The sequence below is a fragment of the Legionella tucsonensis genome (genome assembly GCF_001468035.1).
GTDB lineage: Bacteria > Pseudomonadota > Gammaproteobacteria > Legionellales > Legionellaceae > Legionella > Legionella tucsonensis.
The window spans coordinates 57,672-115,342 of record NZ_LNZA01000012.1 but is presented as its reverse complement, the minus strand read 5'-3'; the positions used below and the strand labels follow the sequence as shown (position 1 = coordinate 115,342).

The following is a 57,671-nucleotide window of genomic DNA, read 5'->3' as shown; positions in this document are numbered from 1 at the left end:
TGCGCCACTTTCACATTGGCAGGCAATAATCCTTTTATTCTGCTGCGACCCGTGCGGCATTGTTCCATAATTTTCATAAGAAGGTCAGTACTTGATTCTGACAGTACTTGTTTTTTGTATAATTTTACGAGCAGTTTTGCCATATCATCCGGTGTCGTAGTGTCGCGTATGTCTTTTTCAAAGCGCTTCCAGGCTTGTTGTTTCTCTTTAAGGGGAACACGATTCGATATTTTTTGCCAGGAATGCACTGGTTGGCGTTTTTTTAAAAAGGAACGATCCACATGATTTGTATCAATAAACATTTCCATAATGGATCGATTAATGAAAATATTTTTGAATCCTAATGCATTCATCCATTTTGCTACATATTGAGGACCATTTACCGCCTGCAATAGTGCATCACTTGCACTATTATCGCTATTTTTGAGTGTATGCATCAGTATTTGTTCTAAAGAAATATTCAGTTTTTTCTTTTCAAATAAATAATGCAAAGCTCCGGATCCAGGAACCGAATTCCGTGAATCCATTCTTATCATGCGATTCAATGAGTCTTTTTTCTCATCAACACGATGCAAAAAAGCCATCGCAATGGGCAATTTGATGGTACTTGCCATGAAAAAACGTTGGTTACTGTTATGCGCGATTACCTTATTTTTCTCTATATAAATAGCAGCAAGCCCTATCACCGTATTCGATTTTTGTTCAATATCTTTTATTTTTTTAATCAACTCTGTAGCATTCTGACTCGCAAAACCACTCACTGAAAATACAATACTAAAAAGCCAACACAGTAAAGTACTTTTTTTCCCTAAAATATGAGCACGCTGCGCCAGTAATTTTATTTTCATAAAATATTTAATCCCTTTCTCAATATATTTTTATGCAATTTTTAGCTCAAGAAATCGACAATACGCTATCATTTAAATCGAATCGAAAAAAATTACACCAAAACTGTCCCTATCAGCATGTAACAGTCCATAGTTTATGAAGGTTTGTGATGAGATAAGGGTTCAATCCTCTTTGTACTGCATCTTGATTCATTTTCACAGTGCAATAAATTGTACAAAGCATTAAGCTAATTTTTATTCTATTTTTTCATGGATTACAATCAGTTTTTTCATGCTTGAGACGATATAAGTTTTAGCCTCAAGACAAAAGATACTAGATAAAAATAGGAGGGCACGCTCCTTTCTTTATCTGCAACAATTTCGCTTACTCGCACAGAAATCATCTATCTTACACGAAGGCGGCTCTTTCTGTGCAGGTGATAACTCATTCTTCAAACAAGACAGCTAAAAAACCTCCTTAATAAGACGCTCCATAATACCCCACCATATTGGCAATGGTAATAGTATTGGCATAATTGCTGCACGTACTGTCCTTTGTCATATTCCAGTTAAATATTCCTGCTAAACCAATGTATGGTGGATAATCAGGAGCGCAGTTTGTTTCCTGGGTGTCAATCCCATTAGCAATTTGCTTTTTAGGATAGCCTATAGTAATAAGTGCATTAAAAAAAATCTTACCCCAATTGCCATCAGCAAAATAAGTTTGAATGTTAATTAAATCAAAAATCTTAGCATTTAATACATCTATTTGTGTTGCTTCAATGCCACCGGGTTCATCATTATTGCCAGCAGGAGTAATGGTGAGATAATAAGGTTTGCCATCTTGAAGTGATGCATAATTTAATGCATTCCTTAAATTAGCAATCACGCCATCGAAATGGGCCTGGGGAATGGAACCGCTGGAATCACCTATACTTTCATCATCAATATCAAGACCATCCAGATGATTGTTGCGAATAAACTGAATCACACTGGGTACGAAAATATTGGCATGATTCACATAGTCATTATTAATGTAGCTCCAATCATTTTTTCCCCATCCCAACGAAATTAAAATTTTTATATTCGGATTACCAACACGCGCTGATTGCACTAATAGGGCCAAACGGGCAGGTTCATGAGGTTGGCCTCGTTCGTAAGTAAAAATTGCACCGTTTTGCTGCGCATAAGTATGGGCAAAAGCTACAAAAATAGCACTAACCCGTTTAAAAGGAGGAGTGGGGGCTTGATTTGGCGGTAACCATTGTCCTGCACCAGAATTATAAATTGGGTAATAGGTACCGGCGTAAGGAAGAGGAAATTGGCTACTTGGAAGTGCTTTTGTTGCTGTCACTTTAATACGATTACGCAATACAGGTACAGAGCACACCGCCCGATTATAAGCGCAAATACGGGGCATTAATGTGAATCTAGCACTGTGGCTGATTCCTTGTAGAGAGACTATAAAGGAACAGGTAGCTCCCGCAGCCAAAGTGACACAGGTATTGCTGTTTAAAGAGACTTTCAGATTATTTGTTATTGCTCCATAATTAGGGTTGATTGTAAGGCCGCTCAGTGTTTTTGACGTGGTATTTTTCGCGGTATAAGTAATATAAGTAGAACCGGTTTGAGAAATGACAATTGGGCTTGAGCTGCTTGGTGTAATTTCTACTATAGAAGCCGCTTGTGCAGCAGTCAGAGACAACATCCACCATAAACTGAGCATCTTGCACATTGTATATTTTTTCATCTTCATCCATCCTTGTTAACCAAAAGAAAGCGCCAGGGTAAATATAATTCCTTGTGTATAAAGATTTTTAACCGTCAATCGATCCTTAGAAGTTTGTGCTGCAGAATGGCCTAAAGTACCTTGGTCTAAATTAAAATATTGATAGCCTGCAGACGCATAATATTGCACATGATGTTGTTTATCATCCCACAGCAGGTATTCAAGACCCGTACCTAATTCATAGGAAAAAGTCTGTTTTGTATGATTGTTAAAACGTGCTGCAGGGGCAGCGCTTAAAAAAAGATCAGTCGGCTTTTCTTGATACGCATAAAAACGATTCCAGCTTGGACCAATACCGATTAAAGCATAAGGTTTCAAAGCATATTTTGAGTAAATTGCTTTAGCTTCAACCATCAGTGATGTGCTTTTTGCATAAAAATTATAATTCAAGGTATCAAAAAGGCCTTCATTGATAAACGGGAATTCCGTTCCTGTTACTTGGCCTAGCGCAAAAAAATACCCCGAAACCCCCAAAGATAATTGATAAAATGAAAACCATGATTTTTCAAAAGTATGATTTGTTCCTATAACCCAAAAACCTTGCCAGTTTGTTTTGGCATTGGTTTGGTAGCCGTTTGTAATGACCTCATTAATTTCCACCAGAGGTTCATTTTTGAGAGTCGAAAAGTTAAGCCCCCCAGAAACAAAAAAACTGATTTGATTGGCATTACCAGAAAAAGAGAACATAAAAAAAATAAATAAAAGGATAAGCACTTTTAGTTTGACTTCCATATCAATTTAGTCCTAAGTTGTAAAATTTTCCAAAACAAACAATATTATCTGAAAAACAAGTAGCAACTCAATAAAGAGAAAGTGTCAATTGCAGGCAGGGACTCACATACAAAATGCCAAAAGAAGAATAATTTGATTTTTACTAAAGTTTCTTTATCAAAGCTACACTATGAAAAAGCATTTTGAATCAGACTTTAGATCCTGTGATAAAATAAGAATTTTCCATATAAATCCGCAGCTCGCTCTATTCACTGGTAACTAAGTTAAACCAACCTCTTTAAAAAGCTGACTCAATCCTTCACGATAAGAAGGGTAGCGTAGATTTATTTTAAGTTCTGTTTTAATTTTAGCGTTAGAAACCCGGCGATTACTTGCATAAAACTGCTTTTCCATTGGTGACATGATTGCTGTTTCGTAGGATATGAGAGGTAAGGGTTGACAGCCAAGTAATGATGCAGCGTACGCATCAACAATATGGGCTGAAGTCGGTTCATCATCAGCAACATTATAAACTGAATAAGACTGGTTTTTTTTTATCGATGCGAGAATAACCGAAGCAATATCTGCAACATGCACTCTGGAAAAATACTGTCCTTTCTTATAAATACTTGCTTTTTTTCCCGCAATAATACGTTCAATTGCATTTCTTTGTGGTCCATAAATTCCTGCCAATCGGAAAATATGAAGTGGAATTTCTTGTTGTCTGGCAAAAGACTTCCATTTATTCTCGGTTATTAATCTTAATTTACCCTGTACTTCTGCTGCCATAGAATTGGATTCTTCAGTTACCCAAGCACCTTGATGATCCCCATAAACACTTGTAGAAGACAGATACCCCAGCCATTGGATATGCGATCTATTTTGACTGATTAAGTCGCTAAAACAGGAAAGTACGGGGTCTCCTATTTTTTCTGAAGGTGGAATACATACTAAAATATGGGTTGCTTGACTTAAATGAGGTGTTATTTCATTCTCAAAAAAATCAATAAGTTTGTAATTCTCTTGCGCACTATTTAGAATCTTATTCTTATCTCGAGTTGTGCCAATCACATTGAAATTTAATTCAAGCAGTTCTCTGGCTAAAAATTTAGCAGTATATCCGAAACCAAAGATAAAAAAACAAGGAGATGCAGAATGATTTTCCATAGCGAACAAACCCATACATTTTTTCAAAATAAGAGCCCACGCTTAGATGCAGCGCAGTGGAACCCGGGAAGCATATGAATAAACGCCTTAACTCTGGGTTCGCTACGCTACACACCCAGGCTACATTTTAATTCGTTTGATAAGTCGAGAATCGCACTAGCGTGGAATATTTTTACTACTACCCCTCACTAATTTCATGACCCGATTAAGAAAATCTGGTCCCGGATCGTTTTTATCAGTTTGGTAATTCGGATCTCGTTCGAGCCAAAGGGGGGTCTTTTTAAAATTCAAATATTCATTATGGCCAATAACATATTTTATTTCCGGATATTTCTTTTTAAGATAACACACTAAAAATGCATTTGCCTTTGTTTGTGCTTCCGTTAGATCATCCTTACTGTCTATTCCCCCTACATTTTCAATACCAATCGCATAATGATTCAAGCCTATAACATGTCTTGCCATCCAGTTTTCGGGCATGAGTTGATAAATCGTTCCGTCACGATCCACTAAAAAATGACTTGATACGTTCAAGTTACCAGGCAATTCTTTAATGCGTGGTGAATTTTGAGGGAATGTAGGTGGATTAAAAACTCGAAAGGTTGCCTTAAAGGTGGGAATACAGGTCCAATGCAACACAATCATTTTCGGTTCAATTTCAATTGACCTAGAATCAATTCCATAATGAGTTAATTGATATTGTCTTGTTAAAGCAATGCGTTTTTCATCGAATTGAATCGGTGCCTTATGAATTTTTTGCACATCATAGCAAGAAAATGCATGCACCAGAGAAGTTATAAAAAATGAGCAATACAGGAGAATTTTCATATTATTTTTTTAGTACCATAAAATAGGCAGTCACATAATCGGGTAAATGGCGGGTTGCTTGAGAAAAGGCTTCTCTTCCTGCATAACTACCCGCTAGAAAATCAACTTGATACAAATTATTCTGGAATGCACCGCCGGTATCAGCAAAAATACCGATTCGTGTCATCATTTTTCCCTTCTGACCTGGATACTGTACCATCAAAAGCTTTCCCAAACCAAATTGTTCGAGATCAGCAGCAAAAGTCACCTCCGTATTCACTGTAATTTTATGATCCGCATCTTTTCCATAACCTTTAATACCCATTACCGGTTTAAAATACCAGTAACGCTCTTGCTGATAAGGATTTTTGGTTTTGTCATAAGCAATATTGTTGCATCGATGCACGTTAAAGATTTTTTTTTGATGATTCGGGTAATCGGTGATAATGGTCCCTTGCATTAATGCTGCCTCCAAATCATCTCGATTGAGATAGGCGAGAGGAGGAACATTTTTATTTGTCAATGCACCTTTTAATATGGCTTGCTTCCCATATTGGAATCGTGTCAGCCCAGGTTTTGCATCTGCTTCTTCAAGTGTTAGTTGCTCTTCATCTCCAGGAAGTCCATAAAGAGCTAAAGGAAAGGCCACACTGCGTTTCGTTGATGCTTTAGCACGATGCACATAATACTTAGTCATTAGAATTTTATCTGAGGGCAAATGAGCTATGAGTGATTTTTTCACTCTTAATGGTTTGGCTTGTTCCAGATCGGGATACCAGCGAACGAAATCAAAGTGCTTTTTAATAAAAGCAGGATTATTTAATTCATTTTGGTGGCGACAAATAAAGATTAAAGTATCTTTGACACGTGAAAGAGGTATCGCAAAAACTTTCCCTTCGTGAACAACACGAGGATCATATTGACTGCCTTTATTTAAATAAGCCAACGTTTCTTTGGCTGTCGCACATAATGCAGGTCCATTAATGTCATACTGGGCAGAAGAAGAAGGCTCTGCAGGTACAAAATGTGGGGCAGCAAACGATTGGATCGTCACTAACATGCCATAAAAGAAGTTTTTTATTTTCATGGGTTCCAATCACTATTGTTAAAACAGAATAATACCACATGCACGCCCTTTAATTCTAAAATTACGCAAACACCTCGTGGGGCATGAGCCTAAGCTGCTTCAGCCCCAAGCTCTGGGTCATTAGATTCTGCTGTTACACGATTAAAATGCCAAGAACTGTAAAGTGCTCCAAGTCCACAAGCAATGAGTCCTAAAGGCAATGCATTGAGTGTTTGCATGAGCAAATAGGCACTTATGATTGTTAATACGGATGAACCAAACATGCGTACAGTATGAATTATGGCGAGTGCAAGACCGGTGTTTTCTTTATAATCTGCAAGCATGATCGACATAGTAGCTGGGGCAGTTAAACTGATCCCTAAATTACAAATTAATGCAAAAGATAGAGAATACAAATTCAATTCATAAAGAGTTGCGCACAATAACATCGCAAAGCCACCGATAATAATGAACCAACTACCAAGATAAATGGTTGCTGCCATGCTGAAATATTTACGAAGCCAAATGCCTAAATAATTTCCAACGATAATATTTAAGCCATTGATAATAAAAATAATGCCATACATTAAGGGCGAAAAACCAAATTGATCAATAATGATATAAGATGAATTAATCACCGACAGCATTACTGCTGCAAAACTAAACATCATAATAAACGAACCACTCCATAAAGAAGGTGATGGAATGATCGCTTGATACGCTTTGATTATTTTTTTTACGATAAAAGGTCCTTGGGGTTGACTCCAAAATGGCGATTCAAATAATCCTTTACGAGATTGAAGCAAGAGCACAATACCGATCACAGCCATTAACATAAAATTAGCTTGCCAACCATAAAAGGTAAAGATAAGCGAACCAAACACAGGAGCAAGGATGGGCGATATTGAAACAATCATAGAAACATAGGATAAAATCTTGGCTCGCTCTACAGTATCTTCAAAATCTCGCGAAATTGAAAAAGCAACCAAATTAGCGCAACATAACGCACATCCTTGTAAGGCTCTACCTAGAATAAGTACCCAAATATTAGGCGCAAGAGCACATATGATGCTGGCAAGCACAGCAACCACTAAACTTCCGGGCAATAAACGACGTCGGCCAAAATGGTCGATTAATGGCCCCCAAACTAATTGGGTCACACCAAAAACAACCAAATAAATACTTAATGTTAATTGGCTTAGGTTATGCGTTGTACCAAAAAAATTGGTGATATAGGGCAACGAAGGTTGATAGAGATCAAAGGTAAGTAAAGAAAAAGCTGATAATAATCCAACAAGTAAAATAGAGGTTCTAGATTGAGACATAATATTCATTTTATAAAAAATAGCGAAGCATTATAGTAAAATCTTTTTACTTTTGCCCTAGATCCAAGAAAAAATTTGAAATGACAGAGTAATCAGTTGAGAAATCTTCAGTTTTGCAGCCGGGTTACGTTGCGCTGCCAACCTCATAGCCGACAAGCTAAACAGAAAGCAATATTGTCATTTCTGTGAGGATAACAGATTTACTTGCTAAATTGAGTAAAATGAAACACTAAATACTCTTAGCTTGACGGCAATGCGTTGCACCAGGCTGCTAACTAAGCCAATTAACCTTTGCGAATCAGATAATTACTCCCCGCATGAATGACTTTTTTCATTCGATTATCCTCTTCTGGATTAGGCTGACATGCTTTAAATGCATCTTTTACTGATGCAACACTAATAGGTAAAACGGGACGGCTATCAGTTTCTAAATAACCCTCTTTATTCTTAAAAATAGTAAAATGATCCGAAGCAAACTCCTGACAATCAGTTAAAGTTTCATCCTGACAAATCGAAAATTTAATGGATCGTTCCACACGATATGATTCACCTACTTCATCAGCGAAAACCATATCACCATATACTACACTGTGGCGGGTTCCACAAAAATAATAACCAAATTTATATTGACCGTTCTCAATAACATCTGTGCGAATATATCGTCCATCACCTTGAGTCAGGCCATTGAGTGTCACAATATGACGCACTTCTTCTTTGGGGGCGCTTTCCGCAACTGCCGAACCACTAAGAGCCAATCCCATGATTAATAAAGTAATTTTTTTCATTTTTTATTCCTTATCTGAAAAACATCCTCAAGGAACGTGTCTTTAAGGATCAATAAACATACTCTAACGTCAATTTGGAGGAAAAATTTTTACCAAACTGGCATCGAGGTCCCATTATCCTAAGAAAAAAAACATTTGAACAGATAAAAAAACATTACTTTTTGGCTAAAAGAAACACAAATAAATTTGGAGTATATCCTTTTTTACAACAAACTTGCTGGACAAGACAAGTAGCAATGACGATAATTATAGCTTTTTCATTTAACATTGCACATGACAACACCACTCATTGAAGTTAGGAATGTTTACAAATCATACGGTAATACTCCCATTTTAAATGATGTATCATTAATCGTTAATAATGGTGAATTTTTAACGTTACTTGGTCCTTCAGGTTGTGGGAAAACCACGTTGCTACGTCTTATTTCCGGTTTTGAATCCCCTACACAAGGCGAAATCTACATCAATGGCAAATGTGTTAACCAATTATCACCACAAAAAAGGGACGTGCATACAGTGTTTCAAAGTTATGCTCTTTTCCCCCATTTATCCGTTTATGAGAATGTTGCTTTTGCTTTACGGTGTAAGAAAGTTCCCGATCAAGAAATTGAAGAGCGTGTTTTTGATGCATTAAAACTGGTGCAGCTTAAAGAGTTTTCAGTGCGTAATGTAAAGCAATTGAGTGGAGGACAACAACAGCGAGTGGCCATTGCACGTGCAATTATCAATAGACCGCAAGTATTGTTATTGGATGAACCATTAAGTTCTCTCGACTACAGACTTAGAAAAGCCATGCAATCCGAATTAAAACAATTGCAGAAAACTCTGAATATGACCTTTATCTTTGTCACTCATGATCAAGAAGAGGCATTATCCATGTCGGATCGCATTGTGGTCTTTAATCATGGACACATTGAACAAATAGGAACCCCTAAATGTGTTTATGAAACGCCTGTAAATCTCTATGTCGCAATGTTTATTGGTGAGGCCAATATATTTGATGTGCACGTTCATTCGCTGCACGATCACGATCTGACAACATTTATCGAGGAAATCCCTTTACTTTGTAAAAATAGCGGTAATTATCACATCGGCGATCGGCTGCATTTGATAGTACGCCCAGAAGATATCAGAGTCTGGAGTTTATCTGAAGTTGAAACCCATGAAGGAATGCTACCGGGTCATATTGTAGATATTATTTATAAAGGCTCAACCGTTGATCTCAAAGTCGCACTTTCATCAGGAAAAATAATTAACGCCTCAGAGTTTTTTGATGAGGACGATGATAAATTGGAATATACGCTTTCTGAGAAAGTGTGGGTGCAGTGGTTACCCGGTTGGGAGGTTTTACTACCTTATGAAGACTAAATCTTTTGCACTTTACATACTGTATTTTTGGTTAATTGTTTTTGGCCTTATTCCTTTATTCATGATGCTCATCGCCAGCTTTCTTTCTAAAGACAGCATGCATCTTGTTGCCTTTCCTTTTACCCTGGAAAATTACGCAACTCTATTTACTCCAGTTTTTGCAAAAATTTATTTTCGTTCTTTATTTATTGCATCTATTGCAACACTGTTGTGTTTGTTTATTGCATATCCATTTAGCTACTTGATGATTAAATCAAAACAACAATCCATCTTGTTGCTGTTGATTATCATCCCTTTTTGGACAAGTTCCCTAATAAGAACTTACTCTTTAATTGCCATCTTGAAGTATAAGGGCATTTTAAATGCACTCTTACTGAAATTACATTTAATTAACGAACCCCTTTCATTACTTTATACCAATTTTGCAGTGATTATTGGTTTAGTTTACAACCTATTTCCTTTTATGGTACTGCCTATTTTCACGAATATGGAACGTTTTGATTTCCGTTTATTTGAAGCAGCTAAAGATTTGGGGGCAAATAAGTGGTCTATCTTTACTCGCGTGTTCTTACCTAATACTGCACCAGGCATTTTATCAGGCTGTTTGCTAGTTCTATTACCAGCAATGACTTTATTCTACATCCCTAATGTTTTAGGAGGAGCACGCTCCATTTTACTGGGTAATTTAATTCAAAATCAGTTTCTTGTCTTAAGTGATTGGCCTCAAGGATCTGCTACCAGCGTGGTGCTCACCACATTGCTTCTCTTATTATTTCTTATTTTTCGACGTCAGAAGAATAGGAGCGTTCAATGAACTCATTAATGAAACGCCTTTTTCTTTCTTTTGTTTATACCTTGCTTTACATTCCAATCGCTGTATTGGTTTTATATTCATTTAACGATGCAAAATTTTCACTCCAATGGCATGGCTTTTCCTTAAAATGGTATCATGAATTATTTCAGGATCGCGGCTTATGGACCGCCTTTTTTAATTCCATCATTTTGGGTCTTATCTCCGCATTAATTGCAACCACTATAGGTTTGTTAGCATCCATCCATTTATTTTTATTTCGCTCGAAACACCGCCAGATTTTATATGCCGTCTTGTTAACACTGATTATTATTCCTGATTTAGTTCTTGGTGTTGCCTTATTAGTTTTCTTTAATATCACCAAAATACCCATGGGATTTTTAAGCTTATTAATTGCCCACGTTACTTTCTGTATTCCTTTTGTAATTGTCATGATTAATGTGCGAATTAATACTTTAAATCCTAATATTTATTTTGGCGCATTAGATCTGGGAGCCAGTCGTTACATTGCGTTAACGCGAATTTTACTGCCTTTATTATGGCCAGCAGTATTAAGTGTTTTTCTTTTAAGTTTTACTTTATCCTTTGATGACGTCATCATCAGTTATTTTGTAGCAGGACCTGATTTTTCCATTCTGCCGTTGACTATCTATTCATTAGTACGTGCTGGTGTTACTCCTGAGCTTAACGCTTTATGTTCGATTACATTTGTTTTATCCATGATTTTGGTGATCATTTCTCATCGTCTCTCAGGGAAACAAGTATGAATTATTTCTTATTAGTGCTGGTCTTTTTTACTTCTAAAGCATTTTCCACCCCTGTTGTGAATGTATATGTTTGGGGAGGAGAAATCCCCAAACAGTTGATTCAGCAATTTGAGCGCGACTCTGGAATTAAGGTTAATTTTTCTACCTATGACAGTAATGAGACAATGTACGCCAAATTAAAGGCAAGTCAGTACACTGTATATGATGTGATTCTTCCCTCCGCTTATTTTGTTGAACGTATGAAACGACAAGGGATGTTGGAACGGCTTGATTACCAGCAATTGCCCAATGTGAATAATCTGGATGAACGTTTTGTGAATAATGATTATGATCGCGGCAACCTCTACAGTGTGCCAATTATATGGGGAGCAACAGGTATCTTTTTTAATCATGGTACGGTAACCAAGCCGCCTAAAACATGGAAAGAATTGTGGGCCCCTAAATGGCATAATCAACTAATGCTTTTGGATGACTCACGCGAAATTTTTGCAATTGCCTTGATGAGCCTTGGATTTGATCCCAATGATACAAATCCAGAGCATATTAAAAAAGCCTATGAGCATTTATTGCAACTTGTACCTAATATTAAATTATTTGCGAGTGATAGTATTCAGGCCATTATGATCGATGAAGATGCAGCAATAGGTTCTGCATGGAATGGTGATGCATTTAAAGCACATGAAGAGAATAAAGCAATTGAGTTTGTCTATCCTGAAGATGGTTTTGTTATCTGGGTTGATTGTTTGGCTATTCCTAAAAATCCGCCTCATCGGAAAGAGGCCCTGCAATTTATTAATTTCATTCTTAAAGCAGAATCCAGTGCACAAATCGCTTTAAGAGAAGGACATGGAATTACTAATGCAAAAGGAAGGGCTTTATTACCCGCTTCCATTAAAGATAATCCCATGATTTATCCACCCAGAGCCATCATGGAAAAAGGTCAATTCCAGCATGATGTTGGCGAAAAAACCATCATGCTCTATAACCAGTACTGGGAGCACTTAAAGCTGGTTTTTTAGTAATAAATGCCTTTATTTTAAACTGTTGATTTGACTTCTCATATAGATGAACATTGGTTATGAAGTTCATCTAATGAATGTTGGTTTAAAATTTAAAATCCATAAGTAACATATAATTTTTTAATAAAAGGTATTTGAATTTAAAACCACCTTGTTCTATATGTATAAAAACAAACCAATATTTGGGATTGTTATGTCCTTTAATTTTTCTTCATTTCAATTTGACAAAAGTTCATCAACTGAAGCAAAAGTAAAAATTACTCTTGAACTTATTAATTCTTTGATTTCCAGAAGTTCGACACGAGAATCGTTAAAAACCGATGGTTATCCTGAAAATGGTGACATTGAACAGACTATACGTTCTTATCAGAATAAAGGTTTAAGTCTTTATGAACAAAGTTTAAGAGCGATGGAAACTGGCTGTGGAAATTGTCAGGAAATGGCTTACGCCAGTGGGTTATTATTAAGAGCAGGGGGATTTACAGGAAAACTTCAAGTCGCCATATTTGGAATAAATCATGCTTTTTTAATTGTAGATGATTATATTCTTGACCCTTGGTCTAGGAGCTTTTTCCCTTTTTCGACATGGAAAGATAACTTAAAAGCTTATGGCGGCTCCGTCAAAGAAGGAGTTATGAGGGGACGAGTCCTCTCTGCAAATCATTATGAGCTAGAGGATGAGGAGCCTGAGGTTTCTAAAACGTTACCCACAGAACTTGATCAATGCTTACCGTCATTAGAAAACCGAACTAAATTGGCGATTTTGGTTGGAGAGTGTTTGAGTAAAATGCAGAATTCAAAATCAGATCCCGATACAGATAAGCCTCTAACCATGAATAACATTTAATCTTGCTGATTTGTAACGACTCCATCAATTCATTAAACAAAATCTTCGATCACTCTTAAATTTGGCTTTAGGAGTTAAGCGCTTTCATGGTAGAATAATATTTGTACATTGGGGGTGCCCATTATGGCTGAGAGGATAACCCAACCCTTTGAACCTGATCTCATTCGTCTGAGCGGAGGAAAATGTGTCTATTGTTTTGTTTTCAGGTATTATTGCTTTTATTACTTCTTTTATTGGTTTGTTGCCACAAATTATCAAATCCTTAAAAACCAAGTCAACTCAAGATCTCTCCATGATCATGTTGATTAATTACTTCATTTGTTCTGTAGCATGGATTATTTATGGGAGCAGCACAGATTCCTTTTTTGTGATCAGTGCAAATGTAGTGGGTTTGATTGTCAGTCTACTGCTTATTCTCTTGAAAAGACATTATGATGCACGATGTAATTAATTTAACAGGATATCAATCTATTTTATGCCTCAATGGAGATTTACCTGAATCCTCTTTTTTTAATAGGATGAACCTACCCGTCATTGCCGCTGATGGGGCCGCAAACAGTTTATTGGCGCGTGGAGTTTGTCCTCAATTAATTATGGGAGATTTGGATTCTGTCCAGCCAATGATTCTGGAAAAGCATCCTTTTCTTCATTCACCAGATCAAAATCAAAGTGATTACCAAAAAGCAATAGGTTATTTAAAAGATAATGATTTACTCCCTGCCATTATTGTTGGCATAAATGGTGGGCATTTGGATCATATACTGAATAACATGAATATTTTTATGGAAACAAACTGTCTTTTATATGCCCCTCCCATAAGAGGTTTTGTTCTCCATGAACAATGCAGGATGAATTATTTGTTACCTACTCAGACAAAAATTTCATTAATGGGAATACCTAAAGCAACTCTATCCTCAAAAGGTTTACAATGGGAGCTCAATAACACTCCTCTTTCCTTTCCAGGAAAAACATCATGTTTTAATCGAACTCAATTGCCCGAAATCGTTTTGGAGGTTCATCAAGGCTCCGTTCTGGTTTTGATTTACGAACACATGATTGAGGATGCGGGGTTATCTGCCCGATAAACTCCTTGCAGAGAAATAAAAAATTCTTGCAAATATCATTCTAAATAACTGCTAATTTTTAGCTCCTATTTAATTTACTTCAATGGAGCAGTGATCATTTGCAATCACTAAAGTCACCGCACTGTCTTTTGTCAGCACTTTAGAACCACACAAAACATCGGGGCCGAATGCCGAATTTTTTCTATACCCAAATATATATTCCCTATTTGCTGGTCCTTTCCCTGAATGAATTTTGCCTCGAGACCCTGATCGTTTACCATCCACTTTAAAACCTAAAGCCGCGGCTGTTTTCTCATTGGTTTTTACATGAACTTTAATCATATCATTAGCAAACGCTTGAATTGAAAAAGAAACTAGGACTATGCCGCTCAAATTTTTTAGAGATTTTTTTATCATAATAAAACACTCCTTGTTTTATGTACTTTTAATATAATCCATTTAACGAATTAGGGAAAATCATTATGGATAAAATGCAATTTATTTGATCTATAAGATTATTTTATATATATTCAGTGCTTTTCGTAGGCATTCGTGTTTGGCTTTTTCTCTGGATTCCTTAAAGCTGGACTGAACACTGTGCATGCACTGTTCTCAGGCCCATCAAAAACACTGGATAAATGCGATAAGCCCAACAAAGCCACTATCAGGCATTTGCGGACATGATGACCTCACTTAATTTTCATGAGCAACAAATTGTTGCGAGAAAACAGTATTGGTGCACCCAAACCTATTTTCTGGCTCAATAAATTAAAAACAATACACAACAAATTCAAGAGATAATAAAATCTTCTGTTTCCATTGAATCCGAAAAGACCTTTTTAGAATCATAAATCAATTAATAGTCGCAATAGATAATGAAGAAAATATAAATAAATTAATACATCTTCTTGAGCTGGACAGTAATGCCGTCGCATCAACCAGGCTAAAAACAAATAAAGAAGAATCCTCCTTTCACCAGGAATTCACTTATTTAATGGAGACGTCATTCAATTAATAAAAAAATTGAATGACCAAGGTGCTGCAGTAGTAACAAACAATGCTGCAAACTCACATCGAGATGAAGCAGCAAAATATTTTAGAGGTTCTGTAAAAGAGTTATTTTCTCAATATACAGATTCTACTTTAAAAAATGGCATTGCATTTTTGTGATGTCCCTCAACGCAATATTACCAAGGTCAATATGCTTTTAAAGATCAACCAGAATCAATTGAAGTGGTTGATTATCAAAAACGCTACTTAAAATGGGTATTAACCATTTGTTCCAAATTACTTGATAAAAATGCCCCTTACCTTGAATCTGGTGAGTTTTTGAATAACCCGAGTCACATCGTTTTGCTGTACTCAGGCTATTCTAAACTTATCCTAGTGCGTTGTTTTTCCTTTATCATCGCCAAACAACCAATCCATACTTACCTCAAGCTCATTGGCAATTTTTTGCATGGAATTGGAATCCAAAGCAACACCATATAGCAGCGCTTCAATTTTAAATTTAGGTAATTGGAATAATTTAGAGCACACTTGCACGCGTTCTGTCATTAAGGCAGGAACACCAAGCTCATCAAGCTCTTGATTCAAACGCTCTGTTAGTTTCTTGTTTGACATGGTAATCTCCTCTTGACTTTTTATCAGTGTAAAACAGATAAGCTTAAGGATTGATTAACAAAACACACTATGAAAGAAAAAATTAAATTCTTTTCTCACCAGTAAAAAAGTGAGCGACATTTATAGGTGATTATGAGTCCCACTGGAATTAAATAAAAATATTAAGTACCTTATATTAACGAAACACTACATCTAAAATCTTAATCATGGGAAAAATAAATTTAGAAGAATACCTTAAAAAAATAAAAATTATTACTCCTTCGCTAACTGATACCTCGCATGAAGATAAAATTGATTTTTTAAGAAAAATTTATTTCGCTCATGTCCAGACTTTTCCATATTCAAACTTTGAATTACGAAAAATTTCCAAACAACATCTTATTCAAAGAAATTCATTGTCTTTTTTTAGTTATAAAGATTTGCTTTCTGCAAAAGATGGAGGATATTGCTTTCAAACGGCTGGTTTATTATTCGATGCATTATCACAACTGGGGTATACCGTTTCACTTTGTGCCGCACGAGTTCTTCTAGGAGCGAACCCTAATGCCCCTGAAATACTTCAGTTCCCTCCTACTCACCTTATATTAACAGTGCAAATTGATGCGCAAAAGTTTCTTCTGGATCCTGGATTAGGATCTTCAGCCCCTCGCTTCCCTATACTCATTACGGGAAAAAATGAATCGATTGCTCAAAACGAAGATGAATTTAAGTTTTACCCTATTGATAACATCCATGTTCTCGAGAAGAAAACAAGAAAAGGATGGTTTCTCTTAATGCAGACTGATTTGATTCCTATAAGCGAAGAAAAAGCAGCAATGAACTTGCTCAAATTAGAACGGCATCCAGAAAAACTTGCGATACGTGATGTCAAAACAGTTATTGGGATAATTACAGAGCATGGTCGAAAATCATTGGTTTGGGATGCGCAATCAAAACAGTTAAAATATTCAGCAAATGAGGGTAAAGTATACACAGAAAAAGTTTTAGCCAGCTTTGAAGAAGGTCAACAAGTACTGGTTGATGAATTTGGTATTGATATTTCAGCTAAAACATTAAAAACTTACTGCACAGATACTTTACCCTTGCCCATAAAACCTTGGACAATTTATTTTCCTCTCGATCAATCTGAACTAAAAGAAATGGAGAAAAACTTAAGGCTTTCCCTTTGACCTCTTTGAGTTAACAAAGTTTATTTTGTAGATCACACTATCTGTACGAAATCGTAACTGCTCACTTAAGCTATTAGCCACACCTAGGTAATGCTGGCTATTAACCGTAAAAACCGCAGCATTAACTCCACCATAGGTTGTAATGTTTTGTATCACCTGAAATTTACCATCTATCCATTGATATAACTGGGATAATAATTTCGTTTTCGGATTCGCTCTAGACCCGGTAATAAAGTTGATCCGAAATAAATAATGTTTGCCATGATTTGAGAAAAATACAAAATCTCGACCACCTAAACCTTCTAACACTTGAAACAGTTGAAATTGCTTACCGTCCCACTGATAAATAATTGACGCGTTAAGAAGATTAGCGCATGCCAAGTAAAATTTTCCACCTATAGTAAAATGAGTAAATGCACGTCCACCAGCTTGTGGAACGCTTTGGAATAAAATAAATTTTGTTCCATTCCAACGATAAATAGCTGAAGCGTTCACATGATCTGTGAGTGCTAGATAATAAGCGCCATCTAACGAAAAAAAATCCCATCCATAACCCCACTTTGTAGGAAGAGTTTGAAAAGGAACAAATTTTTTACCGTTCCATTCATAAATGATTGAATCGGTATTGTTTGTTATTTTACTGTTAGGTAAAACAACTCCATTAGCAAATGCCAAGAAGTGTCGTTTTTCAATAGAGAAAGCATAAGCACTTTTAGAGGCATAGGTAAAAAATTGCTGAATTGGATAAAAATAGTGGCCATCCCAGCGATATAATTTTGCATAGGTATTCAAGTTATATGGAGCTTTGGCTCCTGAATGTATTGAAGATGTAGCAAGATAAGCTTGATTTCTGATTTTGAAAAAGGCAGTGCCTTCATTACCATGTCCTGGGATTTTTTGATATAACATAAACTTATTCCCAATCCACTTATAAATAAGCACATCAATATCAGCATTACCACCATTAATATTTGCTGGAGTATTAGACACATCCTGAGCTAATTGCGGCACAGCGATATATTGAGAACCATCAATCGTAAACGGCGTCATACCTCTTGCACCCGATGTCTTTAAGTATTGATAGGGGGAAAGCATCGCCTCTTTTGCTTGCCCCCAAACTGGTAATGCAAAAAAAAAGACAACACCTATCAGTAATTTTTTAGTCACTATTGAATCCTTGGATTATCCTGAGGATAAGCGGATATGCCTTGGGGAAATCCAGTGGTAAGGCCAGGAATACTTATTTCATTGTAATCCCAGCTCTTTGCAGCAAGTTCACCAGCCATCCAAAATCCTACTGTATTTGACAACATTTGCGTTGGATCTGCTAATGAAAATTTTAACCGTATTAAAAAATCTTCAATCTTAGGTTGTTTTGAATAAGCATAATCACCGGGTATTGCGGGACGATCAGGTAAAAAGATACTGGGAATATTGGTAAAAACTTTATTAGCGATTAGTGTGCGATTATGCCTCGATGCCCATATATTATTGTAATAGTCATAATCAGCAGGAGGTATTTTTTTTTCACCTAATGAAGATTTAACTGCTGCATAAGGAGCGATATAAATTCTATCGGAGGGCAAGGTGTTATTGGAAAGTGCCCCAACAAAGGGAACCAACCAATTACTGTCTTTAGTCACACCCGCCGAAACATTTGATCCGGCAACAAAACGAATGATTACTTTTGCATTGGGCCAATCAATATTTAATTGAGCTATTTTATGTTGAAGCTCATCCATGCTTTGTAAAGCGGTTAACATAAACGTGCCAACCATTACATTATTATAAGGAATTGGATATGTATTATTCCCATCAAGAAAATTATTTTGTAACGAGTTCATATCAAATATTTGTTTCTCACCAAGAACCTCACTCATGTAATTACCTGCCATGGAACAAGCATAATCAATCATATTATGAATTAAAGTTAAATGCGGTTTCCAAGCAGGCGCATTAACTTGTTCCAACCAGTTATTTTCTGTTTGCGTATTTATTTCTTTTACCGCTTTAACATCTTTGAGTAAGTTTTCCATTTGCGGCTTCCAATTGCTATCACCATTTTCCTTTATTTTTGCAAGATACATCAACGCTGGACCAATATGTGATACTGCAGTCATTTCCGTAAAGCCCGAGTTTGGGGCAGTACGCATCAATTGCTCCAGCTCTAATTGATGATCACTGTTATAAATATACAGTGTTGAATTGATAAACAAGATCAATGAACCATTATCTTGTTGCACTAGGTTACTGTTTTTTTGCAGTTCTGACTGGAATAAAGTTTGAGAAATATTGATTTTTTCCTTAGGGTATTGTGCATCTCCATTTCCAGTAAAATCATAATATAAATTCCAAAACGCTGGAGGCGTCGTATAACCATTATTTGCTGTAGTGCCACTTTCATTTTGATTGGCCACAGCCATAGAACTATGAACATTTTTATAATGCAAATCAGTGTGGGCAAGAACTATGTCATTACAACCAAAGACAAATAATACGACATGGAAGATTCTTATGTTTGATATTTTCATAACAAAAATCCTTCTATTCTTCACAGCAATACAGTGTGAACGATTCATTTTTGCTCACAAAGAGCAGCTAAGAAGTTATTCCCTTGCTTGTTCTATCTCCAGTTTAAGAAATTTCTTACACAAATATGAGACAAAAAGGCGATGATAATTTAGAACATTTTGTTAAGCTTAACATACGAGGAATGACAATGGATGTCTTAATAAGGAAATTTATAGCTCATGGAAGATGCTATACCACAAGGACGTGGTTAACCTCCTCGTATTAGTCTGCTTATAAGTCTGATTATGTGCCCATTAATCAGACTTAATTCATTTGTTTTATAGTCATCTTACACTTGTAATCGAATAACTAAAAAACCACATTATCATCTTAAATCTAACTAGGATAATTTCTCTTAATTCATCATGAAATCGCTTTTTTGAGAGGCACTCTATATTCACTGCTGTCATATTTATTTACTTTAGAGCCACGATTAGCAGGTATTGATAATTAATGAATTTTTAAATCTTTTTTGTGTCATGACCCTCCACTTATTTGATTTATTTTTAACTTGTTAATGTTTTTTTTTCATAAGAGCCGCGTTTAAATATCACTAAGATCAAATTGAAGTCTTAAAGTATAAATAATGTCTTGACTAGAGGCCATTTGTGGTACATCTTATTCTCATGCTACCCTTTCGGACCAAAATATGCTCATTAATGACTTGTTTAACTGGTTTCAAGGAGATGAAGAATCTTTTCATCTCGTCAATCAATACCTATCAAAAGAGCTTCTCAAATCGGAACAATCTCAAGCAGAAAGAATAAACCGTATGCTTCTAAGTGAAGTACGATTTGCCAAATTAAGCGGCCTTGAAACAAGTGATGCCAAAAGCAAGTTAGAAAAGCACATCTTATATATGGATTATCTTGAGTTTTGCAGCCAACAATTCACAGTGGCTCCCAAAAGTTCTTTAATATTAGTCACCTTAAAATATCTACTGCCTAAAACGCAAAAGGAAGACCTCCATCTGAATGCCAAATTGAATGAGTTATTTGCGGCTTTATTGCATAACGACAAGGAAAATGCTCTTTCTTTTTATCAACAAAACGAAACCTTATTTAAAAATCATCCTGAAATTCAAAAACGGGTTGAACTTGTGTTATGTGAACAAAAACGTGATGCAGCAGTGAAACGAGTTGAATACCTTTTAAGTTATTTAAGCAAAAAATTATCCAATCAAAAAAATCCTCTAGGAATCATTGGATTATGTAGAGAGTGGCTTAGTGACACAGAACAGTTTACTGCATTAATACTCTGGTTGTTAGAGCGTCATGTCAGTACAAAACAAATTCTCCAAACCTATTTACTTCATGATTTTCTTAAATATCATTTATTTACTTTGCACTCAGAGGATAGCGAAGTTTTTCAGTTATATGCTCTGCTCAGTCTCTTCCCAGAGGCCAAACTACTTGTGGAAACAGCCCAACAAATTGGTAGTGATGAACGAGGATTTGAACATTATGCACTTAATGGGATTCTAAGCGAGAAAAAACTTCAGAGTATCCCATTAAAATCACAATCCTTAGAATTTTCATTAACAACATCGAATTTTTTGGCCTTACATGAACTTTTTGGTCCGACTTTTCTAACTGCAGCAGTAATCACTTCGGTAGATCATAAAAATTTAAACTGGTTGGAAGCATTAAGACAAACCTTGAATCAACCAGAAATTGTAACAAATGAAATTCCCAGGCTTATTAATAGTATTGCTCACGAATCCTCTCCTCAAGTCCTAGAGAACTTAGCTGCTTTAATCGATGATCATACAGCACAATACTTACTGTCCAAAAATGAAGGAGCTGTATTTCACCTATTACCTTATAAACCAAATCTTTTTGAATACATCAATGAAAAAAACGTTACCGGATTTATCCATCAAATCACAGTACGGCATACTTCTGAGCAAGAAATTATTTTTCAATTAATGGCTTTATTCTCGTTGCTTTCGAAGAAAAAAAATCCGATGGCGCAACTCGTATTCCAAGCAATTATCGATAATCTTGTGCACCATCCTCTTCTATTAGAAGATGAAAAATTATTGCGTCAGTTAAGAAAATACCCAGATTGCAAGCTAATACTTAGCCAAAAAAGTGAACAAATAAAAAAGCAAGTCAATGATTGTATTATTGAACAAGCTACTAAACCTCCATTCAGCAGCCACAATTATCATATTATCGAAGATATCTGGGTTGATGCAACTCGAAAACTTGCTGTATTTGATCTCATTTCACCGCAAGATACTTTCAATCTTAATCATAAATATGCTCTTCAGGTAAAAATTGCCGAAATTACTTTTTTTTATCATAGAGACTATTTTGATCTGGATGCCTTTATTGAATCATTATCCCCTCCTCCTGTAGTGGCAGAAAATGGAGTAAGCGAATACGAGCGTATTCTTATTGAAATTCTTGCGGTCATCGATAATGAATCGATTAGGGAGCAAATTATTAGCAAACTGGAGAATTATCCAGTACACCGGCTTGATTGGGTAAAAAAAGAATATGAAGGCAAAACAATTTTCCTTAAAGCCGCACAACATGGCAATCTTGGATTACTCGCTTTTTTGAAAGATCAAATTGCTCCAGAAACTTTTAATGTAGCAATAATTACCGCCGTAAAAGCAAATCAATGGGAATTTGTAGATAGGCTCTGCCGAATTAATAAAGTGCACTTGAGTAAAGATGAGATTGAAACACTTATACTCCAAGCAGCAGAGCATGGCCAAATTAAAATTATAAAATACCTTTTAGACACTTATGATTATGAACCTTCCACTGCTGAAGTGATGAAAATTCTTAATCAAGCAATTAAAAATAACAAACTCAATGTTGTTGAATATTTTTACATCTTTTCTGACAAGATGCCAACTCAATCAGTGATTAATAAATTATTTAACTCAGCAGTCGAATTGGAGTTTTGGGATATAGCCCTATTTATTGCGGACTCAGAAAAACATCCTCCCTCTCTGTTAACTATTGAAAAAGCATTTACTCATGCTGCAAACACAATGCAGGTGGAAGCAATGCAACGGTTTTGTACTTTATCAACAAACATCCCACGCCCCGACGTGATCCACCGAGCGTTTGTAAAAGCATCTCAATCAGGCCATTTACCAATAGTTCAACGTCTTCATGATTTACCTGAAAAGTTGCCGCGAGCAATTATTGAAAAAGCTGTTGAACAGGCAATCATTAATGGGCATAAGGAAACTATTAGCTATTTATATAACTCATCCAGTTATCCACCAAATCAATCTTTGGTAAATCAAGGATTTATGACTGCTGTAAAAACCGGAAAAGCAACTCTAGTTGAGTTTTTTTGCTCCCTGGCAATTAAGAACAAACCGACTCAATATGTTATCAATCAAGCAATGTATTTGGCAGCCAAGCAGGCGCAAGTGGAACTATTTAGTTTCCTCCGTAGTTTAGAACAGAATTCCCCTGGAAAATCGGTTATAAAACATGCCTTTCTTCTTGGTGTAAAAAGTGGAAACCTGAGCATTGTTGATTACTTTTGTAACAATGAAATGGATTCACTTAATCAAAGAGATATTGAAGAAAGGCTAATTTTAGCAGTGAAACTTAAAATCCCCCAAATTGCTCGATATTTATGTGAGCTTCCTATAAACGTACCACAAAAAAAATCCCTCAGGATTGCGTTTAATAAAGCGGTTTCAAGTGGTCAAAATGAACTTGCTGACTATCTAAGTAAACAATTACACAGCAAAAAAAGCCATCAGCAAACAATAGACTGTAAAATGGTCCATAGTGCAGGAGCGAATCATGAGCCTGAAATAGAGAACATCTTGGAGCTAGATACCCTCTCAAAAATCGGCTTAGAAATTGATGATAATCCAACAAAAAAGAACAACTTAACCATGGATTGCATAGAAAGTGCTCAGGAATCTGATATGAATCATGTTCCTGAAGTTGGATTACCATTAAAGAAACATGGGCTTTTTAAAGTAAAAATACCACAAAACACACCTTCTGCATCAGCTGAATTTAGAGCGCTTGATTTATAGTAATTAGTATGTTTGATTTTTTTATGATAATTGAAAGTTGAAACTATCTTTCTAGAAAGATAATTGAAACCGTTGCATAATCACACGTTCATTGGGACGGTTTCTCACTTTACTTGTCGAAGCGGTTGCATAGTCGCCAGCGGTTAAGCATCCTGGTGTCTCAGGGGCATTAATCCCTCCTGTTGAACACCCCCCAACAAAATTAGTTTGATCATATTCTGTCATAATGACCATATTTCTATTTAAAAACCAATTAATCCCTACTCCCCAGGTATTCGCTCTTTGTACGGATAGCCTAGGATCAGCAAAGGTGTAATTAGTTTGCTCTTCTTCAGTAGTAAAAGAATTAAAAATACGATTATCCATCGCTAATTGTGACCACCTCGCGACTAATTGAAACGCACCCCATGCCCCCCTCTCTCTAGGAGAGAAATTGCGATTAGGTTTTAACGACCCAAATGTAAAGGGTTCTTGAGTCAAATTATAAACCACTTGAATTTCTGCCGCATGGTTCGTCACAGCAATGAATTGAAGATCATCAGCGTTGGAGAAAACAAGCCCTTTAGACAGAGTTTGCTGAGTTTGTGTCCATTCACCAAATACACCAAAAGGCCCTAGGAACCAAAAAGCTTGAGGATGTAGTCTTTTTCTTGGCCCATTCCCATGTACATCTATTTCATAAAAGAAAATTGGATTTTGGCCAACAGAAACTAGAGCGGGTGGATTGCTTTGATTGTTTACTTCTTCTGTACTCCCAGCGATGCCAACTCCTAAATTTCTTAAAAGTGGCAAAGAACCACTTAAAAAAGGATTAGTAAACAAGCGAACTTCAAATACTTTATTCGCTAAAGTTGCTGTCTCTGAATTAAATGTAGTGGGCGTAACAGGATTTAATCCGGGATTGGTATTATCAAAAGTCCCTGTTAATACCCCCACTTCATAAGAAAACCAGTCATTAAATTTGTTGTATTTATAATTATAAGGAGATTGAGTGGTTTTTCGCTTTGGACCTACAGCTCCGTAGAATACGAAACCATATTCTCTACTTGGCGCCATCATCGTTGCATAACCACGTTCCACTGTATTGTTCGTAGCCGCTCCTCTCAATCGATCAAATCCTGTTAAGAGGCTTTTTTGTTTGCCGGCTCTTAAACCGAACACTTCAAAATAATGCAAATCAATAAGGGCATCAAATAAGCGAGCTTGACCTTGGCCAAAATCCGGAGTGAATAAGAAATCATTATATTTCAAGAAAGTACCATTAAAAATGGGGCGTACACGTCTCATCCAAAATCGGTCAACATTCTCTTGGTTAATCATCTCGGTACTTTCGACACCATTATTTATGGTCAATCCCTTTACATTGAAAAAAACATCTTGGTCAAATTGATAAAGACCATGCAGAAATAATTTGTTCTGGTTATCATTTGAAATAAAGCCAAAGCCATCTTGACTAGCTATCGCATAACCATAGTGCAATATATTCTTTTCTTTTTCATTAGGAGTACCAGCAACAATAATTTGACAAAAAGAGAGTAATAAACTTGCTAATAGAGATTTAAAATAGCGGGAATTTAGATTTATCGACACAACATGATCTTCCTTAATCCTTAATTCATGCCGAATATTGCCAGAAATTCTAGATATGTGCAAAACATAAAAATGAACTTTCATACCTATCTTAAAAACGAAAAACTGTTTCTTCATAAGTTAACTCTTCTCCCATTTTTACTCGAAGTATATGCTTTATAAAATCCAGGAAATATATAATAACTTAATGATTATATTCAATTTATGTGTGGTTAGACTATATTTTATCCATTAAGCGAATTTTTAAATTCACCAATAGACTGTACTAAAATACAAAGTAGAGCTCTATGCTCGGCATGATAGGACCGTCAGAAAGAGACAGAATTTAGGGACACGTTAAACTGGGAGATATTTATGCGAAGATATTGTATTCAAGCAGCCATGTTTCAGTTACCAATCCCATTTTTTAATCGTTTTGCCCATGATTTTTGGATTTTAAGAGAAATTGAAAGTAATAACGTAATTGCCCAATTACATGGGCTTGCTACGTCAAGAAAAAGCGGGAATATAGTACCTATTGGATATAACAAAGATCATAGTTTAAAAGCCTACTGTATTGCCTACGATACTGAATTTGCCAATCAATACGGTTTGCCACAAGGAACTTTTGCATTACCTATTCATGTCCATCGCACTGTGTATCTAAAAGAAGATTGTGTCCACCACTGGCTACAAGGAATAAACGCAATTAAAACAATTAATGATTTGGACCTTAATTATCCCCCTTACGGATTCACAATTCCTTTATCAGCTACCATCAATAGCAACTCCATTTATCATACTTTTGCGCAGGTAATGGAAATACCGTTACACACCTTTGATGGTTTTTTTCATATAGGAATAGAAGGTTCTCTCTATGACCAAATTAAATATCATTTATAAATAAATTTTTATTAAATCAATTAGCATATATATTCCATAAAATCTTAAGGTTTTGTTTTTTATAAGACAAGTCTTTACCCCTCTTGATATTTTCTGTAGTCTTTCATTTTTTAAATTTAATGAATAAGGATCTTTCATGCCTAATTTCTCTACGTTTAGCATTTACGAAAAAGAAATGCGCGCTTTCATCAGTAAAGTTGCCGAAACAACTCCCTTAGAACACAATAAACTGACAGCATGGTTTTATAGTGAGGGGATAATGCAGTTTCGTGAGGGGCAAAGTGCGGATTACTACCCTTACATCAATGATAATCTCAAAAAATTTAGTCATAGGCCATTGATATCCAAACAACACTCCATGGGACAAACACTAACTGGTTTCATTGCTCTTAAAAACGCATTCATCGGTCAGTTTGTAAAAGATCAACTCGAACTCAAAGATAAATTAGAATCTTTGTTTACCCATACCTTTTATAATGCCATAGAGAGTCATTTACCCTATATTATTATTCAAAGTGAAATATCTTCCGAATTGAACGCCTATCAAGATAAAAACAGCGGTCCTCTTGAACCTGTAGAAGCACTTAAGCTTGCAATTAAAATGTTTGAAGAAAAACGCTTAAATAATACTGCGCTGGAAGAGGATTTTAAAAATCAATTACTTCTAATGCATGAGTTCTTAGATTATTTAAGTAAACAAGCAGTATCTTCTGGGCAGCAGTTCTTTAAACCTAGTGACAATAATACGGCGCACACAACTTCAGAACAACTTACTCTCAAATAGTTAAGTCAGCATTTTTAATTGGCTTGTTTCTATTCTTGCGCTCGGATTATGTAAATCCGGTTCATGGTAACCCGGAATGAAGGTAATTCAAACCCGGGTTCCACTATAAAATTTATTTTGTTAATAACTTGGATACTTCAATGAAAACTTATAGAAAAGAATTATGGTTTCATGTTCCTGGTCGCATGGGATTTATAAATATAACCGATAAAGTACGCGAATGCTTAAACGACAGCGGTATTCAGGAGGGGTTTGTTTTAGTGAATGCAATGCATATTACTGCGTCTGTTTTTATTAACGATGATGAAGAAGGTTTGCATCAAGATTATAAAAAATGGTTGGAACAAATTGCACCCCATGAACCCATATCGCATTATCAACATAACAATACTGGAGAAGACAATGCCGATGCCCATATCAAGAGACAAATAATGGGCAGGGAAGTTGTCGTAGCGATTACGGAAGGAAAGCTTGATTTTGGACCTTGGGAGCAAATTTTTTATGGTGAATTCGATGGATGTCGCGATAAAAGAGTCTTAGTGAAGATAATAGGGGAATAGTGTCTTAGAGCATGATATGGAATACTAGAACCTTTTGCTGTAGCAAAGGACATAAAATTGAGCTCTAAGAATTTAAATAATAATGATTTTTTTGGGAATTCTATCGTTTATCGTACAAAGGATTCTTGGGGAGATATTTTCATAGTCGATAAAGGGAATATTAGAGCGTTAAACTTTGATCCAGTCTACGATCAAACCGGCATTTACATTCAGTATCCTCATATTCCTGTACATGAATATACTCGTGTCATGGTGTTAGTACTTGCATTTGTTAAACCAAGACATATCACTTTATTAGGATTGGGTGGAGGAAGTTTAATTCACTGTCTTCATTTTCTTTTACCTGAATGCTTCCTTTTTTGTATCGAGTTACGTGAAAAAGTGTATGATGCAGCAATAGATTTTTTTCAATTACCGAAAGCCCAAAACATCGAAATAATGATTGCAGATGCACAAATTGCACTCAAATTTCAAAAAAGTAACAATACTCAAATAGTTTTTGCTGACTTATATCTTGATTACGGAATGGACTTATTTCAAATTCAGCAACAATTTATAGAGCATACTTATCGTGTTTTGGATGATCTGGGTTGGCTGGTTATCAATTTTCATGAGCTTCCTAAACTGGATTCCTTTTTTATTCAATGCATGCAAGATTATTTTGCTGATCTGTTTATTTGTCCAACAGTGAGCGACAATTATATTTTATTTGCCAGTAAATCTTCTGTTAAAGATTTGCATTTAGACAACCATCAAATACCCCTTGCTGAATTAGAAAATAAGCTCAATATCAAGTTACTCCGTTTATTTAAAAAAATAAAACGCTATAAGAATGAGACACATGAAGAATTAACACGATCATAAAAAGGAATAATAATGTTACGAGTGACCTTATTTGGGGAATATCTAAAAATTTTCTGGGCTATTCTGATTGCTTTTCCCTTAGCGAAAAATAGATGGTTGAATATATTAAGAGATGTCTGCACTGTTTCGATTATAAAAACATAGTAAAAGGATAATTGGAGGTATACTGTTTATTAAAAGTATGTTTCATAGGAAATAAAAAAACCGCTATTTTTCAGCTCTGATCACATAAATGGGTAAGATGAACTCGTATTTATCTTGATGTTTTTCATGGCACTCTTGCTCATATGCCCTTACTAACGCTTCATTGAGGATCCCTATTTTATCCGATGGGATTTGACCATGAAAAAATGCAAGTCCATTCACAAACTTACGGAAAATATCCAGAGAGGGCAACATAAGCTCATGCTTAAAATGCTCCACTATGATTTGTTGAAAAGGAAGCGCATGCATTCTTTCTTCCAAATGATGGAAATTCTGGAAATCTACAGGGGGCGTAAATTGATTTAAACAGCTAAATTCTCCGGACGATTTTATAGTGTGATAGCTTCTCATGAAAGAATCATCACCCGAAGGAAAAAGAGTTAAAACCTTTCCTCCAGGCTTTAAGGCATGATAAATATTTAAAAAAACGGTTTCAATATCAAAGGCACACCAGTGTAAACACCAAAATGATACGATGTAATCAAACTGCTTATCGAATTTCATTGTTAACACATCTGCTTGTTGGCAACTCGCATTAGGGTAATTCGCCATTGCTTTTCTGGCCAATTGCAACATATTCTCAGAAGCATCTATCCCAAGAAGCGAACCGTGAGGAATTTTATCTAAAATTTTGCGGCTGAAAACTCCATTCCCACAACCGATGTCCAATACCTGATCCGTCGGTTTTATAGTTAAATAGTTTAAATAATTATCTGCGATGCTGGCTTGAATATAAGAACCTATTGCATAATCATGAGCAGGCCATTCTTGAATTAGCATTGTTATTCCTTGTTAGCAGATATTTCTTACTTAAAGCATTAGCAAAAAACTTTTACCCGAATCCAACATAGCACGATTACCTCAAGAGTAAAACTGCTTTACAATAATAGTGATACTCCATTTACTCATTACTTTATTTTTTTTAACAGAGTGTTGGACAGTACAAAAGGCATGTATGATCAATTTAAGAAATTTCTTACAAGAATTTAAGCAAGTATAACCATGACCTTTTAAAAAAATTTGATATGCTTAACAAGAACGAGGAATGACAATGGATGTCTTAAAAGGAATTTATAGCGTCACGGAAGATGCAAAACCACAGGGATGTGGTAGCTCCTCCTCGTATACTTCATAGCCATTTCCACTAGTTTCTCAAGCTATGGAGCATGACAGCGAATTCAAATGAAAATCTTATTTACACAAGATCCGAAAAACAAACACTTACTATTTATTATATTTGTCCTATTTCAGGATGTTCTATCCCCTTTTCCTCAATTTTTTTCATTGTATCTTTAACAATTTTATCGATTGCATCCACGGAGTCTGTGGTAATCCATTTTTTTAAACCCAATTTATGAGCTACTCGGGTAAATGCTCCTTGACCAATCTCAAGTGTTTTGTACTCATTTGTATCCTTAAACGCCTTTAGATACTCTTGAATTTCTTCTGTAGTCTTAAATTGTTCAATTTTAGATTTAAAATTTAATAAAATATGGGTCTTTAATTCATCTCCTTTCATATTTTGATATCGTGATTTGAATTCCTGAGAAGCATTGACAACAGTCTCTGTTGTGACTTCATAATCATGTTTTCTCGGTTTTTCTAAATTTGCAGGACTATAAACCGTTTTAATATAGGTTTTTTTTAGTTCCTCTTTGAGATCTTGAATATTAGGAGATGCCTTTGAGGACATATAATGTTGAGCAGTGGCTAAGCCTTTCCCAAGACTTTTTTGAGTGTCGTTGTTTATCCAATCTTGTATCTGCACCAACTTTTGTAACTTAGTAACCGCTGTTTTGTGTGGCTCTTGCAGATCGTTAATTTGCACGCTTTTCATTTCGAGAACAATTGACACATTCATTCCAAGCGTATCTCGTATTACCTTCTCGTATTCGACTCTTAGCTGTGTTATTTCTGCATTTATCTTTTTCAGATCCTCTCCAACCTGTTTAAAAGGAATCATATTATCTCCCAATATCATAAAACGATTGGGGGGGGTCTCAAGATCTTCAAACTCAAGTAAATTGAGATAACTGTCATCAAAATAATCTTCTTCGAGTTCAGAACCATCTTGAGTTAATTCTTTACGTAATTCTTTTAGCTGTTGTTGCTTATTAACTGGATAGCCCTCTGGATCCGTAGTTTTATATTCCGGATGCTCCTTTACATACTGAGCTATGGCTGATTTTTCATTTTTAATTTCTTGCTGTATTTGAGCTTCTAATTTATATATCTCTGCCAGCTCTGCTTCTGGAATTAATAACTTTTCAAGATCAAGTTTTGCTTTATTTAATTTACTATGTTCAGGTTCTTCAGCTGTTTCTAATTTTTTCTTCAGTCCCTCTATTTGCTTCACATAATCTTCATGCATACCTAATCTCTTTCGATTGTTTGCATTCGCAAGAAAAAGTTCTTCAAACGATTTGAGTTGTTCAAAATAGGCGAATTGCTTACCAAACATATAATCTACAGAAGTAGATACTTTAATTGGCTTACCTGCAAGTTCCTCTGAAAGGCTGGCAACTGCATCAGCAGTGCTTTTAAGTTTATCGTCGGTCATTGCTTTTGTAGGTAAATTCAATGACTGAACAAATTTACTTCTTTGAGTAAATAAAATAATCTCGTCATAACCACCTTCACGTAGTCGTTTGACCAGATTGAGATTTAGTTCACCGTTTATAAGAAGACACCCATCAATATCAACTAGTGCTACTTTTTTTTTCTTGCGCGCTTCAAGTTTATCGTCACTCATATTTTTGCCTTAAAAAATCTATAATCTAATGGAGTACTCTTTAACTGAATCATTTAGTGATCGTCTTATTTAAGTGTATGTTATAAATTTATTATGTTCCATTTTTAGTCATTCAGTGCGTGTTGAAGTGACTAAGAACTGGCATTACTGCTGTTTTGTTGTCGCACAGAAGCATTGAAAATCTAAGCACTGAGACAGGAAGCGAAAACAATTTTATTAATTTTAGTATAATATTGAAATATGGATATTCTGAAATAGGTGGAGTACGATGCCCAAAGGTTCTGAACTTTTAGTTGCTGCCCTGGAAAATGAGGGAGTAAAACACATTTTTGGTATTCCTGGTGAAGAAAATCTTGATGTTGTAGAAGCACTCCGTAACTCGTCAATCAAACTGGTCCTGACACGACACGAGCAGGCGGCTGCATTTATGGCAGCAACATATGGTCGATTAACCGGTAAGCCTGGTGTTTGCATGACCACGCTTGGCCCTGGTGCTCTGAATCTTACTACTGGCGCAGCTTATGCACTTCTTGGCCATATGCCCATGATTATGATTACTGGGCAAAAAGGTGTTTTATCTTCGCGCCAAGCACGATTCCAGATGGTGAATACGGTGGCAACAATGCAGCCATTAACCAAAATGTCGCGCCAGATTGTATCCCCCTCAATGATCCCTACCATCGTACGCGAAGCATTCCATCTCGCTCAAGAAGAAACCCCGGGGCCTGTGCATTTAGAACTTCCTGAAGACATTGCTGCGGAGAAAAGCCAAAAGGTTGAACTCATCCCTCCTCATCCTCTCGAATATCCTATAGCAAATGAGGAGTCGTTAAATCGTGCAGCAGATATGATTAAAAAAGCAAAACGCCCTCTCGTAATGCTTGGTGCTGCAACTTCACGGCCAAGAACGACCAATGCGCTTTCTCAATTTATTACGCGAACAAAAATTCCTTATTTTACAACTCAGATGGGTAAAGGGACTGTTTCTGGAGCAACAGAACTTTATATGGGCACCGCAGCACTTTCAGAGCGCGATTATGTGCATGAGGCGATAGAACAAGCGGATCTGATTATCACGATTGGCCATAGTACCATAGAAAAGCCACCTTTTATTATGGGGTCTCATCTTAAAGTCATTCATGTCAGTTACAAATCCGCCACCGTGGAACAAGTTTATTTCCCTCAAGCAGAGGTTATTGGCGATATGGGTCCTTCATTAAAATTGCTTGCAGATAAACTTGAGGGTAACCTTCCCCATGCGGGTGCGCTTCTTCATTTACGGGAAGGGATTTTGAGTAAAATTGCAGCAAGAGCTACAGAAGATCGCTTCACCCCCCAACGTTTGGTCTATGATGTTCGGCAAGTAATGCCACGTGATGGGATTCTTGCATTGGATAATGGGATGTATAAAATCTGGTTTGCCCGCAATTATCGTACCCAAGTGGCCAATACAATTCTTCTTGATAATGCACTTGCTACTATGGGTGCAGGCCTTCCCTCTGCAATTATGGCTTCACTTTTGTATCCTGATCGTCGCGTGATGGCTGTGTGTGGTGATGGAGGGTTTATGATGAATAGTCAAGAGTTGGAAACTGCAGTTCGACTTAAATTAAACCTGGTAGTACTGGTCATCGAAGATCATGCATTTGGCATGATACGCTGGAAACAAGCAGTCGATCACTTCCCCGATTATGGCATGACCTTTACAAATCCTGATCTTATAAAATACGCTGAATCTTACGGAGCACGAGGCACCCGGGTTGAATCCATTGGAAGTTTTCAATCCATTCTGGAAAACGCATTCAAGGATGGAGGAGTCCATCTTGTTGTTTTCCCCATTGATTATTCAGAAAATAAACGTGTTCTTGTAGATGAATTACAAGAGCGGCTGCCACCAAAGGAAAAATAATGACAAAAACACTTCGTGTGGTACGTGCATTTGATCGAACATTAATCAAAGAAATTTCCGCTGATGATGCACAAGCACTTGCGGCAAAACTTAGTAAAGCCGCATCAACCATAAGAAATCGTGATGTTTGGCTCAAACCTTACGAACGTATGGCCATACTGAAACATGCTGCCGAATTATTAGCATCCAATCAAGAACGTTTTACGAAGCTGATTGCACAAGAAGGAGGGAAACCCTTTACTGATGCAGCAGTCGAAGTAACACGTGCAATAGATGGATTAAACGATGCCGCTGAAGAATTACGCCACTTTGCAGGCAAAGAAATTCCTATGGGACTCACCCCTGCGAGCGAGTATCGCTGGGCATTCACGATTAAAGAACCCATTGGCGTTGTAGCCGCTATTTCGGCGTTTAACCATCCACTTAATCTGATTGTACATCAAATAGCTCCAGCAATTGCGGTAGGCTGTCCGATAATTATTAAACCCGCATCAACAACTCCTTTATGTTGTTTAGAGCTCATTGAATTATTACGACAAGCGGGACTTGCAGAAGCATGGTGTCAAACCTTCATCACTGAAGATAATGACTTAGCGGAACAACTTGCAACCGATGAATGTGTCGCTTTTTTAAGCTTTATTGGTTCAGCTAAAGTGGGTTGGTACCTAAAAAGCAAACTTCCTTCAGGAGCTCGTTGCGCCTTAGAGCATGGTGGTGCTGCCCCAGTAATTGTTGATCGCAGTGCGAATTTATCGAAAACCACCCAAGCTCTTGTCAAAGGAGGTTATTATCATGCCGGACAAGTATGCGTTTCGGTACAACGTATCTTTGTTCATAAAAACATTATTACCCCATTCATAGACGAATTCGTAAACCGGGTTAAAGTACTGCACGTTGGTGATCCACTGTTAAAGGAAACTGAAGTGGGACCGCTTATTCTTCCACGTGAAACCGAACGTGTCATGTCCTGGATCGATGAAGCAGTAGCGAAAGGAGCAACATTATTTGGTGGCGGTCGACTTTCCGAAACAACTTTAATTCCCTCTGTATTACTCAATCCAGCTGCCGATGCTAAAGTATCTCAACTGGAAATTTTTGGTCCGGTAACCTGTGTTTATGAATATGAAAAAATTGACCAGGCAATTCACACCGCAAACTCATTACCCTTTGCCTTTCAAGCCAGTGTATTTTCTGAAGATTTAGAGCCTGCATTAAATGCAGCAGAAGGTCTTGAGGCTTCCACAGTACTCATTAACGATCACACCGCCTTTCGTGCTGATTGGATGCCCTTTGCTGGATTAAAGCAATCAGGTTATGGCATAGGGGGAATTCCTTGGACTATGAAAGAAATGTCCAAAGAAAAAATGATTGTTTTGAAAAAAGATTGATAGATATCAGTTAATGGTAGCTTATTGCTTGCAATGAGAAATCTACTCAAATATCAGATTTATGCTAAAGCATGTTCACTGAAACAACTTAAAGGGAGCGCAGGATGCAAGAGCAAATCAATCTTCCGAGCTCGTTTAGAAGATTGCTATTTTTATTATTCATAAGCTATGCGAAGTGGTCCGCCGCGATTACACCTTTATCACTCAATCAACCTCAAGCCATAGGAAATTTTGCTCTAGCAACGTCACAACAGCCAGGTCCTTTTTTTTCTTTTGGCCAAAATATTATTGATAAAAATCAATTTATTGTTTCTTTCAACTCCAATTACTTATACAGCCAGACTCAACGCATTTTAGATGGAACCCCTTCCATACTTTATGGAATCGCAGACTCAGCCTCGCTATTACTCACGCTGCCTTATGCCTTTAGTTATAAAAATGGCAATCAAAACTTATCCGGCATTGGTGATCTTGTTCTTGATTTAGAATATGCATTTTATAGTTACGAAAATTCAAGATATGCAGAGCAAGCAACTCTTATTTTCTCTCCTAGCTTTCCTGTCAGTAATTTAGATGAAATTTCTAAAAAACTTAATCCAAGCAGCCGTGTATCAGGATTTTCTAGAAAAAATGCCCCGTCCAGTTTCGATGCAATGACTTATTTTATTGGAGCGACTTATTCGCGTATGCTCATTGAGTGGTATGGTTTTATTGCTCCAGGAGCCTTATTCGCAAGCAAAAAAGATTCAATTCAGCAAGGAGCACAATATTACTATAATTTGGGGATAGGGCGTAACATCAAAAGTGCAGAAAAAAAATACATATTTTTTGGATTGTTTGAATTAAATGGCCAATACAGCGCTAAAACCAAATTGGACTCACATCATGTTCCCAACACAGGAGGAAATATTATTTATGCAACCCCTTCGCTCTCATTTTCTACACCCAAAATAATGACTCAGATCGGTATTTCCTTGCCTGTCGTCCAATATTGGTATGGCAATCAAAGTAACCTCTCTTATTATGTAAGCGGTATTATCACTTGGACTATTCACTAGCCCTCTCCTATTGCCTCACGAACATATATTAATAAAACATTAATTTTTTTTGTTTATACTAAAATATTATTAAAGTAATAAGCTGCTTACGTTATGCCAAGACACATGCTATTTTCAGATGAAATGGATTTTATCGTTACACAATACCTCGACGGAAAACCAGGATGGGAGAGGCGAGAAGTAGGCGTCATCATTCCTAATCTGAGCGACCCGGATGGAATGAATGTTACTTATTTTTATAACCAAGAAAAAAATTCTGTTGTCATTCCCAGCCCATTAGCTGTAAAAGATGGCGAAGGTCTTGGTGCTGAACCTTCGTATCAAGCAACTATAGAGGCCATTTCGGAGCAATTGGGGAATACTCATTTTAATATTTGCAGTTCTTTATTGGGAAAAGGCTCTGGAGAACGCCATTATGTCGCACTTTATCACGAACAAAACGAAGATAAAGAAATGAGTATTTTTGACTCAAAAATAAGTGAACCGGAACGATTTTTCAATTCTTCTAATGCACCGTCTATTTGGGAAATGGCATGGGGATACTTGACAGCTCCGTTCAAAGCATTTGGATTATGGGCGTTTAACATTGGCAAACAAATCAATACTACTTTTTTAGAGCAGCAAGTAACAATATACCGATTAGAAACGCAGCCTATATTGGATGCTGTGAGCTGTGGCTACCATTCTACAGGTGCATTGTTAGCAATGATAGAGCAAATTGAGCTGGACAACCGCAGCACCGAGCAAATTACATCAGCAATAATAGGTAATAAGCAGCATGATCGATTAGCAGAAACACTACTGAGCAGCAAAGATAATAAGAATAAAATACCCTCTATTTCACCCGCTTTAAAAGAGGTTGCCATCCCCGACTCCGGCTTGAAGCACGACTTACAATTAGAACCAAAGGAATTAAATCGTCAAAGCGATACCCCACCACCAAGAGTAGAGAACACTCTTGAACCAACTAATCACCGCTCGCTGACTAAAACTTAAAGTAAAATTGACTTGCAGCAAATCTTATCTCTTTGTTTGCATCACATGGATTCACCAAATCAGGCATTCTATCTGGCACCTCAACTCAGTATAACAGTATAAGCAGTAGAAATCTTAATTAATACGACTTTTGCGACTTAAAATGCCAGGAGATAGTCCGCTGACGGACCAACTTGTTTCAACAGAAGATACTCTCATGTTCTTTAAGAATATAAGTGGATTTAGTTAAAAATTTTGTTTGTTTTATTTACAAGCATGTATCTCTTATCTATCCTAAACGTTCAATTTTTTAATTAACACAAACACTAGATTATTTCGGGAATATTAGTTGCGCATATCCTTGATGCCCGTTAATTTTGGTTGCCTTTTTCTGAGCATTGTAAGAGAAATTATTGAGTCAATTTGTATGAATAAACGAATTAAATTAAAAAATTATAATGAATTACTCTCAAAGATTACTCATTTATATTTTATAAAAAAACAATTTATTTGCGCTGCTTTGTTGTTATTGGTTGCTCCACATTCTTGGGCAAAACATTCTTATGACACCATCATTATTGGAGCAGGCGTAGCTGGCTTAACTGCCGCAAAACAATTACATCAAGCACAACAAGATGTACTTATTCTTGAAGCAAAAGATCGCCTCGGAGGCCGAGTACATACAGACTATAACTGGGGGTTTGCTATTGATCTGGGAGCCACCTGGATTCATGGGATTGAACACAACCCGCTAATTCCTTTACTAAACCAACAAACTGTTGTGCTCAATAGTTACAATAACTCCAAATCAACCGATATGCTAAAAGACTTTGCTTTGTATAATAGTGAAGGAAAGCCTGTATCAGAAAAATCTTTAAAGTTGTTTTCCAGTTTGGCTTATGAGTTTATACGTTACAGTAAGACACAGAATATAAAGATCTCTTTTGCTCAAAATTTTACTGCATTTGCACAGAAAAAGAAGTTGGATGCAGATCAACGAGCCTTACTGCATTATGCATTAGAAAATATTTACACTTATGAGTTTGCTGATAATTTGACGCAATTATCACGTAATGTTTATTCTGCATATGAGGACTCAATTTCCTCTGGCAAAAACGCACTTATCCCTGCAGGTTATTTCCAGATTTTTCGGCAATTTTCACAACATATTCCTATCCATTTGAATCAAATTGTTCAACAAATTGATTATGCCTCTGATGATGTTCGCGTCATCACTCAAAGGGATACCTATCATGCCAAACACGTGATTATCACGGTTCCCTTAGGTGTACTAAAAGCCAATAAAATTATATTTCATCCTTCCTTACCTAAAGAAAAGAATGATGCAATAGCCCAATTAAAAATGGGAAATTATGAAAAATTATATTTGTTATTTGATAAGGTCTTTTGGAGTAAAGATAAAGAATGGATTGGTATGTTACCCCAAAATGAGGAAGAAGCATTTAATATTTTTAATTATTATAAATACACCAAAAAACCCGTTCTCATTGTATTCACTAGCGGCAAACTTGCACGTGATATGCAAAAAAGAGGCCATTTAAATAAATGGGTCATGAAGCAGTTAAGAATGATCTATGGGATGAACATTCCTGAGCCAATCAAAGTAAAACAATCGCACTGGGTTAGCGATCCATTTACTCTTGGCAGTTATTCTTATTTACCAATCAATGTAGATAAAAATGTTATTTCACTATTGGCAAAGCCTGTTGCTGGCAAACTCTATTTTGCAGGAGAAGCAACTTCTACAACGGATCCAAGCACCGTACATGGAGCTTATTTATCTGGGCTTCGAGTTGCTCATGAAATACTGAGAAAAAATAAAAAAGGAAATCCTTTTAAAAATTGATTCGTCATGCTGTTGCAACTAAAAGCAAGTGATAATTATAGAGAAAGGAAAAAGATGAAAATAACAGACATAATCCAATAAACTTGAAATGTCACAACATCAAGAACGGTGGGATTAAAGAAGGTAATCATTACTTTAAAAAAAGATCCTTAATAAAACCTTAAGGTTCTTCAAATACAATAATTGATTAATTTATTGATCAATAAGGATTAAAATATGCCTGTTATTGTTCAAGTCACCGAAGACAATGCCGTTCAATATTCTCCAAATCAATCCACATATTATATGTTATATCCAAAATTCGATAAGACATTTCAAGTAGATGAAAATGTTTATCAAGCCCAAGCAATTGATCCAAATGAAAAAGTAATTTTAAAATCAAAAGGCATTCATCATTGTCATACTGTGATTGTCAAAGATTATAACTACAATAATTATTTTATGCTCCATGTTTCCCCACAAGCGCTGCGCAGGCCATATGATCCCGTTAGAAAAGTAGCTGGAACAACAGAAGGATTTGGCGGATTCGGTATGTTTTCCTTGGGTTGGGATGAAGCAATAACCAATTCAAAAAAACCAGCATATATCGATTTAGATCCTTACTATTATGATAATGGGATGCTTGGAACTCATCCAGATTCAGAATTAGAAATTATTATCGTTGTAAATAATGAGCATTGGAATGCGGAAAAAGCGAAAGAAGAAATTTTAGGGAAGTTACAAAACAGAATACCAGGAAAAGTAGTTAAGCTTAATGTTATTGTTAATAGTGCGTTAGAGCATGCTTATTATTATAGTGTTGAATTTGATCCAAAAGCTGAATCTTTAACTGTAGTTTCAAATAATGGGTTATACACTGAAGCTTATGATAATGCATTTGATAACAATATACATCAACATGCTCATGAAATGCTCCCACAAGAAAAACGAATGGGGCTCCAAGAGAAAATACATGATTTACAAAAGCAATCCCAAGAAATTGTAACCGTGATACTTGCAACACTCGATCCATATAAATCAGTAGAACAACTCGTATTAAATCCATCAATTCGTTTCATTGAGTTGTGTTCCAATAAAAAAATAGAAATTGAAGCACTCATTAATGGAATCGAATCAGTACTCGCTGAAAGTAAAAATCCAGTAATTAATCTTGGCAGTCCAAATTTATATGATTCTTACAAGGAGTTAGGCTGGCTGCATTTATTAACGGGAAATCATGAGAAATGTGCATTGTATTTTAGCAAAGCAGCCGATTATGCCATCAATATGAGAAAAGCTGAATTTGATGATGATATGAAACTCTATTCAATACTTGCTGGCGCAGTGTATGAGCGTAATAGAGATCTTGAAAAAGCTTATTATTATTATAATACAGCAGATAGAGGTAATATCCATCTTGACTACATTGATGCCCAATTGAGATGTGCTCGTATTGCATCACAAATCCATGGAAAAGCCGTTAAGGCTTTAGAAGCTGTGCTTAACGCCAGAGAAACTCTTTTGAAGTTAATCGACCAGGTTGAGAAGCACTCACTTCCACAAAAAGAAAAAATTCTTCAAGCATTAAATTCAAGAGGAGTTATGTGTCATGACCTGCTCGATTCATTACAAGAGTATTTAATTGAACACCGTCATGAGAGTCCTGTACTTCAGCAAGAATATGATAGGAATTTTGCCATATCAACTTGCATAATGTAACAATCCTTATCTCTTTAAGTGTTCTTCAATTAATTTCATTAACCTGTCTCATCTGAGACTTACGTCCCCATTCAGGCTCTCGATTATTTAAGGTAATGCAAAATGCCAATTCATCGCTCTGGACAGACCTTCGAGCATGATTTCACCGCGGATGCTGTTGCCTTTCGCATTCACTCTGGGGCTTAACACTACAACTCCAGCTTTACCAGGAACAACAGCAATCGTATAACCAGACACACCACTTTTAGCGGGCATGCCAGTTTTAACCATGTGCGTACCCGTTTCATCATAAAGGCCACAGGTTGCCATAATCGCTAAGGTAATTTTGCAGGTATCGGTAGAAATGATTTGCTTCTCACTCTCTGGATCTTGTCCCGCATTAGCCAATAAAGTAGGTAGGAATAGCATTTGTTCTAGAGTAGCTTCATAGGAACAAAGCGCAAAATACAAATCCAATGTTTCATGGATATCCGTTTCAAGGTTGTTTCTACTTTTTAATAAATAGGCAAGAGCACGATTGCGATTACCTGTTCTTTTTTCAGAGGTAAAAACCAGTGGATTAATACTGAGGCGCTGATTAAATAATTTTTGCGTCCAATGTTCTAACCATCCAAATTGTTGTTCACCATTACCTGGGATGTGGGAGCATAAGGTGATAGCCCCAGCATTCAGCATAGGATTTGAAGGCTTAGGACCAAATTGTTCCAGACGAGTAATTGACGCAAAATCATCCCCAGAGGGTTCAACCTTAACCCATTCAAATACTTGTTCGGCACCAAACTCTTCGAGTAATCCAATCAAAGGAATCATTTTAGCTGTACTTTGCAATGTAACGGGATTCAATGGGCTGTTGCTATAAGAGAGAGGTTGCTCACCTAATGATTGGACAGCAATCGCTGTCAACTCCGGATTCACGTTGGCAAGTTCTGGAATATAGTTCGCAGTTTTACCCTCTTGATTCAATTCTGCGGCACGAACCAAATCTTCTAACAAATGGATTGTAAGCAATGATGACATAGGATCCTTAAACTGGAAAAAGCAGCCATTATGATAAATTTAGCACATTAAAACAAATAAATTTGCAGAAAGGATTAATTAAAAACTTCACGAAGGAACGGAAGCATTACGTTCCAAAATACGCGTTTAAACTATTCTTCAACTCACTGATATATTCCATATAACCTCCTTTTGGCGATAGAGATTATATGATTTTCATTGTATGTCAGCGAGTTATCTTTCTTATTTCAGTGCCAAACCAGAAATAGTTTCCCGCCTGCGCGGGCATGACATGTTTTATTGTCATGTACAGAGTGAAGTAGATGTAAAACATATTAAAATTTTGTCAAATGCGCTATACTGAAGGTCAAAATAATGAGATTTCACCACTTATACTCGTGTGACATTATGGATAATAATCATATAGTTGTGCTCAACTCAGGCTCTTCAAGTATTAAATTCGCTGTATACGCATTAAATGCCTCCTTACCCAAACTCCTGTATGGTATTGTTGAAAACATTTGCGAGTCCCCTGTTCTGAAATTATATGACGAAAATAATGTCTTAGTGCGGGAAAATCACTTCGAAAAAGATCGCAGTTACAGTTACTTTTATGAATTATTATTCTCAGCCTTAAAAACCAATCAATTTGGTTTTCAAATCAGTGCTGTAGGACATAGAGTTGTGCATGGCGGCAATGAGTTTCATACTCCAGTTTTTTTATCCACCGACATCATCAAAAAGTTAAAGGAATTCATTCCTTTTGCCCCGCTGCATCAGGCATACAATCTCGAAGCAATTGAGAGTATCAATAAACTTTATCCTGAATTACAGCAAATCGCTTGTTTTGATACTGCATTTCATAAAACTCATCCAAAGACAGCAGATCTATTTGGTCTTCCACGAAAATATTTTGCAGCGGGAATAAAACGCTATGGTTTCCATGGACTTTCCTATGAATTTATCATGCACCAATTAAAAAGCATTAATCCACAAAAGTACATGGGCCGGATTGTCATTGCGCATTTGGGTAATGGCGCCAGTATGTGTGCGGTCAAGGAAGGAAAATCCATAGATAGTACCATGGGATTTTCTGCGTTGGATGGATTGGTTATGGGGACTCGTTGCGGAAACATCGATCCTGGAGTCATTTTGTATTTATTACAATCTGAAAAAATGAGCCCAGATAAAATTCAAAACTTACTTTATAAAGAATCAGGTTTATTAGGAATTTCCGGAGTTACTTACAATATGCAGAAACTGCTTGAAAATGAGAGTTTACATGCAAAGGAAGCGATTGATTTGTTTGTTTATCGTATACGTAGAGAGCTTGGAGCACTTACTGCTGCACTTGGTGGATTGGATGTATTGGTTTTCACTGGAGGTATTGGAGAAAATGCCTGGCAAATTCGTCAAGCGGTTTGTCAAGACAGTGAGTGGCTCGGTATCAAAATCGATACGATTTTAAACAAGAAAAAACAATTAATGATTAGTACGCCCAAAAGTTTTGTCAATATTTATACAATCCCTACTGACGAAGAATGGATTATTGCCAATCATTGTTTCCATCTTATTAAAAATAAGGAATTATGACATGGACAACACGTTACTTTCGGGAAAAAAAGCTTTGGTAGTTGGTATTGCCAATGAAAGTTCCATCGCCTTTGGTTGTGCACATGCGCTGAAAATGGCTGGTGCAGATCTGGCAGTCACTTATTTAAATGATAAAGCCAAGCCATTTGTGGATAAAGTTGCCAACTTACTCCAGCCTTCTATTTATCGTCAGTGTGATGTGACCAAAGAGCATGATTTGGATAATTTATTTTTGGAAATTGACGCAAAATGGGGGCAAATTGACATCGTGGTCCACTCGATTGCTTTTGCACCCAAGCACGATTTACAAAATCCTGTGCATGAATGCTCTAAAGAAGGGTTTCTCATGGCGATGGATATTTCCTGTCATTCGTTTATACGTATGGCGAATCTTGCGAAACCGCTGATGAAAAATGGAGGCTCACTGTTTTCCATGACATTCTATGGAGCAGAAAAAGTTGTCGATAATTATAATCTCATGGGCCCCGTTAAGGCTGCACTAGAGGCTTCTGTGCGTTATATGGCAGTAGAACTGGGTCCACAACAAATTCGCGTCATTGCGCTTTCTCCCGGTCCTCTAAAAACGCGTGCTGCCTCGGGATTGGGGAAGTTTGATGATTTACTTCAGCTTGCAAAAGAAAAATCTCCTTTAAGATCATTGGTTGCTATAGATGATGTAGGAGCAATGGTGGTTTTTCTTGCCAGTCAATATGCTAAAAACATTACTGGCGATGTCATTTATATTGATAGCGGATACCATATTATTGATTAGTCTGTTGACAATTCTATTATCTTGGCCAAAATGGTAAGTATAAATCACTGGTGGTTGTATCGTATACCTCTTGCTTAATGACTAATGGAAAGGCTGTAATGAATATTGATCAAAAAATCATTTGCCCTATTTGTGGAAAACAAAATACCTGGTGCTCCGAGAACCGGTTCAGGCCTTTTTGCTCTCATCGATGTAAACTCATTGACTTAGGTGAGTGGGCTAGCGAGACGCGGAAAATTCCGGAAAATACGAATGATCCAGACCTTAAGGTTTCAGTTCATAATGACCAAGATGAATAACTTTTCCCTCATCTTATTCAACTGAAGTTAAAATCATATTATTTTATAGATTTTTTGTTTTATTTGTTACTCTGTCGGTAACTTGATTTCTTGGACTAATCCATACGAATAAGTGGCTGCGATAATCGAGGCAGTGTAAATCAATTCTTAGCATCATTGTGATCTTCTGGATTACTATCACTTTTTTGAGGATAAATTCGTACCTTAATAATTTTTGATGGACTGACTTTTTCAATTTTGGCATGAAACTCTGGAAATTCAATGTACTCTCCTTCCTTAGGTAAGTAGCCCAGGCGATGAATAAATAATCCATTTAAAATATCAATCTCATCGTCTATATCAATATCCTGATTCATTGCTTGCTCTAAAAAATAGATGGAGCAATTTCCTGAAGCAGATATGCTCCCATCCTCATTTAATACCCAATCCACTTTAGTACGATGAAACTCATCTTTAATTCGACCAATCATTACCTGCAGTAAATTATCGAGGGTAACAAAGCCCAAAATAGTACCTTTACCGCTGTAAACAAGAGCAAAATGTGACATTCCTTCACGAAATTTATGTAATAAATCCAATGCCGGCACACGACGTGACACTTTGAGAACCGGTCGGAGAAGTGGTTGCAATTCTTTGATCTCCCCATGTTGGTAAAAGATAGGAAGGAGATCTTTGACATGAATAATACCGATCACATCTTTTTTTTCTGGATCATAAACAGGATAACGACTGTAACGATTTTTCATAATGATATCAATGACTTCATGAATAGGCTTGCTTATATTGAGCATGACTATTTCTTCATTAAAACGCATCACTTCAGTTACCTTCAGTTCGGCTAAATCCAGAGTGTGCTCAATGATTTCAACTTCCTCTTCCGAAAGTTCACCATGAAGATGGCTTGCGCCTAAAAGCAGCTTTATTTCATCTGTCGAATAAAAATACTCTGTCTGATGCACTTCATCTAATTTAAAAAGTCTTAAAAGAAAATTTGAGCAGGTATTAAGTAGCCATATTGCGGGATACATGAGCCAGTAAAAACCATATAGAGGTAGAGCGGTCCATACAGATACTCGTTCTGATTGACGAATCGCAAGAGATTTAGGCATTAATTCCCCGACAACAATATGGAGAAAAGAAATAAATGAAAAAGCAACAAAAAAAGCGATTATCGTAATTAATTGTGGTGAGTTAATACCGATAAAACTCAGAAAAGGCCTCAGCAACTCAGCAAAAGCAGGCTCTCCAATCCAGCCCAGTCCAAGTGAAGCAATTGTGATACCGAGCTGGCATGCAGATAAATACGCATCCAGATGTGTATGTATTTGAACGAGAATTTTTCCCCGTAAACCATACATATTCTTGATTGCTTCAACACGAGTAGCTCGCAGCTTTACCATACCAAATTCGGCGGCCACGAAAAAAGCATTAAGTAAAACCAACAGAAATGCAGATATAATCTGTAAAAAATTGATCACCTGGAATTTCCTTATCTCAAAACCCAATAGTTAGTGAGATTTATTTTTTTCAAGAGTCTCTCTCCAAGCTTGCTCTTCAGATTTAGTTTCAAAAATCTCTTTATCTGTTTTTTCTATGTCATGCTCTGCTATTTTTTTCTCATGCTTAGAACCTGCCAAATTACTAGGTTTCTTTTGATTTTTAATTTTACTCACACGTTCCACTGCATGTGGTTGAGGATTTTGATAGATTTTCATATAAGTCCTTTTTACTAATAGCCGTAAGTATAAGTATAGTTCTTTCATGTAAAATGGATTATTTTTTCCGGAAACATGCATTTGCAGATAATTTTATGCTTCATATTGCAATAAATAGAAGCCGAGAACAGGAGCGGACTGGAGTGAGCCTGCACTATTGCTTATAGAACTACATTCTTGGGGGTCGACCGTTGTATGATGCGACTCGAGCCCCCCACTCCAATAGATTTTTATTGCAATCATCTTTATCCAAAATCACCTCAATAAAACATAAAGCATCCGTTTTTTTGACTTCTTTAATTGCATCGAGAAGTGCTTGATGCGTGGGAGCTCTGAAGGCTCGAACGTTAGCCTGATCTCCATTAAAAACATCGACTAAATCAGCATAACGCCAATTATTAATCACATTATATGGACCATCATGAATTTGCACCTCGATAGTATAAGAAGCATTATTCATTAAAAAAATGATTGGCTTAAATCCATAACGAATAAGTGTAGAAAGCTCCTGGGCACTCATTTGAAAAGAACCATCACCAATCAAAGCAATGACCCGCTTTTTATTATGAAGCGCTGCTTGCATGCCTAGAAGTGCTCCTACAGACCACCCAATCGATCCATATTGCATTTGAATTTCAAAGGGGCATTTTTCAGGTAAATTAAGCCGCATGCCATTAAACCATGAATCGCCTGTTTCTGCCAAAACCCCATAATCACTACTTAGAAGCTTCTGAATTTGACCAAACAGGAATCGGGTAGTGAGCGGCGAATTCAGATCATCAGGCTCGTTATATAAAGGCGCAGAACCTGCGATTCGTTTATAGGCTTTTAATGAAGCATCATTGAATTTCAATTTGTCCTGTAATCCCCGCAAAAATTCATTCATGTACACATCAGTATAGACTTTACCTGCAACAGAAACACTCCCATCTGCAATGACAATGAGTTTCTTAGGCTGGATGTTACACACATGTCCAACCGTTGTATAATCGTTAAAATTAGGTCCGATAAAGAAATACAGGTCACTTGACTCTACAATTTCCCCACATCCTGGAGAACTGACTGGTCCCCAATAAATGCCAATATAATTAGGATGTTGTTCTGAAACAAAACCCTTAGCATCAGGCATTGCCGCTAAAGCATAACCGCAGGATTGACTTAAGGCTTCGATCATAGCGGTTGCTTCGCAGGGGCGAGATTTACTACCTGCAACCAGCACAGGCTTAACAGCAGCGTTGAGCTTCTCTGCGGCATCCTCAATCGCGGCAGTAAGAGAGGAAGTATCACTCAGGCGTTTGACATTAAGCGCCCGTTGTGTTGGAGGAGAAACAGTGAGCCCTGCAATATTGCATGCAATTTCTATATAAACAGGTTTCTTCTTTTCCAATGCAATTGCTATAGCGGTATCAATTTGCATGGGCGCATCACTTGGCCTATGAATAAACACACTATGCGCCGTAATTTTTGCAAATATTTCGCGAACGTAACTGTAATTTTCCGTTGCCAGAGTGTGATGTAGAATTTCTGCATCCTGCACAGAATTTGTATTAGGACCGCCTGAAATGACGATTACAGGCAAATTCTCAGCATAAGCCCCTGCAATCGCATTGACCGCACTTAAGCCGCCAACACTGAAGGTGACAACCAGAGCAGAAACGCCTTTTATTCGTGCGTAACCATCTGCTGCATAACCCGCATTCAGCTCATTACAGCAATTGATCATTTTCAGTGAAGTATTTTTTAATAACTCGTCCAATAAGCCCAGATTATAGTCCCCAGGAATTGCGAAATAATCACTCATTCCTAATTCTTGGAGACGCTGTGCGAGATAAGTACCTACAGTAGCCATAAGGAATCCTTTCTTTGAAATACTGACAGAGCGTTTAAATTTATTATGGCAGTGGGTCATTCTTTCTTCAAGGAATTATTTGTCCTTTTATTGAGCACAACAGTGGATGGAAATTTATATTGCAGTTACTTTTTTAAATGATCAATAAAATAGTCCCAAATTCGGCGCCAAACATAAGCATTTATAAAATAAAGAGAATGGTTCGCATTGGGAACTAATAACATATCAAAATTTTTATCTGCTTTGATTAAAGCATCAACCAATTGCAACATATTGGATGGATGGACATTATCATCTAAATCGCCATGAATCAGAAAGAGTTTTCCCTTAAGCTGAGCGGCCAAGGGATAATTCGATTGCAAGATATAATCTACATCATTAGGTAGGCCATGATACCGCTCGCCCCAAAATGCCAAATAGCTTCGTAGATCTTGTAACCCTGAAACACAGACTCCTACGTGATAGAACTCAGAATAGTCCAACAAAGCGCGAGTTGCAGCATACCCCCCTGCTGACTGTCCGATAATACCGACTCGTTTTATATCCATATAGGAATACTGATCTGTCAGACTTTTAATCACCGCAACATGATCTTCTAATCCACCCGCGGTTTCTAAATGCTGGTAGGAATATTCATGAAATTTTTTAGAGCGCAAAGGAGTACCACGTCCATCCATGTTAACGACGATGAAACCTAATTCAGCCAAACTTTGCGGCCACCAGCAACCATAAAAATATTCGGGAGGATCATAACAATAGGTTTTAGGCACGCGTGTCAATTGTGGACCAGGATAAATATCATCAATTATGGGATATTTTTTCTTTGGATCAAAATCTGTAGGAAAATACATGACACCATAAATATCGGTCTCTCCATCAGCCCCTTTGAGACAGAAAGGCCGTGGCTGCTTATATCCCAAAGCAAATAATTGGGAAAAATCGGCTTTTTCCAGTATGGCTACTTCTTGTCCGTTTTTATCGCGTAATTTAGTTACCGGAAGAGACTCCATTGACGAATAATAGTCAATAAAATATTTCTGAGATGGTGAGAAGACAATAGTATGATCAGCTGTTTCTGGTGTCAACAATTGCACCTCATTCCCATCCAGGCGCGCACGATATAAATAACGAAAGTAGGGATCAACATCCGGCTCTTTACCATTCCCTAAAAAATAAACCCAGCGGTTTTTGGTATCAACATGAACTACTTTGCGAACCATCCATTCACCTTGGGTGATGGAATTTTTCACGTGACCCGTTTGTAAATCATATAAATAAAGATGAGCCCAACCGTTATGCTCCGATAACCAAATAAACTCATTTGTCTCTGCAAGTATTTGCGTGTAATTCTGCCACAAAATCAATTGACTGGGCTCAACATATCCCGGGGAGTTTTCAGTTAGAATAGTTCGATACTGCTTTGTCGCAACATCCAACTCACATAAGGAGAGTCGATGATTACCCCGTTCTTCTTTTAAAAAAAAGATTTTTTTGCTGTCTTCACTCCACCAAACATAGCCTGCTTCAATTGGTGAGCCGACTAATGCCGGCATCAATGAAGGCATATCGATTTTACTCAATTTCTTTTCGGCGACATCAATCAAACATAACTTGAGTTCTGGGATTGCATCATCACCTAAAAAAGGAATATGGGCATCATAAACTTTAGGACGAAATGAACCATCCTCTGGAGCATGTTGTAGCAGTGATAATTTTTTCACATGCTGTTGATTGCACTGAAAGGTAACAATTTTTTGTGAATCGGGAGACCAAATAGCCATAGGCGGTAATACAGTCTGCATTCGCTGCAGCGTTAATGAGATTAAATTAGTATCAGGAGAAACAGCATATGCATTCGTTGCGGTGCCATCTGCAGTAAGTTGATATTCTTTATTTTCGGCAAATGAAAAAAGAAATAAATTATGCTCTTTACTGTATATATCCCAACACTGATCCCATGAGCGAATTCTTGACGCAATGGGGATGGGTAAAAGCCCCCAAAGTTCCATGATCGTGGGACATCGGAACATTGCAGCAGGCTTTTCTATGTCCGGAACAAGCGAGAGTACCTGAGTTGTCCGATCATATTGAAAAATAAATTGCTCAATATGTAATTGCAAAATGTGTTCATCAACAAAATCAATTGTATTGATTGGCAAGGCAAAAGCCGTGATTTCTCGATTTAATTTTTCTGCAACTTTGCGTGCCAGCAATGAGTGATCAAAAGCGGGTTCATTCTTCTTGCTTTGCAGATTAAAAATAAGATATTCATAGCCTTGAACCATGTCATGTCGATAACAAATACGCTTTTCATCGGGTGACCACGCAATTGAGGGTTGAACGTTTTTTAGCAAAGCAACAACGTTTTGCGGAAGAAACTTTTTTGCCTTCTCGTAACGCTTGTCTCTCTCTTTTTCCATAATTATGCCTATTATTTTTGACTTTGCTGCATTTTGCTGATCATGTCATTTAAATCACTGTATACCCAAGCTTCCGCAATTTGCTGATTATGATCCAGGCGGAAAATAGTAACGCCGCTATAAAATACCGAGATACCTGTTGCAGGAATTCCTGAAAATTCATTAAGATGGGTTCCATGACCATGCCAGCGTGTCACCACTTTATCACCGCTAACCATCAGATCATCAATAGAATGTATTAGATTTGGAAAAGCCCGATACCATTGCAGTAAGGCTTCTTTAAAATCCTGTAAATTTGCTGCTTGATCATAGCTAAAATGAATTGAGGTCTTTGGTGAAAAAAGTTCATCTGCTAGTGCAACCTGTTGTTGATTCCACATTTCATCAAAAACTCTTCTCACTGTCTTTTCCATTGCGGTGATAGCCATATTCACTCCTCGATTCAGTCTTTATTGCATCAAACAAAGCGAATACATTGATTCTGAAATAATTACATTATAGTCCATTCACTTACATATTTTATGGTGTAGCACTGGACTTGCTTAGAGTAGCTGCAGCCATAACCCCCACAGCTATTCCTATAGCGAAGGCAGGTTTAAAAAAACTAAATTGATTTGTTTTTTTTTCTATTTTATTTGTTTCAAGCTCTTGGAGCATAGTAGGTCCCTGTGGCGGGCTTGCATTCACAATCATTCCTTCACGTGCTTTAATTTTTACTTCAGAAAATGGAACGTTATCCTTTTCAGCCTTCATGGTGTAATCACCGGGCGGGACATTGATAAAAGCAACTCCACCATCCAAAGAAGTCGCTTTTAATGTTTTGATAAAAGGATTGGTTTTGTGAATAATTGGAAAAATCCCAAAATAAAAGGTTTTTGCTTCTACCTTAGGAGACAATGACACCGTAACACCCTCGACACCTTGGGGGATATCATCCATAGTGATATTAGGTGGTGTAATCGTTGCCGCAATCTGGCAGGCTTTAGGATCTTCAGTTTCTCCCATCGCGAAAGAAAGAAATTTATACGCCATATTGGAAGGGACTTGGAATGAAATATTTTTTAGGAAATTTTCATTATTTACTCCTTCGGGTGGAACAATTAGGGTCGCTGTTTGTATTGTCTTATACCCAGTCCAAAAAGATCCTGGTTTCTCAAAAACCAAAGTAATCGGCATTCCAACAGGCCACTCAAATGGCCCAAACTTCCCGGAAGAATCTGTCTTAAATTTTAACTGCTTATTTTCAAGTATCGTAATCGTTGCATCCGCAATGGGATAACCGGATATAAATGAACGAGCAAATCCAGAGACCAATGCTGTTGTCATAATAAGTTCCTTTAAAAATCATGTAGAAAGGCTAAAAGCACCCAAGCTCCCGCGGATAATTTCAATACTCTAATGGGTTCCGTCGAAAATGAAAATACTCAATTACAGTAAATCCCTAGAAAAGGGATAACAGGTTAATTGCCTTACGGCCATTTTAAGTTCAGACATGAGGTGACAGTAAACGCGCATTTTGAGTTAGGCTATCTACGCTCAGTACCTGCGAAAATAATGCAATATGATAGAAAAAAGTAAGTGAAATCCTCCTCTTTACCCCTCTATTTCACTGGTCGCTCAAAGTGATGAGCAATATAGGAACTGAGCTTAGGCAAGATAAATTCTGGTTTTAATTCTTTAAATAGCTCCAGAGCATTCTCCTTAAGTTCCGTGTCAGTATTCTCATATAAATCAGCCTTAAAGTCACAAAGATGAACAGCGACATGATTCACACCATCTTCAAAAGTGGACCAATCATGTTTATTTATCCAAGGAGAAAAAATAGTAAATGAAGGCTTATATAAAGCCTTGGCTATATGCATTGCGCCTCCTTCATTACCCATGATTGCATCACAATGATTCATAATTAAAATAAATGTTCTTAAGTCGTAATTTGATAACTCAAAGAATATGTTTTTTTGAGCATCATCATTGCATAATTCATAGATTTTTTTGGCTATCCCTTTTTGGTGAGGTAAAAAATTAAATAAAATATTCACATCAGTTTCACTTATTATTTGATTCACTAAAGTCGCCATGTACTCCGGCGGATAGGTTTTTAAGGGACAGCTCCCAACAATATTTAACATGAGGTTTTTCTTCGCAGGGATGTGATGTTTTTTAAATAAAAAGGCTGCGTGCAGTTTTTCTTCTGCAGAAAGATATATCTGTGGATAACGATCAGGTACTGCATTGTTTAAAAAGGGTTGAATCAAAAGAAGTTTTAAGTCAATTACTCGACCTGGTTGGGTCACTTTTACAGCTTCTCGGGGAAAATTATCTGTATAAAGAAAAGTTCTGTATTTTTTCTTATAAGAAATACGTCGCTTTGCGGCACAAAGCCAAACAATAAACCAACTTTCTAACTTAGTGTATGCATCAATCACAACATCATATTGTTCATGCCTGATCTGTAAAGCAAACTTTATAAAAGCGCATGCACTTGCCCTATGTTCTGGATGAAGTGTAATCACCCGATCAATATTTGGATTTCCCTTGAGCACAGGCAAAGCCTCTTGATTCACTAAATAATGAATCTCTGCATTCGGTATTATTTTCTTTAAGTTATTACAAATAATACTGCTTATCAAAACATCACCAATTTTTTTATGCTGCATGACCAATATTTTCATTCTTTCATCTTAATTAAAGCTAAAATCGATAAATGGTTCGGATAATTCATATTTTCCAGCGGCGGTGAACCCACCACCATTGTTCCGGATGTTCGAGGATTAATTGTTCCAATTTTTGGTTATATCGTAAGGTATTATTATATATTGCCTGCTCTTCATCTGGGTGAGGTTCCCATGACAAAGCAGGATAAAACTCAAGCACATGTTTACCATCAGCTTGGCGATAGCATGAAAGAGGGACCACCGGAACTTGATATTTACCTGCAAAAAGCGCCAAGCTTCGAAACGTTCCTGCCTTGGCATTAAAGAAATTTACAGCAATACCTTCTTTATTTTTAAGCTCAGCATGCTGATCCATTGCAAATAAAATAGTTTCTTTACTTTTTAGCGCCTTGATTATTTTTAGCGGGGCTCCAGTTTTATCAATTCGTTGCCCACCATAACGGAGATTACGTTTAAAAATAAATCGTTCAAGCCACTTTATCCGAATAGCCTTTCTAATTATCCAAATAGGACCTATTAAACATTTTAATTGAGAAGATACCAGTGAAATAGTTAACTCCCAATTTCCTAAGTGCCCCATAAGAAGAAAACATCCTTGCTCTTGTTTTTTTGCCTCCAAAAGATGCTCAATCCCTTTAATTTCCACGCAATTATCAAAGCGTGCATACCAATCCATAAAGATTAACTCTTTTATAGTAGAGACCACATGCGAATAGAACGCCCAAGCTAAATGCTTTTTTTCCTTTAAAGAAAGCTGGTTCTTAAAAACTCGGTCGATATTATCCAGTACAATTTTTCGACGTATCGGTAATAAATGGTAAAATAGAAACCCTGAAATACTGATGTGACACTTACTCCTCAACTAACTCTCCTACGAACATCACCACCGCTTATAAGACCAAAGCCACTGCTCAGGATATGCAAGAACCATGTCTTCCAGTCTCTTATTGTATTTTTTTGTATTCTCCAGATAGAATTCTTTTTTGTTTTCATAAAAATCGTGTTGAATTTCCGGGAGAAACTCAACGATATGCTGTCTTTTGTTCAATCGATAACAGCTTGCAGACAATACTGGACTATTAAGTCTGTAAGTTAAACACGCGATGCTTGTATAGGTATTACTTGATTGCCCTAAAAAATTGATTTTTAAGCTGGATTTACTGTTGCAAGGCGGTCGCAAATCAAAAGGAAAAAACACAACATTTTTATTCTTTAATACATAACGAATTTGGTTCAGTGCATTTTCTTTACGAATTACTTTATAACCCGCTCTTTCAAAACGTCCCCAAAAAATAGAGTTTAAAAAACCAAACCTTAATAATTTACGAACACAATACCCCTGATGAATTTCATCCTTAATTTTATCAAGAATAAACAGCGGCGCAAACTCCCAACTACCGAAATGTCCCGTTAGAATAAGAGCACCCTTCTTTTTTTGTAATGCATTATGTAAATGTTCAATCCCCACAATTTTGACGCGCCGTTCTAGGTATTTCTTACTTAAGAAAGTCAATAAAAAAATTTCTTTAATACAAAGAAAAATATGTGAATAATACGCAACAATAATGCGTTTTCGTTCATCCGAGGAGAGGCTCTCGTGAAATACTCGTTCGATATTTTTTTGAGCGATACTGCGCTTAGCAGGCATTAGAAAATAAACAAGCCATCCCACCCAATTTACCGGAAGAAAATTAAAATCACATTTTAACCCAAACATATAACTTCCTAATTTATTCGCGGTAGGACGGAAATGAGTCTACATGCAGGTTTTTGGAAAGTAAAATAATATTTGGCTTTTAACATCCAGTTCAGTAATATCAGCGAATAAAACGATCTACCATAGTAATAATTATGGATACAAACCAGTCGCCAATCCGGATTGCCATCGTTGCTGGAGAAGCCTCCGGAGACTTATTAGGCGCAGGATTGATGTGCGAGTTAAAAAAACTGCTGCCTCATATCGAATGGATGGGCATTGGCGGCCCTGAAATGATACGCGAAGGTTTTAACTCCATGATTGACATACAGCGCCTTTCGGTTATGGGGATTAGTGATACCTTGCTGCATTACCCTAAATTATCCAAAATCAGAAAAACACTGTATAAAGAATGGCAAAAAAATCCACCTGATGTGTTTATTGGAATTGATTATCCTTATTTTAATCTATCATTGGAATTACGCTTAAAAAAACTGGGTATTAAAACCGTGCATTTGGTCAGTCCCAAAATCTGGGCCTGGAGGCATAAAAGAGTCTTTCACATCAAAGAAGCTGTTGATTTAATTCTTACTTTATTTCCTTTTGAAGAGGCTCTATATCAGAAATATAATGTCCCAGTGCGCTACATAGGTCATCCGCTTGCAGATCAAATTGACTTACACATCGGTGCTGAGCCAATCAGAAAGCAATTGGGTTTTTCGCCCCAAGATAAAATAATTAGTGTGCTACCAGGAAGTAGAGCAAGTGAAATAAAGTATATGGGACCTTTGTTTCTTGATGTGATGTACGAACTAAGCACCCAAATGCCAGAACTTCAGTTTATCGTACCAACAACCAACAGCAACCTAAAAGCTCTCTTTTCTCAGCAAATGCAAAGTAAAGGTTATGATTTAAAAATCAAGCTACTTGATGGACAATCTCGTGAGGCAATGATTGCTTCCGATTTCGCATTGGTCAAATCAGGTACCGCCACCTTAGAAGCAATGTTATTGAAGCGTCCCATGGTTGTTGCCTTTAAATGGAGTGCGTTGAATCATGCGATTATCACTCCACAAATTAAAATCCCCTTTATCTCGCTACCGAATATTTTGGCAAACAAACAATTAATTCCTGAGTTTATACAATCAGAAGCATTGGCAAAACCAATTGCACAAAAAGTATTACAACTATTCGATGCAAAAAATACTGAGGCTTTAAAAAATCAATTCACAAGGATCCATCAAGGTTTAAGACAGAATGCAAATGAAAAAGCAGCACTGGCTATTTTTAAGCTTTTAAACCCTGCTAAGGTCTAAAGACCAGATACCTCAGATGTCTTTAATTCGTTTTTTCAAGAAACAGGTTTGCCTGTGCCAATCGCGATCAGGTAGTGCAGGAAAACCGCCCACTCGCGTACCTGCTTCAACATCCTGAACAGCTATAGAGCCCACCAAAATAGTAGCGCGCTCTCCAATTGTAAGATGACCACTTACCCCTGATTTACCACCTAAAGAGGCAAATTCACCTATTTTGCTGCTGCCGGCAATGCCTACTTGTCCGCAAAGAATAGCCCCCTTCCCTACTTTGACATTGTGACCAATCTGTACCAAATTATCTAAACGGCACCAATCACCAATTTCCGTATTACTCATGGACCCCCTATCAATACATGTATTGGCACCAATTTCCACATTATTCCCAATAACAACTCCGCCAACCTGAGGTATTTTATAGTAAGCTTGTCCATCACTGGCAAAACCAAATCCATCTTGTCCGATACGGGCCCCCGGATAGATTAGGACTTTATTTCCCATAACCGTATGGCTAATACTGACATTATTTTCAATGCAACAATCATCACCAATTACTACACCATCACCAATAAAAGTATTGACCCCAATTTTACACCGCTCCCCTATGCGTACCTGTTCACCAATATATGCACCATGAGCGATATAACATTCTTTGCCTAGCTGAGCACTTGGCGCAATAAAAGCTGTTGGAGCAATAAACCCCTTAAAAGAATCTGAAGGATAGAAAACCTGTGCAATTAATGCATAAGCTTTATACGGATTATTATGAATCAATAAATGCATATGCTTAGGCGCATAGTGCACGTACTGAGGTGAAACAATGCATGCTCCAGCTTGAGAAGTTTTTAACGCTTTTATATATTTTTTCTCATGCAGCATGGAAAGATTATCTGCTTGAGCATGAGACAGCGGGGCAAGATCAGACACTGAAAATGTTGCTCCATCACTATGATAAAGTGAGGCATCAGAACACTCAGCTAAATAAGCCAAACTAAAAGGACCTTTGGGAGCAGAAAATCGAAATGAAACCATTTAAATACCTCTAATACCTCTAATTAATGGGTTGATTTTAACGATACAGTCCGCGAGTTGAGGCTTTAAGAAATTGTACAATATGGTGTACATCAATATTATCACCAAACTCTGCCTGCACTTGGGTGATTGCTTCTGCAACACCTAATCCCTTTTGAAATAATGTTTTATAGACACGCTTAATACAACTTTTTGCTTCCGAAGAATATCCCCTTCGACGCAAACGCTCCACATTAATCCCGTATAATTTTGCCGGATTACCCGAAACCAAGGCATAAGGACAAACGTCTTTAGTAATTAAACTCAGAGCACCTACCATAGACATACGACCCAATTTTATAAACTGATGCAAACCACAAAGAGCGCCGACAGTGACCCAATCCTCAATAACAACATGTCCGCCAATGGCTACCGCGTTTGCAATAATATTATGATTTCCAATAAGCACGTCGTGCCCTACATGTGCTGAAGTCATAATAACATTATTGTTGCCAATGTACGTTTTCCCACCTCCACCTCTCGTCCCGCGATTTATGGTAACGTACTCACGAATAATATTATCATTTCCAACGAATACTTTGCTTATCTCTCCATTAAACTTGAGATCCTGAGGAATACCTCCAATAATCGCTCCAGCCCCAATCTGATTACGTTCCCCAATTTCGGTCCAACCCTCTATAGTGACATGAGAAGCAATTGACGTTCCTTGAGCAATCCTTACGTTTTCACCAATAATAGAATAAGGACCTATGGTGACACTGGGATCGATTTGCGCCCCAGGAGAAATCAAAGCAGTTGGATGAATTTGATTCGGGGTAGAAATAAGATTACTTGCTAAATGATCTAATTGACTCACTAGCATTTTTACCTCCACAACATTTATATCCCTATACAACGATACCTCGAACAGGTGCCCCTTATGGATTAAAACATAGAGCACCTTAAAAAGTATTTTAATCTATAAAAATGAAATTACAGATCTCAGATTTTTAGACTAGCACGTATAATTCAATTTAATAAAGACATCACGAACAGCA

The 57,671-nt window shown here is 36.9% G+C and carries 51 protein-coding genes and 1 riboswitch (2 of these 52 cut by a window edge); of the genes, 23 read left to right on the top strand and 28 right to left on the bottom strand.

Going from position 1 to position 57,671, the window contains the following annotated elements; genetic code table 11:
• The 8 genes from bla to Ltuc_RS14470 form a co-directional block, all read right to left on the bottom strand.
• Nucleotides 1-848, bottom strand: partial view of a class A beta-lactamase gene (bla, locus tag Ltuc_RS14505; protein WP_058522074.1) — the 5' portion only. Its footprint begins 226 nt before the window's first position; 848 of the gene's 1,074 nt are visible here — the first part of the coding sequence; the start codon lies at nucleotides 846-848; its stop codon lies off the left edge, out of view.
• A gap of 457 nt (nucleotides 849-1,305) precedes the next feature.
• Nucleotides 1,306-2,577 (bottom strand): glycoside hydrolase family 18 protein, encoded by a 1,272-nt coding sequence (locus Ltuc_RS14500; protein WP_058522073.1) that lies wholly within the window; start codon nucleotides 2,575-2,577, stop codon nucleotides 1,306-1,308.
• A gap of 15 nt (nucleotides 2,578-2,592) precedes the next feature.
• Complete coding sequence (locus Ltuc_RS14495; protein ID WP_058522072.1) at nucleotides 2,593-3,348, bottom strand: hypothetical protein; 756 nt, start codon at nucleotides 3,346-3,348, stop codon at nucleotides 2,593-2,595.
• Between the two features lie 258 nt (nucleotides 3,349-3,606).
• Nucleotides 3,607-4,494 (bottom strand): SDR family oxidoreductase, encoded by an 888-nt coding sequence (locus Ltuc_RS14490; RefSeq protein WP_058522129.1) that lies wholly within the window; start codon nucleotides 4,492-4,494, stop codon nucleotides 3,607-3,609.
• Nucleotides 4,495-4,650: 156 nt separating this feature from the next.
• Entirely contained in the window at nucleotides 4,651-5,322 is a 672-nt protein-coding gene (locus tag Ltuc_RS14485; RefSeq protein ID WP_058522071.1) for an N-acetylmuramoyl-L-alanine amidase, read from the bottom strand.
• Nucleotide 5,323: 1 nt separating this feature from the next.
• Nucleotides 5,324-6,388 (bottom strand): hypothetical protein, encoded by a 1,065-nt coding sequence (locus Ltuc_RS14480; protein ID WP_058522070.1) that lies wholly within the window; start codon nucleotides 6,386-6,388, stop codon nucleotides 5,324-5,326.
• Between the two features lie 89 nt (nucleotides 6,389-6,477).
• Nucleotides 6,478-7,692 carry a multidrug effflux MFS transporter gene (locus tag Ltuc_RS14475; protein ID WP_058522069.1) on the bottom strand — a complete coding sequence of 405 codons (1,215 nt, stop codon included), beginning with the start codon at nucleotides 7,690-7,692 and terminating at the stop codon, nucleotides 6,478-6,480.
• A 284-nt stretch (nucleotides 7,693-7,976) separates the two neighbouring features.
• Nucleotides 7,977-8,477: a hypothetical protein gene (locus Ltuc_RS14470; RefSeq protein WP_058522068.1), complete on the bottom strand. Its 501-nt coding sequence runs from the start codon at nucleotides 8,475-8,477 to the stop codon at nucleotides 7,977-7,979.
• Nucleotides 8,478-8,750: 273 nt separating this feature from the next.
• Between Ltuc_RS14470 and potA the strand changes: the two genes are divergently transcribed.
• The 7 genes from potA (at nucleotide 8,751) to Ltuc_RS14430 (ending at nucleotide 14,374) form a co-directional block, all read left to right on the top strand.
• Entirely contained in the window at nucleotides 8,751-9,845 is a 1,095-nt protein-coding gene (potA, locus tag Ltuc_RS14460) for a spermidine/putrescine ABC transporter ATP-binding protein PotA (protein WP_058522066.1), read from the top strand.
• Entirely contained in the window at nucleotides 9,835-10,659 is an 825-nt protein-coding gene (locus Ltuc_RS14455; protein WP_058522065.1) for an ABC transporter permease, read from the top strand. The genes potA and Ltuc_RS14455 overlap by 11 nt, the downstream gene beginning before the upstream one ends.
• Nucleotides 10,656-11,423 carry an ABC transporter permease subunit gene (locus Ltuc_RS14450; protein ID WP_058522064.1) on the top strand — a complete coding sequence of 256 codons (768 nt, stop codon included), beginning with the start codon at nucleotides 10,656-10,658 and terminating at the stop codon, nucleotides 11,421-11,423. Before Ltuc_RS14455 ends, Ltuc_RS14450 begins: the two co-directional genes overlap by 4 nt.
• Entirely contained in the window at nucleotides 11,420-12,442 is a 1,023-nt protein-coding gene (locus Ltuc_RS14445; protein ID WP_058522063.1) for an ABC transporter substrate-binding protein, read from the top strand. Before Ltuc_RS14450 ends, Ltuc_RS14445 begins: the two co-directional genes overlap by 4 nt.
• A gap of 193 nt (nucleotides 12,443-12,635) precedes the next feature.
• Nucleotides 12,636-13,289 (top strand): hypothetical protein, encoded by a 654-nt coding sequence (locus Ltuc_RS14440; RefSeq protein WP_058522062.1) that lies wholly within the window; start codon nucleotides 12,636-12,638, stop codon nucleotides 13,287-13,289.
• 100 nt (nucleotides 13,290-13,389) lie between these two features.
• Nucleotides 13,390-13,487: riboswitch (TPP riboswitch) on the top strand.
• Nucleotides 13,474-13,740: a SemiSWEET family sugar transporter gene (locus Ltuc_RS14435; RefSeq protein ID WP_058522061.1), complete on the top strand. Its 267-nt coding sequence runs from the start codon at nucleotides 13,474-13,476 to the stop codon at nucleotides 13,738-13,740. It overlaps the preceding riboswitch by 14 nt.
• Nucleotides 13,724-14,374 carry a thiamine diphosphokinase gene (locus Ltuc_RS14430; protein ID WP_058522060.1) on the top strand — a complete coding sequence of 217 codons (651 nt, stop codon included), beginning with the start codon at nucleotides 13,724-13,726 and terminating at the stop codon, nucleotides 14,372-14,374. Before Ltuc_RS14435 ends, Ltuc_RS14430 begins: the two co-directional genes overlap by 17 nt.
• 69 nt (nucleotides 14,375-14,443) lie before the next feature.
• Here Ltuc_RS14430 and Ltuc_RS14425 read toward each other — a convergent pair whose 3' ends face one another.
• Entirely contained in the window at nucleotides 14,444-14,770 is a 327-nt protein-coding gene (locus Ltuc_RS14425; RefSeq protein WP_058522059.1) for a hypothetical protein, read from the bottom strand.
• Between the two features lie 966 nt (nucleotides 14,771-15,736).
• Nucleotides 15,737-15,976: a hypothetical protein gene (locus Ltuc_RS14420; protein WP_058522058.1), complete on the bottom strand. Its 240-nt coding sequence runs from the start codon at nucleotides 15,974-15,976 to the stop codon at nucleotides 15,737-15,739.
• A gap of 206 nt (nucleotides 15,977-16,182) precedes the next feature.
• Between Ltuc_RS14420 and Ltuc_RS14415 the strand changes: the two genes are divergently transcribed.
• On the top strand, nucleotides 16,183-17,145 hold the full coding sequence (locus tag Ltuc_RS14415) for an arylamine N-acetyltransferase family protein (protein WP_058522057.1): 963 nt from the start codon (nucleotides 16,183-16,185) through the stop codon (nucleotides 17,143-17,145).
• On the opposite strand, the gene Ltuc_RS14410 is transcribed toward Ltuc_RS14415, so the two are convergent.
• A complete protein-coding gene (locus tag Ltuc_RS14410) occupies nucleotides 17,128-18,312 on the bottom strand; it encodes a hypothetical protein (RefSeq protein ID WP_058522056.1) in 1,185 nt (394 codons plus the stop codon). The genes Ltuc_RS14415 and Ltuc_RS14410 overlap by 18 nt on opposite strands.
• The gene (locus Ltuc_RS14405; RefSeq protein ID WP_058522055.1) at nucleotides 18,312-19,676 is read right to left on the bottom strand and encodes a DUF5624 domain-containing protein; all 1,365 of its coding nucleotides are present in this window, start codon (nucleotides 19,674-19,676) and stop codon (nucleotides 18,312-18,314) included. The genes Ltuc_RS14410 and Ltuc_RS14405 overlap by 1 nt, the downstream gene beginning before the upstream one ends.
• A 689-nt stretch (nucleotides 19,677-20,365) precedes the next feature.
• Between Ltuc_RS14405 and Ltuc_RS14400 the strand changes: the two genes are divergently transcribed.
• Nucleotides 20,366-23,743: an ankyrin repeat domain-containing protein gene (locus tag Ltuc_RS14400; protein ID WP_058522054.1), complete on the top strand. Its 3,378-nt coding sequence runs from the start codon at nucleotides 20,366-20,368 to the stop codon at nucleotides 23,741-23,743.
• Between the two features lie 51 nt (nucleotides 23,744-23,794).
• Here Ltuc_RS14400 and Ltuc_RS14395 read toward each other — a convergent pair whose 3' ends face one another.
• Nucleotides 23,795-25,333, bottom strand: a complete 1,539-nt coding sequence (locus tag Ltuc_RS14395; RefSeq protein WP_162264370.1) for a porin — start codon at nucleotides 25,331-25,333, stop codon at nucleotides 23,795-23,797.
• Nucleotides 25,334-25,687: 354 nt separating this feature from the next.
• Here Ltuc_RS14395 and Ltuc_RS14390 point away from each other — a divergent pair, with 354 nt between their 5' ends.
• The 4 genes from Ltuc_RS14390 (at nucleotide 25,688) to Ltuc_RS14375 (ending at nucleotide 28,423) form a co-directional block, all read left to right on the top strand.
• A complete protein-coding gene (locus Ltuc_RS14390; RefSeq protein ID WP_058522052.1) occupies nucleotides 25,688-26,215 on the top strand; it encodes a hypothetical protein in 528 nt (175 codons plus the stop codon).
• Between the two features lie 136 nt (nucleotides 26,216-26,351).
• Nucleotides 26,352-26,999, top strand: a complete 648-nt coding sequence (locus Ltuc_RS14385) for a hypothetical protein (protein ID WP_058522051.1) — start codon at nucleotides 26,352-26,354, stop codon at nucleotides 26,997-26,999.
• 140 nt (nucleotides 27,000-27,139) lie between these two features.
• On the top strand, nucleotides 27,140-27,559 hold the full coding sequence (locus Ltuc_RS14380) for a secondary thiamine-phosphate synthase enzyme YjbQ (protein ID WP_058522050.1): 420 nt from the start codon (nucleotides 27,140-27,142) through the stop codon (nucleotides 27,557-27,559).
• A gap of 57 nt (nucleotides 27,560-27,616) precedes the next feature.
• Nucleotides 27,617-28,423, top strand: coding sequence for a class I SAM-dependent methyltransferase (locus tag Ltuc_RS14375; protein ID WP_058522049.1), 807 nt, complete (start codon nucleotides 27,617-27,619; stop codon nucleotides 28,421-28,423).
• A 207-nt stretch (nucleotides 28,424-28,630) separates the two neighbouring features.
• On the opposite strand, the gene Ltuc_RS14370 is transcribed toward Ltuc_RS14375, so the two are convergent.
• A complete protein-coding gene (locus Ltuc_RS14370; RefSeq protein WP_058522048.1) occupies nucleotides 28,631-29,407 on the bottom strand; it encodes a class I SAM-dependent methyltransferase in 777 nt (258 codons plus the stop codon).
• A gap of 451 nt (nucleotides 29,408-29,858) precedes the next feature.
• A complete protein-coding gene (locus Ltuc_RS14365) occupies nucleotides 29,859-31,379 on the bottom strand; it encodes a hypothetical protein (protein ID WP_058522047.1) in 1,521 nt (506 codons plus the stop codon).
• A 268-nt stretch (nucleotides 31,380-31,647) separates the two neighbouring features.
• Between Ltuc_RS14365 and Ltuc_RS14360 the strand changes: the two genes are divergently transcribed.
• The 6 genes from Ltuc_RS14360 to Ltuc_RS14335 all read left to right on the top strand — a co-directional run bounded on the left by Ltuc_RS14360 (nucleotide 31,648) and on the right by Ltuc_RS14335 (nucleotide 40,274).
• Nucleotides 31,648-33,288, top strand: a complete 1,641-nt coding sequence (locus tag Ltuc_RS14360) for an acetolactate synthase large subunit (protein ID WP_058522046.1) — start codon at nucleotides 31,648-31,650, stop codon at nucleotides 33,286-33,288.
• Complete coding sequence (locus tag Ltuc_RS14355) at nucleotides 33,288-34,676, top strand: aldehyde dehydrogenase family protein (RefSeq protein WP_058522045.1); 1,389 nt, start codon at nucleotides 33,288-33,290, stop codon at nucleotides 34,674-34,676. Before Ltuc_RS14360 ends, Ltuc_RS14355 begins: the two co-directional genes overlap by 1 nt.
• Nucleotides 34,677-34,780: 104 nt before the next feature.
• Nucleotides 34,781-35,734, top strand: a complete 954-nt coding sequence (locus Ltuc_RS14350) for a hypothetical protein (RefSeq protein ID WP_058522044.1) — start codon at nucleotides 34,781-34,783, stop codon at nucleotides 35,732-35,734.
• A gap of 93 nt (nucleotides 35,735-35,827) precedes the next feature.
• Complete coding sequence (locus Ltuc_RS14345) at nucleotides 35,828-36,730, top strand: hypothetical protein (protein WP_058522043.1); 903 nt, start codon at nucleotides 35,828-35,830, stop codon at nucleotides 36,728-36,730.
• Nucleotides 36,731-37,106: 376 nt separating this feature from the next.
• A complete protein-coding gene (locus tag Ltuc_RS14340) occupies nucleotides 37,107-38,576 on the top strand; it encodes a flavin monoamine oxidase family protein (protein ID WP_420798258.1) in 1,470 nt (489 codons plus the stop codon).
• A 216-nt stretch (nucleotides 38,577-38,792) separates the two neighbouring features.
• Nucleotides 38,793-40,274, top strand: coding sequence for a sel1 repeat family protein (locus Ltuc_RS14335; protein ID WP_058522041.1), 1,482 nt, complete (start codon nucleotides 38,793-38,795; stop codon nucleotides 40,272-40,274).
• An 87-nt stretch (nucleotides 40,275-40,361) separates the two neighbouring features.
• On the opposite strand, the gene glsA is transcribed toward Ltuc_RS14335, so the two are convergent.
• Nucleotides 40,362-41,291 (bottom strand): glutaminase A, encoded by a 930-nt coding sequence (gene glsA / locus Ltuc_RS14330; protein WP_058522040.1) that lies wholly within the window; start codon nucleotides 41,289-41,291, stop codon nucleotides 40,362-40,364.
• Nucleotides 41,292-41,678: 387 nt separating this feature from the next.
• Here glsA and Ltuc_RS14325 point away from each other — a divergent pair, with 387 nt between their 5' ends.
• From Ltuc_RS14325 to Ltuc_RS14315, 3 genes are all read left to right on the top strand, one after another.
• The gene (locus Ltuc_RS14325; protein WP_058522039.1) at nucleotides 41,679-42,863 is read left to right on the top strand and encodes an acetate/propionate family kinase; all 1,185 of its coding nucleotides are present in this window, start codon (nucleotides 41,679-41,681) and stop codon (nucleotides 42,861-42,863) included.
• 1 nt (nucleotide 42,864) lies between these two features.
• Nucleotides 42,865-43,635: an enoyl-ACP reductase FabI gene (gene fabI, locus Ltuc_RS14320; RefSeq protein ID WP_058522038.1), complete on the top strand. Its 771-nt coding sequence runs from the start codon at nucleotides 42,865-42,867 to the stop codon at nucleotides 43,633-43,635.
• A gap of 98 nt (nucleotides 43,636-43,733) precedes the next feature.
• Entirely contained in the window at nucleotides 43,734-43,934 is a 201-nt protein-coding gene (locus Ltuc_RS14315; protein ID WP_058522037.1) for a DNA gyrase inhibitor YacG, read from the top strand.
• Between the two features lie 140 nt (nucleotides 43,935-44,074).
• Here Ltuc_RS14315 and Ltuc_RS14310 read toward each other — a convergent pair whose 3' ends face one another.
• From Ltuc_RS14310 to Ltuc_RS14270, 9 genes are all read right to left on the bottom strand, one after another.
• On the bottom strand, nucleotides 44,075-45,412 hold the full coding sequence (locus Ltuc_RS14310) for a hemolysin family protein (RefSeq protein ID WP_058522036.1): 1,338 nt from the start codon (nucleotides 45,410-45,412) through the stop codon (nucleotides 44,075-44,077).
• A 30-nt stretch (nucleotides 45,413-45,442) separates the two neighbouring features.
• On the bottom strand, nucleotides 45,443-45,649 hold the full coding sequence (locus tag Ltuc_RS14305; RefSeq protein ID WP_058522035.1) for a hypothetical protein: 207 nt from the start codon (nucleotides 45,647-45,649) through the stop codon (nucleotides 45,443-45,445).
• A 169-nt stretch (nucleotides 45,650-45,818) separates the two neighbouring features.
• A complete protein-coding gene (locus Ltuc_RS14300) occupies nucleotides 45,819-47,498 on the bottom strand; it encodes a thiamine pyrophosphate-binding protein (protein ID WP_058522034.1) in 1,680 nt (559 codons plus the stop codon).
• Between the two features lie 125 nt (nucleotides 47,499-47,623).
• Nucleotides 47,624-49,918 (bottom strand): S9 family peptidase, encoded by a 2,295-nt coding sequence (locus tag Ltuc_RS14295; protein WP_058522033.1) that lies wholly within the window; start codon nucleotides 49,916-49,918, stop codon nucleotides 47,624-47,626.
• 11 nt (nucleotides 49,919-49,929) lie between these two features.
• A complete protein-coding gene (locus tag Ltuc_RS14290; RefSeq protein WP_058522032.1) occupies nucleotides 49,930-50,346 on the bottom strand; it encodes an ester cyclase in 417 nt (138 codons plus the stop codon).
• Between the two features lie 91 nt (nucleotides 50,347-50,437).
• Nucleotides 50,438-51,244 (bottom strand): hypothetical protein, encoded by an 807-nt coding sequence (locus Ltuc_RS14285; RefSeq protein ID WP_058522031.1) that lies wholly within the window; start codon nucleotides 51,242-51,244, stop codon nucleotides 50,438-50,440.
• Nucleotides 51,245-51,519: 275 nt separating this feature from the next.
• Nucleotides 51,520-52,575 carry a glycosyltransferase family 9 protein gene (locus Ltuc_RS14280; protein WP_238584163.1) on the bottom strand — a complete coding sequence of 352 codons (1,056 nt, stop codon included), beginning with the start codon at nucleotides 52,573-52,575 and terminating at the stop codon, nucleotides 51,520-51,522.
• Nucleotides 52,576-52,636: 61 nt separating this feature from the next.
• Nucleotides 52,637-53,455 (bottom strand): lysophospholipid acyltransferase family protein, encoded by an 819-nt coding sequence (locus Ltuc_RS14275; RefSeq protein ID WP_058522029.1) that lies wholly within the window; start codon nucleotides 53,453-53,455, stop codon nucleotides 52,637-52,639.
• Nucleotides 53,456-53,473: 18 nt separating this feature from the next.
• Nucleotides 53,474-54,310, bottom strand: a complete 837-nt coding sequence (locus tag Ltuc_RS14270) for a lysophospholipid acyltransferase family protein (protein WP_058522028.1) — start codon at nucleotides 54,308-54,310, stop codon at nucleotides 53,474-53,476.
• Nucleotides 54,311-54,444: 134 nt separating this feature from the next.
• Between Ltuc_RS14270 and lpxB the strand changes: the two genes are divergently transcribed.
• Nucleotides 54,445-55,605 (top strand): lipid-A-disaccharide synthase, encoded by a 1,161-nt coding sequence (gene lpxB / locus Ltuc_RS14265; protein ID WP_058522027.1) that lies wholly within the window; start codon nucleotides 54,445-54,447, stop codon nucleotides 55,603-55,605.
• Between the two features lie 12 nt (nucleotides 55,606-55,617).
• Here the strand turns inward: lpxB and lpxD are convergent, their stop codons facing one another.
• The 3 genes from lpxD to Ltuc_RS14250 all read right to left on the bottom strand — a co-directional run.
• Entirely contained in the window at nucleotides 55,618-56,634 is a 1,017-nt protein-coding gene (gene lpxD / locus Ltuc_RS14260; RefSeq protein WP_058522026.1) for a UDP-3-O-(3-hydroxymyristoyl)glucosamine N-acyltransferase, read from the bottom strand.
• 37 nt (nucleotides 56,635-56,671) lie between these two features.
• On the bottom strand, nucleotides 56,672-57,496 hold the full coding sequence (lpxA, locus tag Ltuc_RS14255) for an acyl-ACP--UDP-N-acetylglucosamine O-acyltransferase (protein ID WP_058522025.1): 825 nt from the start codon (nucleotides 57,494-57,496) through the stop codon (nucleotides 56,672-56,674).
• A 132-nt stretch (nucleotides 57,497-57,628) separates the two neighbouring features.
• A protein-coding gene (locus tag Ltuc_RS14250; RefSeq protein ID WP_058522024.1) for an Lpg1974 family pore-forming outer membrane protein crosses the window boundary here: on the bottom strand, nucleotides 57,629-57,671 show its end. 1,073 nt of this gene lie beyond the right edge of the window; the window shows 43 of its 1,116 coding nt (coding positions 1,074-1,116); its start codon lies beyond the right edge, outside the window; its stop codon occupies nucleotides 57,629-57,631.

Excerpts from the sequence above, each read along its gene's own strand:
- Ltuc_RS14280 (WP_238584163.1), bottom strand. The coding sequence starts at position 52,575 with ATGCAGCATAAAAAAATTGGTGATGTTTTGATAAGCAGTATTATTTGT.
- Ltuc_RS14500 (WP_058522073.1), bottom strand. The coding sequence starts at position 2,577 with ATGAAAAAATATACAATGTGCAAGATGCTCAGTTTATGGTGGATGTTG.
- Ltuc_RS14490 (WP_058522129.1), bottom strand. The coding sequence starts at position 4,494 with ATGGAAAATCATTCTGCATCTCCTTGTTTTTTTATCTTTGGTTTCGGA.
- Ltuc_RS14440 (WP_058522062.1), top strand. The coding sequence starts at position 12,636 with ATGTCCTTTAATTTTTCTTCATTTCAATTTGACAAAAGTTCATCAACT.
- glsA (WP_058522040.1), bottom strand. The coding sequence starts at position 41,291 with ATGTCATCATTGCTTACAATCCATTTGTTAGAAGATTTGGTTCGTGCC.
- Ltuc_RS14285 (WP_058522031.1), bottom strand. The coding sequence starts at position 51,244 with ATGACAACAGCATTGGTCTCTGGATTTGCTCGTTCATTTATATCCGGT.
- Ltuc_RS14295 (WP_058522033.1), bottom strand. The coding sequence starts at position 49,918 with ATGGAAAAAGAGAGAGACAAGCGTTACGAGAAGGCAAAAAAGTTTCTT.
- Ltuc_RS14470 (WP_058522068.1), bottom strand. The coding sequence starts at position 8,477 with ATGAAAAAAATTACTTTATTAATCATGGGATTGGCTCTTAGTGGTTCG.
- Ltuc_RS14415 (WP_058522057.1), top strand. The coding sequence starts at position 16,183 with ATGGGAAAAATAAATTTAGAAGAATACCTTAAAAAAATAAAAATTATT.
- Ltuc_RS14370 (WP_058522048.1), bottom strand. The coding sequence starts at position 29,407 with ATGCTAATTCAAGAATGGCCTGCTCATGATTATGCAATAGGTTCTTAT.
- Ltuc_RS14360 (WP_058522046.1), top strand. The coding sequence starts at position 31,648 with ATGCCCAAAGGTTCTGAACTTTTAGTTGCTGCCCTGGAAAATGAGGGA.
- lpxD (WP_058522026.1), bottom strand. The coding sequence starts at position 56,634 with ATGGTTTCATTTCGATTTTCTGCTCCCAAAGGTCCTTTTAGTTTGGCT.
- lpxA (WP_058522025.1), bottom strand. The coding sequence starts at position 57,496 with ATGCTAGTGAGTCAATTAGATCATTTAGCAAGTAATCTTATTTCTACC.
- Ltuc_RS14345 (WP_058522043.1), top strand. The coding sequence starts at position 35,828 with ATGCCAAGACACATGCTATTTTCAGATGAAATGGATTTTATCGTTACA.
- Ltuc_RS14305 (WP_058522035.1), bottom strand. The coding sequence starts at position 45,649 with ATGAAAATCTATCAAAATCCTCAACCACATGCAGTGGAACGTGTGAGT.
- Ltuc_RS14390 (WP_058522052.1), top strand. The coding sequence starts at position 25,688 with ATGCGAAGATATTGTATTCAAGCAGCCATGTTTCAGTTACCAATCCCA.
- Ltuc_RS14365 (WP_058522047.1), bottom strand. The coding sequence starts at position 31,379 with ATGAGTGACGATAAACTTGAAGCGCGCAAGAAAAAAAAAGTAGCACTA.
- Ltuc_RS14315 (WP_058522037.1), top strand. The coding sequence starts at position 43,734 with ATGAATATTGATCAAAAAATCATTTGCCCTATTTGTGGAAAACAAAAT.
- lpxB (WP_058522027.1), top strand. The coding sequence starts at position 54,445 with ATGGATACAAACCAGTCGCCAATCCGGATTGCCATCGTTGCTGGAGAA.
- Ltuc_RS14430 (WP_058522060.1), top strand. The coding sequence starts at position 13,724 with ATGCACGATGTAATTAATTTAACAGGATATCAATCTATTTTATGCCTC.
- Ltuc_RS14350 (WP_058522044.1), top strand. The coding sequence starts at position 34,781 with ATGCAAGAGCAAATCAATCTTCCGAGCTCGTTTAGAAGATTGCTATTT.
- Ltuc_RS14480 (WP_058522070.1), bottom strand. The coding sequence starts at position 6,388 with ATGAAAATAAAAAACTTCTTTTATGGCATGTTAGTGACGATCCAATCG.
- Ltuc_RS14420 (WP_058522058.1), bottom strand. The coding sequence starts at position 15,976 with ATGTCAAACAAGAAACTAACAGAGCGTTTGAATCAAGAGCTTGATGAG.
- potA (WP_058522066.1), top strand. The coding sequence starts at position 8,751 with ATGACAACACCACTCATTGAAGTTAGGAATGTTTACAAATCATACGGT.
- Ltuc_RS14300 (WP_058522034.1), bottom strand. The coding sequence starts at position 47,498 with ATGGCTACTGTAGGTACTTATCTCGCACAGCGTCTCCAAGAATTAGGA.
- Ltuc_RS14385 (WP_058522051.1), top strand. The coding sequence starts at position 26,352 with ATGCCTAATTTCTCTACGTTTAGCATTTACGAAAAAGAAATGCGCGCT.
- fabI (WP_058522038.1), top strand. The coding sequence starts at position 42,865 with ATGGACAACACGTTACTTTCGGGAAAAAAAGCTTTGGTAGTTGGTATT.
- Ltuc_RS14495 (WP_058522072.1), bottom strand. The coding sequence starts at position 3,348 with ATGGAAGTCAAACTAAAAGTGCTTATCCTTTTATTTATTTTTTTTATG.
- Ltuc_RS14290 (WP_058522032.1), bottom strand. The coding sequence starts at position 50,346 with ATGGCTATCACCGCAATGGAAAAGACAGTGAGAAGAGTTTTTGATGAA.
- Ltuc_RS14445 (WP_058522063.1), top strand. The coding sequence starts at position 11,420 with ATGAATTATTTCTTATTAGTGCTGGTCTTTTTTACTTCTAAAGCATTT.
- Ltuc_RS14380 (WP_058522050.1), top strand. The coding sequence starts at position 27,140 with ATGAAAACTTATAGAAAAGAATTATGGTTTCATGTTCCTGGTCGCATG.
- Ltuc_RS14485 (WP_058522071.1), bottom strand. The coding sequence starts at position 5,322 with ATGAAAATTCTCCTGTATTGCTCATTTTTTATAACTTCTCTGGTGCAT.
- Ltuc_RS14400 (WP_058522054.1), top strand. The coding sequence starts at position 20,366 with ATGCTCATTAATGACTTGTTTAACTGGTTTCAAGGAGATGAAGAATCT.
- Ltuc_RS14475 (WP_058522069.1), bottom strand. The coding sequence starts at position 7,692 with ATGTCTCAATCTAGAACCTCTATTTTACTTGTTGGATTATTATCAGCT.
- Ltuc_RS14325 (WP_058522039.1), top strand. The coding sequence starts at position 41,679 with ATGGATAATAATCATATAGTTGTGCTCAACTCAGGCTCTTCAAGTATT.
- Ltuc_RS14425 (WP_058522059.1), bottom strand. The coding sequence starts at position 14,770 with ATGATAAAAAAATCTCTAAAAAATTTGAGCGGCATAGTCCTAGTTTCT.
- Ltuc_RS14355 (WP_058522045.1), top strand. The coding sequence starts at position 33,288 with ATGACAAAAACACTTCGTGTGGTACGTGCATTTGATCGAACATTAATC.
- Ltuc_RS14450 (WP_058522064.1), top strand. The coding sequence starts at position 10,656 with ATGAACTCATTAATGAAACGCCTTTTTCTTTCTTTTGTTTATACCTTG.
- Ltuc_RS14455 (WP_058522065.1), top strand. The coding sequence starts at position 9,835 with ATGAAGACTAAATCTTTTGCACTTTACATACTGTATTTTTGGTTAATT.
- Ltuc_RS14405 (WP_058522055.1), bottom strand. The coding sequence starts at position 19,676 with ATGAAAATATCAAACATAAGAATCTTCCATGTCGTATTATTTGTCTTT.
- Ltuc_RS14270 (WP_058522028.1), bottom strand. The coding sequence starts at position 54,310 with ATGTTTGGGTTAAAATGTGATTTTAATTTTCTTCCGGTAAATTGGGTG.
- Ltuc_RS14335 (WP_058522041.1), top strand. The coding sequence starts at position 38,793 with ATGCCTGTTATTGTTCAAGTCACCGAAGACAATGCCGTTCAATATTCT.